This window comes from Type-D symbiont of Plautia stali (genome assembly GCF_001485335.1).
Lineage (GTDB): Bacteria > Pseudomonadota > Gammaproteobacteria > Enterobacterales > Enterobacteriaceae > Pantoea > Pantoea vagans_C.
This window is the reverse complement of record NZ_BBOC01000013.1, coordinates 1-57,671: the sequence shown is the minus strand read 5'-3', so window position 1 is coordinate 57,671 and position 57,671 is coordinate 1. Positions and strand designations below refer to the sequence as shown.

Annotated in this window: 53 protein-coding genes and 1 pseudogene (1 of these 54 running past the window's edge); 23 read left to right on the top strand and 31 right to left on the bottom strand. The window is 53.4% G+C overall.

Translation table 11 applies throughout. The features are described 5' to 3' along the window. Both PSSD_RS06340 and PSSD_RS06335 read right to left on the bottom strand, forming a co-directional pair. Positions 1–686, bottom strand: the 5' portion of a protein-coding gene (locus PSSD_RS06340) for a glycoside hydrolase family protein (RefSeq protein ID WP_058969987.1). The gene continues 118 nt to the left of window position 1, outside the view; the window shows 686 of its 804 coding nt (coding positions 1–686); it begins with the start codon at positions 684–686; its stop codon lies off the left edge, out of view. Between the two features lie 284 nt (positions 687–970). Further along, entirely contained in the window at positions 971–1,609 is a 639-nt protein-coding gene (locus PSSD_RS06335) for a glutamate racemase (RefSeq protein ID WP_082672286.1), read from the bottom strand. A gap of 109 nt (positions 1,610–1,718) precedes the next feature. Between PSSD_RS06335 and PSSD_RS06330 the strand changes: the two genes are divergently transcribed. Both PSSD_RS06330 and PSSD_RS06325 read left to right on the top strand, forming a co-directional pair. Further along, positions 1,719–2,351, top strand: a complete 633-nt coding sequence (locus PSSD_RS06330) for a LysE family translocator (RefSeq protein ID WP_058970002.1) — start codon at positions 1,719–1,721, stop codon at positions 2,349–2,351. Continuing rightward, a complete protein-coding gene (locus PSSD_RS06325; protein ID WP_058969986.1) occupies positions 2,348–2,902 on the top strand; it encodes a P-loop NTPase family protein in 555 nt (184 codons plus the stop codon). Before PSSD_RS06330 ends, PSSD_RS06325 begins: the two co-directional genes overlap by 4 nt. Before the next feature lie 78 nt (positions 2,903–2,980). On the opposite strand, the gene PSSD_RS06320 is transcribed toward PSSD_RS06325, so the two are convergent. Next, entirely contained in the window at positions 2,981–5,341 is a 2,361-nt protein-coding gene (locus PSSD_RS06320) for a membrane-bound PQQ-dependent dehydrogenase, glucose/quinate/shikimate family (protein WP_058969985.1), read from the bottom strand. A 368-nt stretch (positions 5,342–5,709) separates the two neighbouring features. Here PSSD_RS06320 and PSSD_RS06315 point away from each other — a divergent pair, with 368 nt between their 5' ends. The 3 genes from PSSD_RS06315 to PSSD_RS06305 all read left to right on the top strand — a co-directional run bounded on the left by PSSD_RS06315 (position 5,710) and on the right by PSSD_RS06305 (position 9,163). Next, on the top strand, positions 5,710–6,639 hold the full coding sequence (locus PSSD_RS06315; RefSeq protein ID WP_058969984.1) for an aliphatic sulfonate ABC transporter substrate-binding protein: 930 nt from the start codon (positions 5,710–5,712) through the stop codon (positions 6,637–6,639). Continuing rightward, on the top strand, positions 6,636–7,958 hold the full coding sequence (locus tag PSSD_RS06310; protein ID WP_082672284.1) for an NtaA/DmoA family FMN-dependent monooxygenase: 1,323 nt from the start codon (positions 6,636–6,638) through the stop codon (positions 7,956–7,958). The genes PSSD_RS06315 and PSSD_RS06310 overlap by 4 nt, the downstream gene beginning before the upstream one ends. A 257-nt stretch (positions 7,959–8,215) precedes the next feature. After that, positions 8,216–9,163, top strand: a complete 948-nt coding sequence (locus tag PSSD_RS06305; RefSeq protein ID WP_058969983.1) for a GT-D fold domain-containing glycosyltransferase — start codon at positions 8,216–8,218, stop codon at positions 9,161–9,163. Positions 9,164–9,217: 54 nt separating this feature from the next. On the opposite strand, the gene PSSD_RS06300 is transcribed toward PSSD_RS06305, so the two are convergent. Together PSSD_RS06300 and PSSD_RS06295 are read right to left on the bottom strand one after the other, a co-directional pair. Further along, positions 9,218–10,510 (bottom strand): Fic family protein, encoded by a 1,293-nt coding sequence (locus PSSD_RS06300; RefSeq protein WP_058969982.1) that lies wholly within the window; start codon positions 10,508–10,510, stop codon positions 9,218–9,220. A 176-nt stretch (positions 10,511–10,686) separates the two neighbouring features. Continuing rightward, complete coding sequence (locus PSSD_RS06295) at positions 10,687–11,319, bottom strand: DapH/DapD/GlmU-related protein (protein WP_058969981.1); 633 nt, start codon at positions 11,317–11,319, stop codon at positions 10,687–10,689. A 135-nt stretch (positions 11,320–11,454) separates the two neighbouring features. Between PSSD_RS06295 and PSSD_RS06290 the strand changes: the two genes are divergently transcribed. Continuing rightward, a complete protein-coding gene (locus tag PSSD_RS06290) occupies positions 11,455–12,357 on the top strand; it encodes a ParB/Srx family N-terminal domain-containing protein (RefSeq protein ID WP_039329072.1) in 903 nt (300 codons plus the stop codon). On the opposite strand, the gene PSSD_RS06285 is transcribed toward PSSD_RS06290, so the two are convergent. After that, positions 12,347–13,243, bottom strand: a complete 897-nt coding sequence (locus PSSD_RS06285) for a LysR family transcriptional regulator (protein ID WP_058969980.1) — start codon at positions 13,241–13,243, stop codon at positions 12,347–12,349. The genes PSSD_RS06290 and PSSD_RS06285 overlap by 11 nt on opposite strands. A gap of 93 nt (positions 13,244–13,336) precedes the next feature. On the opposite strand from PSSD_RS06285, the gene PSSD_RS06280 reads away from it, so the two are divergent. Next, positions 13,337–14,575 (top strand): MFS transporter, encoded by a 1,239-nt coding sequence (locus tag PSSD_RS06280; RefSeq protein WP_058969979.1) that lies wholly within the window; start codon positions 13,337–13,339, stop codon positions 14,573–14,575. 186 nt (positions 14,576–14,761) lie between these two features. Here PSSD_RS06280 and PSSD_RS06275 read toward each other — a convergent pair whose 3' ends face one another. Beyond that, positions 14,762–15,856 (bottom strand): oxidoreductase, encoded by a 1,095-nt coding sequence (locus PSSD_RS06275; RefSeq protein ID WP_058969978.1) that lies wholly within the window; start codon positions 15,854–15,856, stop codon positions 14,762–14,764. 105 nt (positions 15,857–15,961) lie between these two features. Between PSSD_RS06275 and PSSD_RS06270 the strand changes: the two genes are divergently transcribed. Beyond that, positions 15,962–16,843 (top strand): LysR family transcriptional regulator, encoded by an 882-nt coding sequence (locus PSSD_RS06270; RefSeq protein ID WP_058969977.1) that lies wholly within the window; start codon positions 15,962–15,964, stop codon positions 16,841–16,843. 71 nt (positions 16,844–16,914) lie between these two features. After that, positions 16,915–17,460: an NUDIX domain-containing protein gene (locus PSSD_RS06265; RefSeq protein ID WP_153011411.1), complete on the top strand. Its 546-nt coding sequence runs from the start codon at positions 16,915–16,917 to the stop codon at positions 17,458–17,460. Between the two features lie 148 nt (positions 17,461–17,608). On the opposite strand, the gene PSSD_RS06260 is transcribed toward PSSD_RS06265, so the two are convergent. Both PSSD_RS06260 and PSSD_RS06255 read right to left on the bottom strand, forming a co-directional pair. Next, positions 17,609–20,002: a glycoside hydrolase family 31 protein gene (locus tag PSSD_RS06260; protein ID WP_058969975.1), complete on the bottom strand. Its 2,394-nt coding sequence runs from the start codon at positions 20,000–20,002 to the stop codon at positions 17,609–17,611. A 15-nt stretch (positions 20,003–20,017) separates the two neighbouring features. After that, a complete protein-coding gene (locus tag PSSD_RS06255; protein ID WP_039329084.1) occupies positions 20,018–21,319 on the bottom strand; it encodes an MFS transporter in 1,302 nt (433 codons plus the stop codon). A gap of 377 nt (positions 21,320–21,696) precedes the next feature. Between PSSD_RS06255 and uxuA the strand changes: the two genes are divergently transcribed. From uxuA to uxuR, 4 genes are all read left to right on the top strand, one after another. After that, a complete protein-coding gene (uxuA, locus tag PSSD_RS06250; RefSeq protein WP_058969974.1) occupies positions 21,697–22,875 on the top strand; it encodes a mannonate dehydratase in 1,179 nt (392 codons plus the stop codon). Positions 22,876–22,978: 103 nt separating this feature from the next. Next, positions 22,979–24,460, top strand: coding sequence for a fructuronate reductase (locus tag PSSD_RS06245; protein WP_058969973.1), 1,482 nt, complete (start codon positions 22,979–22,981; stop codon positions 24,458–24,460). Continuing rightward, complete coding sequence (gene uxaC, locus PSSD_RS06240; protein WP_058969972.1) at positions 24,457–25,875, top strand: glucuronate isomerase; 1,419 nt, start codon at positions 24,457–24,459, stop codon at positions 25,873–25,875. Before PSSD_RS06245 ends, uxaC begins: the two co-directional genes overlap by 4 nt. 85 nt (positions 25,876–25,960) lie before the next feature. Beyond that, positions 25,961–26,743, top strand: a complete 783-nt coding sequence (gene uxuR, locus PSSD_RS06235) for a Uxu operon transcriptional regulator (protein WP_058969971.1) — start codon at positions 25,961–25,963, stop codon at positions 26,741–26,743. Here uxuR and PSSD_RS06230 read toward each other — a convergent pair whose 3' ends face one another. The 3 genes from PSSD_RS06230 to PSSD_RS06220 all read right to left on the bottom strand — a co-directional run bounded on the left by PSSD_RS06230 (position 26,744) and on the right by PSSD_RS06220 (position 31,116). Continuing rightward, positions 26,744–27,931 carry an aminotransferase-like domain-containing protein gene (locus PSSD_RS06230; protein WP_058969970.1) on the bottom strand — a complete coding sequence of 396 codons (1,188 nt, stop codon included), beginning with the start codon at positions 27,929–27,931 and terminating at the stop codon, positions 26,744–26,746. It abuts the gene before it with no gap. 207 nt (positions 27,932–28,138) lie between these two features. Then, positions 28,139–29,242 (bottom strand): NADH:flavin oxidoreductase/NADH oxidase, encoded by a 1,104-nt coding sequence (locus PSSD_RS06225; RefSeq protein ID WP_058969969.1) that lies wholly within the window; start codon positions 29,240–29,242, stop codon positions 28,139–28,141. 758 nt (positions 29,243–30,000) lie between these two features. After that, positions 30,001–31,116, bottom strand: coding sequence for an ABC transporter substrate-binding protein (locus PSSD_RS06220; RefSeq protein ID WP_039329096.1), 1,116 nt, complete (start codon positions 31,114–31,116; stop codon positions 30,001–30,003). Between the two features lie 324 nt (positions 31,117–31,440). Between PSSD_RS06220 and PSSD_RS06215 the strand changes: the two genes are divergently transcribed. The 6 genes from PSSD_RS06215 to PSSD_RS06190 all read left to right on the top strand — a co-directional run bounded on the left by PSSD_RS06215 (position 31,441) and on the right by PSSD_RS06190 (position 37,805). Beyond that, entirely contained in the window at positions 31,441–32,595 is a 1,155-nt protein-coding gene (locus PSSD_RS06215; protein ID WP_058969968.1) for a mandelate racemase family protein, read from the top strand. Positions 32,596–32,724: 129 nt separating this feature from the next. After that, positions 32,725–34,287 carry an ABC transporter substrate-binding protein gene (locus tag PSSD_RS06210; protein WP_235589186.1) on the top strand — a complete coding sequence of 521 codons (1,563 nt, stop codon included), beginning with the start codon at positions 32,725–32,727 and terminating at the stop codon, positions 34,285–34,287. Then, positions 34,284–35,309 carry an ABC transporter permease gene (locus PSSD_RS06205; protein WP_058969966.1) on the top strand — a complete coding sequence of 342 codons (1,026 nt, stop codon included), beginning with the start codon at positions 34,284–34,286 and terminating at the stop codon, positions 35,307–35,309. The genes PSSD_RS06210 and PSSD_RS06205 overlap by 4 nt, the downstream gene beginning before the upstream one ends. 74 nt (positions 35,310–35,383) lie before the next feature. Continuing rightward, positions 35,384–36,211, top strand: coding sequence for an ABC transporter permease (locus PSSD_RS06200; RefSeq protein WP_439654585.1), 828 nt, complete (start codon positions 35,384–35,386; stop codon positions 36,209–36,211). Then, complete coding sequence (locus PSSD_RS06195; protein ID WP_058970000.1) at positions 36,183–37,049, top strand: ABC transporter ATP-binding protein; 867 nt, start codon at positions 36,183–36,185, stop codon at positions 37,047–37,049. Before PSSD_RS06200 ends, PSSD_RS06195 begins: the two co-directional genes overlap by 29 nt. Positions 37,050–37,067: 18 nt before the next feature. Next, positions 37,068–37,805, top strand: coding sequence for an ABC transporter ATP-binding protein (locus PSSD_RS06190; protein ID WP_058969999.1), 738 nt, complete (start codon positions 37,068–37,070; stop codon positions 37,803–37,805). Positions 37,806–37,864: 59 nt separating this feature from the next. Here the strand turns inward: PSSD_RS06190 and PSSD_RS06185 are convergent, their stop codons facing one another. The 6 genes from PSSD_RS06185 to PSSD_RS06160 all read right to left on the bottom strand — a co-directional run bounded on the left by PSSD_RS06185 (position 37,865) and on the right by PSSD_RS06160 (position 43,356). Next, complete coding sequence (locus PSSD_RS06185; protein ID WP_058969964.1) at positions 37,865–38,500, bottom strand: RpiB/LacA/LacB family sugar-phosphate isomerase; 636 nt, start codon at positions 38,498–38,500, stop codon at positions 37,865–37,867. Positions 38,501–38,713: 213 nt separating this feature from the next. Next, on the bottom strand, positions 38,714–39,217 hold the full coding sequence (locus tag PSSD_RS06180; RefSeq protein ID WP_058969963.1) for a protein disulfide oxidoreductase: 504 nt from the start codon (positions 39,215–39,217) through the stop codon (positions 38,714–38,716). After that, positions 39,214–39,939 (bottom strand): DsbA family protein, encoded by a 726-nt coding sequence (locus tag PSSD_RS06175; RefSeq protein WP_058969962.1) that lies wholly within the window; start codon positions 39,937–39,939, stop codon positions 39,214–39,216. The genes PSSD_RS06180 and PSSD_RS06175 overlap by 4 nt, the downstream gene beginning before the upstream one ends. Next, positions 39,863–41,935 (bottom strand): protein-disulfide reductase DsbD family protein, encoded by a 2,073-nt coding sequence (locus PSSD_RS06170; protein WP_082672283.1) that lies wholly within the window; start codon positions 41,933–41,935, stop codon positions 39,863–39,865. Before PSSD_RS06170 ends, PSSD_RS06175 begins: the two co-directional genes overlap by 77 nt. A 48-nt stretch (positions 41,936–41,983) precedes the next feature. After that, positions 41,984–42,334 carry a hypothetical protein gene (locus PSSD_RS06165; protein ID WP_058969961.1) on the bottom strand — a complete coding sequence of 117 codons (351 nt, stop codon included), beginning with the start codon at positions 42,332–42,334 and terminating at the stop codon, positions 41,984–41,986. Positions 42,335–42,561: 227 nt separating this feature from the next. Beyond that, a complete protein-coding gene (locus tag PSSD_RS06160; protein WP_058969960.1) occupies positions 42,562–43,356 on the bottom strand; it encodes an SDR family NAD(P)-dependent oxidoreductase in 795 nt (264 codons plus the stop codon). A 155-nt stretch (positions 43,357–43,511) separates the two neighbouring features. On the opposite strand from PSSD_RS06160, the gene PSSD_RS06155 reads away from it, so the two are divergent. Beyond that, positions 43,512–44,369, top strand: a complete 858-nt coding sequence (locus PSSD_RS06155) for an NAD(P)-dependent oxidoreductase (RefSeq protein WP_058969959.1) — start codon at positions 43,512–43,514, stop codon at positions 44,367–44,369. Here PSSD_RS06155 and PSSD_RS06150 read toward each other — a convergent pair. From PSSD_RS06150 to PSSD_RS06120, 7 genes are all read right to left on the bottom strand, one after another. Then, complete coding sequence (locus PSSD_RS06150) at positions 44,342–44,926, bottom strand: P-loop nucleotide/nucleoside kinase family protein (RefSeq protein ID WP_039329122.1); 585 nt, start codon at positions 44,924–44,926, stop codon at positions 44,342–44,344. The two genes, PSSD_RS06155 and PSSD_RS06150, sit on opposite strands and share 28 nt — an antisense overlap. After that, positions 44,923–45,360 carry a PTS sugar transporter subunit IIA gene (locus PSSD_RS06145; protein ID WP_058969958.1) on the bottom strand — a complete coding sequence of 146 codons (438 nt, stop codon included), beginning with the start codon at positions 45,358–45,360 and terminating at the stop codon, positions 44,923–44,925. The genes PSSD_RS06150 and PSSD_RS06145 overlap by 4 nt, the downstream gene beginning before the upstream one ends. 9 nt (positions 45,361–45,369) lie before the next feature. Continuing rightward, entirely contained in the window at positions 45,370–45,639 is a 270-nt protein-coding gene (locus PSSD_RS06140) for a hypothetical protein (RefSeq protein WP_058969957.1), read from the bottom strand. A 63-nt stretch (positions 45,640–45,702) separates the two neighbouring features. Next, positions 45,703–46,545 (bottom strand): class II fructose-bisphosphate aldolase, encoded by an 843-nt coding sequence (locus PSSD_RS06135; RefSeq protein WP_039329126.1) that lies wholly within the window; start codon positions 46,543–46,545, stop codon positions 45,703–45,705. Then, complete coding sequence (locus PSSD_RS06130) at positions 46,532–47,899, bottom strand: PTS sugar transporter subunit IIC (protein ID WP_058969956.1); 1,368 nt, start codon at positions 47,897–47,899, stop codon at positions 46,532–46,534. The genes PSSD_RS06135 and PSSD_RS06130 overlap by 14 nt, the downstream gene beginning before the upstream one ends. Beyond that, a complete protein-coding gene (locus tag PSSD_RS06125; RefSeq protein WP_039329129.1) occupies positions 47,892–48,206 on the bottom strand; it encodes a PTS sugar transporter subunit IIB in 315 nt (104 codons plus the stop codon). The genes PSSD_RS06130 and PSSD_RS06125 overlap by 8 nt, the downstream gene beginning before the upstream one ends. 11 nt (positions 48,207–48,217) lie before the next feature. Continuing rightward, entirely contained in the window at positions 48,218–49,198 is a 981-nt protein-coding gene (locus PSSD_RS06120) for a 6-phosphofructokinase (RefSeq protein WP_058969955.1), read from the bottom strand. Between the two features lie 434 nt (positions 49,199–49,632). Here PSSD_RS06120 and dld point away from each other — a divergent pair, with 434 nt between their 5' ends. Then, positions 49,633–51,327, top strand: coding sequence for a D-lactate dehydrogenase (dld, locus tag PSSD_RS06115; protein ID WP_058969954.1), 1,695 nt, complete (start codon positions 49,633–49,635; stop codon positions 51,325–51,327). A 283-nt stretch (positions 51,328–51,610) separates the two neighbouring features. On the opposite strand, the gene PSSD_RS06110 is transcribed toward dld, so the two are convergent. After that, the gene (locus PSSD_RS06110; protein ID WP_058969953.1) at positions 51,611–52,195 is read right to left on the bottom strand and encodes a YceI family protein; all 585 of its coding nucleotides are present in this window, start codon (positions 52,193–52,195) and stop codon (positions 51,611–51,613) included. Positions 52,196–52,415: 220 nt separating this feature from the next. Here PSSD_RS06110 and PSSD_RS06105 point away from each other — a divergent pair, with 220 nt between their 5' ends. Next, on the top strand, positions 52,416–52,766 hold the full coding sequence (locus PSSD_RS06105; RefSeq protein ID WP_058969952.1) for a type II toxin-antitoxin system RelE/ParE family toxin: 351 nt from the start codon (positions 52,416–52,418) through the stop codon (positions 52,764–52,766). A gap of 1 nt (position 52,767) precedes the next feature. Next, positions 52,768–53,067 (top strand): helix-turn-helix domain-containing protein, encoded by a 300-nt coding sequence (locus tag PSSD_RS06100; protein ID WP_058969951.1) that lies wholly within the window; start codon positions 52,768–52,770, stop codon positions 53,065–53,067. Here the strand turns inward: PSSD_RS06100 and pqqF are convergent. The 5 genes and pseudogenes from pqqF to PSSD_RS27365 form a co-directional block, all read right to left on the bottom strand. Beyond that, positions 53,058–55,376, bottom strand: a complete 2,319-nt coding sequence (gene pqqF / locus PSSD_RS06095) for a pyrroloquinoline quinone biosynthesis protein PqqF (RefSeq protein ID WP_058969950.1) — start codon at positions 55,374–55,376, stop codon at positions 53,058–53,060. The genes PSSD_RS06100 and pqqF overlap by 10 nt on opposite strands. Then, on the bottom strand, positions 55,376–56,515 hold the full coding sequence (gene pqqE / locus PSSD_RS06090; RefSeq protein WP_058969949.1) for a pyrroloquinoline quinone biosynthesis protein PqqE: 1,140 nt from the start codon (positions 56,513–56,515) through the stop codon (positions 55,376–55,378). The genes pqqF and pqqE overlap by 1 nt, the downstream gene beginning before the upstream one ends. Further along, positions 56,502–56,780, bottom strand: coding sequence for a pyrroloquinoline quinone biosynthesis peptide chaperone PqqD (gene pqqD, locus PSSD_RS06085; protein WP_039335705.1), 279 nt, complete (start codon positions 56,778–56,780; stop codon positions 56,502–56,504). Before pqqD ends, pqqE begins: the two co-directional genes overlap by 14 nt. A 4-nt stretch (positions 56,781–56,784) precedes the next feature. Next, entirely contained in the window at positions 56,785–57,540 is a 756-nt protein-coding gene (gene pqqC, locus PSSD_RS06080) for a pyrroloquinoline-quinone synthase PqqC (RefSeq protein ID WP_039335724.1), read from the bottom strand. Then, a pseudogene (locus PSSD_RS27365) lies at positions 57,534–57,671 on the bottom strand (pyrroloquinoline quinone biosynthesis protein PqqB); the annotation flags it as partial. The gene pqqC and the pseudogene PSSD_RS27365, both read right to left, overlap by 7 nt.

The window sequence follows — 57,671 nt, the reverse complement described above, 5'->3', positions numbered from 1 at the left end:
TCTTCGGGTGATTCACCATTAATCACCTTCAAGGCTGTCGAGTAATATAAACCTTTATGATTCAGGTTATCCCGGGTACCAATATTAAACGCCAGCATCACTAAAGCATCAAATTCATTTTGCGTCAGCGACACTTTGACGTATTTCCGCACCGCATCAACAAACTTTTTTAAATCCTGCGAAAAGAGCGTTTCCGCTGCCTGCTCAGAGATGCCGTCTTTAAACTGATCAAATTCACTTTGGCGACTAACCCAATGCCCATAGCCGATAGTCGCACCCGCCGTCCAGTTACTGATCGTGGTTGAGGTGTGGTCATCATAAGGCAGTGTATGCAGTTGCTCGTACTGCATCATCAACTTAATCACCTGATAACTCGGGTACATTGTCATGGGGTTTTTGCGCGCGCCGTTAGGATTACTCCCGGTAGAACCATGCGCGCGCGGCAGTCCACTACGTTGACCGGAGGTTAACTGCGTTAGCGTTTTTTTACCCGGAGACACCAGCCCATCGGGATGGTGATAAAAATGCTTTTGGTAGGTGATAATCGCTTTAGTGGTATTATTTCCGCAAATGCCGTCTATTTGTAATTGTGGAAAACCATTTTGGCTTAATAACTTCTGTACTAATTTGACATCTTGCGGCCGGTTGGTTCCGCGTAATCCAACACTGTCCTGTATCGTTTCCATTATTCGCCTCAAAAATTCTTTTGTGAGTAATTTTATTGACGCCTGAATGCACGTAGCAGGTAATTATGCCGCATTAATGCTCAACCTATTCCATCATTCATGATCGGATTGTTCTTAAAGTCCTGCATGACATTTTCGTGACAATCTATATAAGAGGAATATATTGCGTAACGCGCAGAAGCTGAATATTTCTGTTAATTACCAGCCTAATTCAGGACCAATAATGCGTAGCAGCGAAAGCGATCGCACCACGCATAAGTGACGGGCGGCCTGAAGGCCAAACCCTACAAAGAAGTAACGGCTTTGAGTGCCAGTTGCGGAATGGTTAAGGGGCGTACTTCTGCGCGCATGCTGTTGGCCGCTGCCGCCATGGAGACTTGTGCTAACGCGACCTGCTGGACGCCCTTCATGCGTCCCTGCTCTACGGCCTCGCCAATCAGCGCATGGTAACGCTGATGGTCACCGGCTTTGAAGGCGGTCCAGGCGTGTGGGATCAGTTCAACCTGTGGCTGTCTCTCTGCCGCTAGTCCAGGTGGGCAGAACAACGCACGGGTCGCCGCCAGCGTGGATTCCGCTGCGCACAGCACCAAAGATGGCCCCGTCATTTGATGTAGATGGTCGGCCAACATCCGGTCGGTGCGATACACCGGGCAGCGATGACTATCCGCTTTAAAGCTGTCGGCAACCGGGCCGAGAGTGGAACAGGTGATGAGAATGGCGTCAAACCACGGCGTCAGGCTGTGCAGCAACCGATTCAAACGCTGCTGCTGTGCGGCCGTCATCCCGCCGCTCAGTTCCGCCTCGGCGAGCAAGTGTGGCATCACAATATGGCTGAGTGCGGTGGCGGGCAATCTCAGTGTCTGTGCAGCGTCATCGAACAGAGCGATATTACTGGCGGCCGTATGCAGGCAGGCGATGGTCATGATAATCCTTTATGTTATTTCATGGGTTTAGACGAAAGCTTCCGCAACCATATTGCTTTACACCATAATCATATTCAAAATTATTAAACCTTTTTTCGCTGTTAAGCCGATGAATCTGCACCTGCTGGCCTTTATTATTGCGATCCTACCGGTGGCCCTGTCACCGGGGGCGAGTTTTACTCTGGCGATGAATAACACCCTGGTTGCTGGCTCTCGCGGGCTGGCATCGATCATCATCGGTACGGCGCTTGGCATCTATACGCATGCGCTGTTGATCGGCCTTGGCATCAGCGCCCTGCTGTTACGTTCACCGATCATTTTTAATTTGCTGAGCGTGGCCGGCGCGGTGTATTTACTGTGGCTGGGTCTTCAGTTGTTGCGGCGCGGGGGCCACATTGCCCGGCCTGTTGCCTCACATCGCAGCACCCGCATCGGAATCAAAGATGCCTGGCTGGCAAATGTGCTCAATCCAAAGGCCGTGATGCTTTATCTCACCGTGGTGTCGCAATTTGCCGGTCGTGAACATGCCTTAGCGCACTACCTGTTATTGGCATCCATTCATGTCGCCATTATGAGCCTGTGGCTGATGATTATCTGTTTTACGCTGATGACGTCGGCACGGTTGATCAATATGCGCAAACTCGCCATCGCCATTAATCTCGGCGGCGGCATCGTGCTGATTTTCTTCTCCATCAGTAATTTGGTGCAGCTGGCCATGACCTTAAAGGGATTTTCAACATGATTTCATTAAATGAATTGGGCCCACGCATTTGTATTCTTGGACCTTCAAACAGCGGAAAGTCGACACTGGCCCAAGCTATTGCCAGCAAAGTGAAGCGGCCCATCATTCACCTTGATCAGCTTTATCACTTTCCTGATACGCAGTGGCAAGCGCGCGAAGAAGCTGAATTTCGCGAATTACACCTTAACGCTATCTCCGGAGAAAGCTGGGTAATGGACGGGAATTATGTTCGCACCCTTCCCGATCGATTAACCCGTGCCAGCGGCCTTATTCTGCTTGACCTCCCACCCACCCAGCGATTTATGCGCTACTTGCGTCGCACTTTGTTTGATGCCCAACGCATCGGTGGCGTTGTGCCCGCTAACCAGCGTGAGCATTTGACTTGGGAAATGACGCGCTACCTGCTTCTGACTGCGCGCAGTCATCGTCAACGCAATCAACAGATGTTCAACGAATGGACGCTGCCTAAGCTGCTACTGAGCTCCTCATTGGAGATCACGCGAGCCTATAGATATTGGGAACTTACCGACCCACAGGGTTCATCACGCTGAAATTAACCACCGTTCCTCGCGCAAAACGCTAAACAAAAAAGGGCGCACCGGAGTGCGCCCTGGTTCAATACTGCTTTATTACTTCAGACGGAACGCGACCACGCTGTCACCCGCTTGGGTACCGAGCGAGCCGTGACCACCTGCTGCAATCACCACATACTGCTTACCATCTTTACCCATAAAGGTTGATGGCGTGGCTTGTGCGCCAGCGCTGAGTTCAGTCTGCCACAACAGCTCACCGGTGGTGCTGTCGTAGGCGCGGAAGAAGTTATCCGCGGTAGCGCCATGGAACACCAGATCACCCGCGGTGAGCAGAGGACCACCGTGCGCAACCATGCCCATTGGGAAACCAATTGGGAAACGGCCCGGCAGGAAGCTGGTTTTCAGGTTTTTGGTAACGCCAACACGACGTAACCACTCGGTTTTACCGGTTTTCAGATCCACACCCACCATACGACCCCAAGGTGGCGCGATGCACGGAATGCCGAGGCCAGAAGCCAACTGCTGAATGTGAATGGCGTAATCACCCTGGAAGTTTTCGTTCCAGTAAGGCTGGCCATCTTTGGTGAACAAGCGCTGAGTTTCGGTCTGCGGCGTACGTTTGATCAGGTTGTATTTGTAAGCCAAACGAACCGGTGCAGCAATCAACATCTGGCGCTGCGGATCAACCGCAACGGAACCCCAGTTGAACACACCAATGTTGCCAGGGAAGATCAGCGAACCGGCTTCGGTTGCTGGCGTCCACGGGTTGCCATCATAACGCAGCGAACGGAAGTCCATGCGGCATGACATCTGGTCAAACGGTGTGATGCCCCACATGGATTTCTCAGTCAGCGCATCAGGAATGAAGTTCAGGCTGGACACCGGCTGCGTGGCGGCAAATTTCTCACCGGGTACACCACCTTCGGTCGACACCTTGACTTGATTCACCGGATACACCGGCTGCCCTGTCAAACGGTTCAGCACAAACAGGTTGCCGGTTTTGGTCGGCAGGATCACCACAGGCTGTTTTTGGCCTTGGTAATCAATATCCAACAAGGACGGCTGTGATGGGTTATCACGGTCCCACAGATCGTGGTTAGAACTCTGATAACGCCATTTGAACGCACCGGTTTGCAGATCCAGTGCCACTAAGGCATCACGGAACTTTTCGGTGTTGCTGTTGGCATCACGCTCGATACCCACTTCATCCGGAGACGCGTTACCAAATGGCACATAGACCAGACCATTTTTCAGATCTGCACTCAGCGTACCCCAGGCAACTGGCGTATCCTGCGGATAGTTCTGTCCTGCCGCAACAGGCGCCGTATTCTCCGGGTTGGCCGGATCGAAGTTCCAGACCAAACGCCCGGTTTCAGCGTCATAAGCACGGATCACGCCCGAAGGGTTACCACTGTTGAAGCCGTTGTCCATCACGGAACCACCGACAATCACCAGCTTACCTGCCACCAGCGGTGCTGCAGTTTGCATGAGCGCATGTGGACGCACTTCACCCATGTTGGCATGCAGATCAACGACGCCATTAGCGCCAAAATCAGCGCAAGGCTTGCCAGTATCAGCATCCAGCGCAATCAGTTGTGCATCCGTGGTGGCATTGAAAATACGCTTACGGCAAATTGCCGGTGTCGCAGCGGAATCTTGTGCTGCAACCGGGCTTTGCTCGTAATAGCTCACGCCACGGCAGGTTTGGTGCTGCTGCAGATAAGAACGATCTTTGTTGGGCGTGTATTTCCACTTCACGGCGCCGGTTTCTGGGTCAAGCGCGTGAACCTCATTGTGCGGGGTGCAGAAATAAAGCATGCCATTGGCTTTCACCGGCGTGGCTTCGAAGGTGTACTCCGTCGCATCCGCATCCTGACGCAGATCGCCCGTGTGATAAGTCCAGGCAACCTCAAGATCTTTCACGTTGTCTTTAGTGATTTGATTCAGCGAAGAGAAACGCTGGCCATCTGTGGTGCCACCGTATGCGCTCCAGTCATTGGCTGCGCCCTGCTCGCTGGTCTGCTCACGCGCATTCGTGATAGTGCCTGCCTGCGGCAGCGGGTCGTAGAAACAAAGGCCGATCACGACGACAATCATCACGATCACCGTGCCACCCAGGAAGGTGTGGAAACGGCGCTGACCTTGATACAGCGGTTTGACCACCCACGGCATAGCCAGCCACAGGCCGATGACACCAAACAGATCGCCGCGCGGGATCCATTGCCATTTATCAAATCCCACTTCCCAGATAATCCAGGCCAGTGTAATCCACATCAGCACCGCGTACAGTGCCAACGCGCTGCGCTGGTTTCTGAACAGTAAAATCGCGGTAATCAGTAAACCCACCGCCATCAGCGCATAGAACGCACTCCCGCCTAACATCAGCAATTTCCCACCCATATAGAGCAGCGCTAATGCCAGAATCGCAAGCACGATGCTGGTTAGTTTGTTAACCATGCCAATCCCTCAACGTTTTTCATCAATATCCACCCAAAATAAACCTACACAGTTTCAACAAAATTTTAACGTACGTTATCGAACAGTAAAAACCCGTTGCTGAGTGTGTCGTTAGCTCCGCTTATGAATGTAGCCTGGCTTATCACTGACAAATCGCGCTGCGGCCATAGTGTGACTGAAATCACGTTTTATTTTTCGTAGAGAGAATTAATCATTAGTGAGGATAAATCGCATTTTTTGATAACACCGCACGGTCAGTTTCGCAGCAACCCCGGTTTTTGCGTGTTACGCATATCGATGTGCGGAATTGTTACTACGCCTGCTGTAGTGGAAAACTTACGCTGTTTTCTTTTTCTCAGGGAAACATCATGAAATTTACGTTTATCGCCAGTGCATTGCTTGCCATCACTATGACTGCACATGCCGCCAGTACCGAACTGGTGATCGGTGACCAAAAAGGAAACGCGCGTGCCGTGATGTCTGCAGCAGGCGAACTTAACAACCTGCCTTATGAAATCAAATGGTATGAGTTCCCCAACGCTGCTCCACTGCTGGAGTCGCTTAACTCACAACATCTGGACGCAGGATTGGTCGGTGATGGCCCACTGGCCTTCGCGGTGGCCGCAGGGGCAAAAATTCGCGCGATACAAGCTTCGCAATATCTAGGCAACGGTCTGCTTGTGAAGGCAAACAGTGCAATCCATACCGTTGCTGATTTAAAAGGAAAGAAAGTGGCCACGGTCAAAGGCTCGTCGGGGCAAAATATGATGCTCAGCGCGCTACATCAGGCGGGATTGCCGGATGACAGTGTGAACTTTGTCTTCACTACCCCAGCAGAAGCCACACTGGCACTGGATAATGGGGCTGTCGATGCCGTCGCAACCTGGGAACCGTACGTCTCCTTTGCCGTGGCGCAATCAGGTGATCGCATCGCCATTGACGGCAAAGATGCGCCCGTGTCGAACTATCTGGTGGCAACCGATAGCGCCATCAACAGTAAGCGTGCCGCATTGGTCGATTTTCGCCAGCGCTTGATTCGTGCACGTGCGTGGGGCGTTGCACATCCGCAAGCCTATGCCAGCGGAATTGCCTCACTGCTGCGTCTGCCAGACGCGGTAGCACTGAGCAAAGTACAACGGGAGAATAATGCGCCGGTGGAAGATTACGCGCTGATTGCACAGCGCCAACAAGCCGCCATAGATACCTTTGCGCGCAGTGGATTGATTAAACCAGGCTTGCAAGCCGGCACCTTGGTTGATGCATCGTTTTTTAATCCACAGGGAGCGGCTCGACCATGATGAACCTGGCGCTGTATCTGGATTCCGGTATTCATCAGGGCGGCTGGCGACATCCGCGCGCAGCCACCACCGGGGGAAGTAACTGGCCGCTGTACCGTAAAATCGCGCAGCGTGCGGAGGCGGCAAAACTCGATATGATTTTTGTTGCCGACAAGCTGGCAATCGATGATGTCTATGGCGGGCATCTGGCGCACACCGTGCAACACCGACAGGTTGGCTGGTCGGAGCCGCTGACACTGTTGGCGGCGTTGGCGGCAGTCACCGATCGCATCGGCCTGGGCGGTACGGTCTCCTCCTCCTATTCCGATCCCTACACTACCGCGCGCCAACTGGCCAATATCGACCACATCAGCGGTGGGCGCGCCGCATGGAATGTAGTGACGTCATTAACGCATGCTGAAGCGCGTAACTTTGGTCGCAGCCAGCATTTTAGCCATGAGGATCGCTACCGCCGTGCGGCAGAGTTCATCGATGTGATGAAAGCGCTGTGGGACAGCTTTGAAGAAGATGCGCTGGTGGTGGAGAAAAACAGTGCACGCTTTGCCGATCCCGCCCGCTTTCATCGTGTCGACCATCGGGGCGAATCCTTTGAGGTACAGGGGCCGCTCAATCTTCCCCGCCCGCCGCAGGGGCATCCGGTGGTGATCCAGGCGGGCGTTTCCGATGCCTTTATTGATTTGGCCGCGCAGCACGCAGAAATGCTGTTTGTGGTGCAACCCAACCGTGAGCGTGCGCAGCAGTTCTATCAAACCCTCAAGCAACGCGCAGAACATTATCAGCGCCAACGCGGTCAACTCCGCATTCTGCCGGGATTAGTGCCGATTGTCGGTTACAACAAAGATGATGCCCGCGATCGTGCTGAGTATCTGAAATCCCTGATCACAGTGGAATCAGGGCTGAGTTTTGTCTCCGCCAGCATGAATATCGATTTATCACAGTATCCAGTCGATGGACCGGTGCCAGACCTACGCGAGCAGATCACTGGCAGCAAAGGCCGTTTCCAGTATGTGATAGCTAGCGCCATTGAGCAGAATCTGACCTTAGGTGAAATGGCTAAACGCTATGCTGAGAGTTTGTCGTTCCCTTCACCGACAGGTACTGCTGATGACATCGCGCAACAGATGATTGACTGGTATCAACAGCAAGCCTGTGATGGCTTCGTTATTCTCCCGACTTACATTGATGAAAACGAAGACCTGTTCCTCAGCGAAGTGGTACCGCGTTTACAGGATGCCGGGGTGTTCAGACAGGATTATTCCGCAGGCACATTAAGAGATCGTTTGGGATTGGCTAAACCCGCCAATCGCTTTCATCAATAAGATCTAATGAAATGATTTAACCTTTTATTAGACCGCCACTGCGATTATTCCTGGCAAAAATCGACGCAGTGGCGATAATAACGCGCTTTTAATAACCTTTTCATTTCACACCAACAAACTTCACTCCCCTCATATTGATTAGCAGCTTCCAAGTCGATTTATTTTAAGAATTTACCCAGCCTGATATTGCCAATAGAGCGTGATATAAATCACGCGACTGCACTGCGGCAAGGCCGCTAATAACAAGAAGGCTTATTATGATCAGCGCAGAAAATTTTTATCAAAAATTACGCTTCACTTTCAAACTCTCACATGCAGCATTGATGTTTCCAGCCGCCAATGCGCGGGCTAAGCAGTATAAGGTCTTATCCGCGGAACAGACCATTGACCTGCTGCTCAGCAATGACAAACTCTCATTAAGCCGCTATGGTGCAGGGGAACTGGAGATGACGCTATTTAACAGCCAAAGTTATCAGCCCTGGGATGAAAGATTGTCAATTCGCCTGAAAGAGATACTGCGTCGGGCAACGCAACCGAATAATCCTTGTTTAGTTTGTTTACCGGATGCGTTACGTGGTTCAGATAATATTGGCTTCGGTTCGGCCCTGTTTTGGTTTTTCCATAAAGCCTTTTTCTTCCGCCACTATGAAAACTTATTAAAAAAAGAGTACCAATACGGTAATACCTCGGTAACAGGTTCTTATACCCTGCTTAAAGGTCAAGACCAAAACCCGATATTCAATAAGTTTAAAAAGCTATTCAAAAATAAGAAAATACTGATCGTTGAAGGCAAACATTCACATTTAGAACCTGGAAACGAATTACTGGCAGGTGCGCTGGAAGTCAAACGCATTACCACGCTGAATCGTCATGCCTTCTCTGTTTATAACGATCTCTATTGTTCCGTGCTATCTCATGCGCGTGATTTCGATATGGTGTTGATGTCACTGGGCCCAACGGCGACAGTATTGGCCTACGATCTCAGCCAGCATGGCATCCGCTGTATCGATATGGGGCAAATGGAGGGTGAGCACGACACGATGCGTCTTTCATCGCTCAATAACCTGACTTACGTGGAGAAAAATAGTGATTTAGTGGCGCATCAGGAACCCGACGCACTGTATCGAAGCCAGGTATTGCTGCACGTCGGTTTGCCCGTCGAAGCAGAGCTGAGTGCCCCTATGCTCCAACAGCCTTTGATGTAAATCAGATCGCAAGAAATCTCAAAAATGCATATTTTTGCGATTGCTCGCGTTATCTCAGCGTTTATTCAGCCACTCTTTGAGTTTTCGCAGTGAAACGGGGGCTTGATACACCGTCCCTTTTCCCTCTTTGATTGGCCTCAGCAGCCCTTGCTCGGCGAGACTTTTCAACCGACTGCGCGCGGTGTTATCAGCAATACCTAACCGTGATTTCACCGCCGCCGCACTCAATAACGAACCTGGCGCGTGCAATGCAATCGCCATAATATCCAGTTCGCCCTTGGCCAAGGCTTTGTTTTCTTCTACCCATTTCACCAGCAGAGCACGTTCCTGATGCAGTGTGGTGATTTGCTCAGTAAAGGCCTTAACCGCGCGCATCACCACATCACACTGGAATTGCACAAAATAGGTGAGATCAAGTTCATCCGTTTCGCTGTAAAGGTAGGACATCCCGTATTTAATCGCTGCCGCTTTAAGCAGTTTACTGATCGAGATATAGCGAAAAGCGTGATACCCACGGCGAATGAGATGGTGATAGAACAAGCCGCGCGCGGTACGCCCATTGCCATCATTGAAAGGATGAATGTAACCAATGGCAAAATGCATGATGCAGGCGACCAGCAAGGGATGGGTGCCCTGCTGTTCAAGAAATTCAACTTCAGCACACAAGGCATGCAGCATGCCATCGACCAAAGAGTAATCCGGTGGTTGATGGATGATTTCACCGTCCCGACCAGCGACAAAAATATCGTTGTTTCTGCGCACCTCCCCAGGCCGATATTTTTCATCATTGATGCCCGCGCACGCGATATGGTGCATGTTCAAAATATCATCGCGCGTTAATGGCCCATCCCCCATGGCCGTAATGTGCTGCATGAGACGCCAGTTGCCCATGATCATGCTTTCATCTTCATTGCGCGGTTCACGCCCCACCGCCAGCAGTTCCATCGCAACCCGGGAAGTCGTAGCAGCCCCCTCTAGCTGACTGGAGGAGATCGCCTCCTCCATGATTAATTGCGACATTAAGTAGGACGCCGCATCCTCATCCGTAGGCTCTCCGTTACGTGCAAAAGTCGTGCGATCGACCAACGAGATTGCCGCGTTAATACGCGTGGTAAAATTGACGCTCACTTCCTGAGAGGCAATCACAAAATGGTGAGCCGTACTGCGCCGTTTGAACTTCAATGCACTCCACAGCGCCAGCCGTTCATCCGCATCACTGATACGGCGGTATAACTCATCAAAGTGAAGGTAGCGGGCATCCCACTCGCTGTAACGGCTGAGCAGAGCAGCTATGTCATTGCTGCTCTGTTGATCCATGAGTTGTGTCGGCGGGCGGCGCAGTTTCATCGCAAGCAATCTCAAAAATGACGTTTTTTGAGTTTACTTGAGATTCCGCTGGGTGACAAATCTCAAGGAAAATAATTTAACCATATGAATTTATTGATTTTACATAGAGACTGTAACAGCCAAAAAAAGCCTGCAGGCCGCTCCCCCTGCGGTGGCGGCACAGCAGGCGATGTAAGCTATACCGCGTGGCGCTGGCAGAACGCCGCGATATCGGGTGACTGAAAATCAGCCAGATGCGCCATCAGTTTCTCCAGCGGCCAGTTCCACCACGCAATCGCCTGAAGTTGCAGAGCGATATCCGGCGTAAAACGACCACGAATCACTTTCGCCGGAATACCGCCAACGATGGTATAGGGAGCCACATCTTTCGTGACCACCGCGCCTGCTGCCAGCACCGCGCCATCGCCAATGGTCACGCCGGGTAGCACAATCACGCCGTGGCCAATCCACACATCGTTGCCGATAATGACGCGGTCGGCTCGGCGGTCAGCAAAAAATCCCGCATCCCGTTCCGCCTGATTGTCATAATATTCCGGGCAGTAGGTGAAACGGTGCTGGGAAGCGCGGTCCATCGGATGATTAGGCGCACCGATACGCACCTGGTTGGCGATAGCGGTAAAACGGCCAATCTGCGCATCGGCAACACAACAGTGTTCACCGAGGTAGGAAAAATCACCCAGTTCGCTGTATTCAAGATAACTCTCTGCAAGGATTTCACATTGCTGACCAATGTGAGTTTCGCGCATACGCACGCTGGGATCGATAACAGTGTGTTGCAGTTTTGCCGGTTGAACAGCAGCGAGTGCCATAGAGAGCTCCAATGTGGTCAGATGTCTGGATAACGGGTTGTACCAGGTCAACCGCGAAGCACAACACTAAAGCGGGAAGATGACAGAAATGCTATCGTAACGCCTCTGATGCAGGCGATGGATAAAGGAAAGGGAATGAGAACACCGTGGTCACTGCTGGCACTGTTGTGGTCAGCCGGGCAGGCAACTGCCGCCCTGCCCGCTGATATTAAAGCGGGCGATATTGTGCAGGTCCAGTTATCACAATTGCATCCCACTCAGGCGGCGATTGGGTATCGGCAGTTGGATTACAAACTGCACCGCTATCAGGCCGATCCCAAAAAGCTGTTTGATGATTTCTGTGAAAGTATGGGACAGAAAGGCGTGGATAAATTCAGCAGTAAATCGCGCATCTCTGACCTCGACAGTTTCACCTGTAAAGCATCAGTCGGTTCCCATCCTGGTCCGATGAAGACAGCGGTGATTGCACCGGATAATGCGCTCTATCTCACCGATGGTCATCACACCTTCAGTAACTTTGCCGACATTGGCGGTTTGAAAACGCATGTACAGGTGCGCATCACCAATGACTTTCGCAACCTGACCAGCATGAAAGCATTCTGGCAACAGATGGAAGCTGCGCATCTGGTCTGGCTGGATACGCCAAAAGGGAAAATCACTCCGGATGATTTACCGAAAGAGTTAGGCCGCAAGCATATGCAGGATGACGAATACCGTTCACTGGTGTACTTCGTGCGCGATATTGGCTTCGAGAAAGAAGAGAACCCGCCGCCTTTCCTGGAATTCTACTGGGGACAATGGCTGGAAACCCAGCTACCGCTGACTTCCTTCGATTTGCATGACCGTAAAGGCTATGGCGCCGCCATCACCGCCATTGCCGAGAAAATCACTGATGTGCCGAAAGACACGGTGATTGCCCAGAGTGATGCCGGCCCGCTTACCGCTGAAAAACTGGGTGCCATGAAGAAAGTGAACGAGAAGAAACTCGACAAGCTGATCTCTGCCGAGGGCAAATTAGGCTGGGCGTTTAAACAATAATTTCGCTGGTTTTCACCAGCGCCAGAAAGTTCTGCGCCGTTGCCGTAAACGCATGGTCATTCCATGCCACCGCTAATCCGGTGGTGGGTATCGGCGCTTTAATCTGCTTAAAAACCACGCCCGCCAGGCTGAATTGCCGCATCGATTCGGGTACCAGTGACACACCTAAACCCGCCGCAACCACCGATAATATCGAGACAATGTGTGGCGCAGGTTGCCCCTCCATCGGCGTAAAGCCTTGCTGGCGGCAGGCTTGTAACACTGACTCGCGCAAACTGGTGCCACTCTCTTTTGGCGTAAGAATAAAGTGTTCCTCACGCAGTGAAGGCAGGGCAATCTTCCCGCGCAGACGTGCCTGCGGATGGCTAGCAGGCAGTGCAGCCACCAGCGGCTCCTGTAACAATAGTTGCATCGTCACGTTATCGGGGATGGCATTTTCCTGCCGCAACAGCGCAATATCCAGTTGCTGATTCGCCAGCGCCTGCAACAGCACAATCGAGTTGGCTTCCATGACGTTGAGAAACACGTCTGGATGCGCCTGACGAAAGGCGCGAATGCAGCCTGGGATCAGTGGATTCATGCCAGCCGTTCCGGTAAAACCCAAACGCAATGTTCCGGTGTCACCTTGTGCCGCGCGACGAGCCGACGCAATGGCTTCTCCGGCGAGAGCGGGCAGCGGTTGGATCGCTTGTAAAAAAGCGTGACCGGCTTCAGTGAGTGCGACACCCTGCGCAGTACGGTTAAACAATGCGTATCCCACTTCAGCCTCCAGATCTTTAATCTGCATACTGAGCGGGGGTTGTCCGATCCCCAGTCTGGCTGCCGCGCGTGTGAAGTTACGCTCGGTGGCGACCGCGAGAAAATAGCGAATATGGCGTAATTCCATCTGTTTTATAGATACCATTATGCAGTGCTATATATTGGACAGATAATAAGTGGCGCGGTAGCGTTGTGCAATCTTCGTTACGCTGGAATCACCATGAGTCGCTCGTTTGAAACTGCTTTACCCGCCACCTCCGTGCCCCCTGCCACCTATAGCATTGCCCGCGGCAGCAGCGAATATCGCCGCGCAGGCATCGCCTTTTTCATGTTGGGACTGGCGAGTTTTTCGCTAATCTATTGTGTACAACCGCTGCTGCCCGCGTTTACTCACTCGTTTGGTGTGACTCCAGCGCAGAGTTCGCTGGCCCTGTCACTCACCACCGGGTTATTGGCGATCTCAATTCTGCTGGCGGGGGCATTCTCTCAAGCGGTGGGCCGCCGTGGATTGATGTTCACCTCGATGGCGCTGGCTTCGATCTGTAATTTTATCGCGGCGGTGCTGCCTGACTGGCACATGTTGCTGGCGGCACGTGCGGTGGAAGGCGTGGTGTTGGGCGGTGTGCCTGCCGTGGCAATGGCATGGCTCGCTGAAGAGATCGACAAGAAGGATCTCGGTAAAACCATGGGATTGTATGTCGGCGGCACGGCCTTTGGCGCCATGGTTGGGCGCGTCGGCATGGGATTACTGACGGAATTCACCTCCTGGCGAATCGCCATGGGCGTGCTCGGTGTGCTGGGCATGGCCGCAGCGATTGCGTTTGTGCTTTTGCTGCCTGAGTCGCGTAATTTTGAGAGGAAGCCCGGGCTCAATCTTCACTTTCACCTCAGAGCCTGGTTCAGTCACCTCGGCAATAAGGGCTTGATTCGCCTATATGCCACCGGCTTCTTCCTTACCAGCGTGTTTGTCACGCTCTTCAATTACGCCACTTTCCGTCTCTCTGGCGCGCCATTTAATTTCAGCCAGACACAAATCAGCCTGATCTTTTGCGCCTATGCGATTGGCATTGTCTCCTCTTCACTATCCGGCAGTCTGGCGGATCGCTTTGGCCGTAAACCGCTGTTGATTACCGGGTTCCTGCTGTTACTGGCGGGTATCTTACTGACGGTGCCAGACAACCTGCTGTGTTTGATTGGCGGCATTATCCTGATCACCAGCGGTTTCTTTGTCGCGCACGCAGCCGCCAGCGGATCGGTTGGGCCCTTGGCGGGCAACAATCGCGGCCATGCGTCTTCGCTTTATCTGCTGTTCTACTACATGGGTTCCAGCATCACCGGTTCATTCGGCGGTTGGTTCTGGCTGCACGGTGGATGGAATGCGGTGGTGGGTTTGACCGTGGTCATGGCGCTGGCGGGCCTGGCATTGAGCGGGTTGTCACGGCAGAAAAGCGCAGGATGAAACGGCCATGGTGCATCACCACCTTGGTTTTAATGCCATTCAATGTGAATTTGTATGCAGGTGCGCATCAATGCGCACCCTACGAAAAACAGTATCAATTCTTGTAGAGTCGCCATTCATGGCGACCAACAAATGCTTAACGGACTAACATCACGACCAAAGGGCTATGTAGTTTGCAACGCGAAATTAAGCCAGTTCGCAGTTTTTAACATCTGCCGAAGGCGCCAGCAGATTTTTATCAAACTCACGCAACGGCGCTGCGTCACGGATGCGCATCGGCCAGTCGGGATTCGCTAGCGCGCTTTTACCCAAGGCCACATAATCAGCTCCCTGCTCAAGCGCCTGTGAAGCACTGCGGCTGTCGGAAAGCGAACCGTTGGCGACAATCGTCAGATTGGGTGCGGCTTGCCGGGCAATCTGCACCAGGGAAAACAGAGTGTCAGCGAAAGCGGGCTGCAGCGCGTCGTATTCAGTAAGGTGCAGATAATCAATTCCCGACTCAGCCAGTAAAGCAAACACCTGCCTCGCCCCCGCTTCGCCTTCCTGCCACTGATGGCGGAAATCATTCACTTTGCCTTGAGAGATACGCACGCCCAAGGTCACATCATGGCCCACGCGCTGACGTACCGCTCGAATCACCGCCAGCGTTAACGACAAGCGTGCGGCAATATCGCCGCCCCAGCGGTCACTGCGCTGATTGGTGTAATCCGTGAAGAATTGATCGAGCAGATAACCATTAGCCCCGTGGATTTCAATGCCATCAAAACCGGCTACGCCAATGGCACGCGCGGCAGTCTCAGCAAAGCTTTCAATCACCTGCTGGATCTGCTCCTCACTCATCTCTGCCGGCAATGCATATTTGCCGTGACCATGATAAAAGCCCAATTGTTCCCCGCGCGGTTGCAAGGCAGAGGGGGCCAGCGTATCGCTACGGTAGATATTGCCTTGAGAAATCGCGCCAGCATGCATCAATTGCGCGATGATCTTCCCGCCCTGCTGATGCACACCGTCCGTGATGGCTCGCCAGCCAGCAACCTGTTGGCTGTTAACCAATCCGGCCTGAAAGGCATAGGTTTGTGACCAGGCTTCATCAATGTAAAGCCCTTCGGTGATGATGGTGCCAAAGCCACCACGCGCGAAGCGTTCGTAGTAGTGCTTCATCCGCTCACCCGGTACACCATCCACTGTCGCAGAAATACGTGTCATGGGCGCGACCATGATGCGGTTCTTCAGGGCGAGACGATTTAACGTGCCGCTCTGAAATAAATGTTTATCGGCCATGTGCTACTTAATGTTCCCTGATTAACGTCAGCGCGCATTATAGTGTGACGTCATAGCAGCAAAAATGACCAAAGTTGATACGTCTGTATAACGGAAATCGTTAAAATGAACTCCAAAGATATTGAGGTCTTCCTGATGGTATCGCAAACGCGCAGCCTGACGCAGGCGGCGCGGCGGCTTAATACCACAACGATGACCGTGTCGCGTCGGCTGGCTTCACTTGAGGAAGACCTGGGTGTACGCCTGATGCATCGCACCACACGTGCCATCGCGTTAACCGATGAAGGTGAAGAGTTTCTGCCCTTCGCAAAATCGCTGGCGGAAACCGAGCAGATCGCGCGCAATCTGTTCTCACCTCATCAACAAGGCGCGACAGGACAGCTACGGATCACCGCACCCTCTGGCTTTGGTCGACGCACCATTATTCCGCTGTTACCCGCACTGATGGAGGCCAACCCTGAACTGCGTATTGAATTTCAGCTCAGCGATGACGTCACCGATTTAGTCGGTTTAGGCTACGATGTCGCCATTCGTATTGCGCCACTGCGTGATTCCCGCCTGGTGGCACATCGCCTGGCAGATAATCCGCGCATGCTTTGTGCATCACCCGATTATCTGCATCGCTTTGGGACGCCCCAAACGCTTAATGACTTGCACAAACATAACTGCCTGCGACTCTCCAGCGTGGTGCAGTGGAGTTTTATGGTTGATGGGCATATCTCCAGCCTCAGCGTGGAGGGTCGTTTTAGCGGCAGTAACGTTGAGGGCGTGCGCACCTTGTGTGTTGCGGGCAGCGGTATCGCGCAGTTATCGGAATGGGACATCCGCGAGGAGTTGGCGGCAGGCGAACTGGTTGCTATCGAGTTGCTGGATGCACAACCACAGATGCTCGGCGTCTGGGCACTGTTTCCCACCACACGCCAGTTGCCCGCGCGAGTGACGGTATTTCTCAATGCCTTAAAGCAGGTGATGGAAAAAAACAGATAAGTTACCTGTTCACGTCAGGGGAATGTACGCTTAAATCAATGACTCACCGATTCGTTTCGTGGAGACCCATTTTGAAACCTGAAATTCATACCCTCGCCTCAACAGAAATCTATCGCAATCGCTGGATGACCTTAAAAGAAGACAAAATTCAACGTGCTGACGGCAGCGAAGGCATCTATTCGGTAATCGAAAAAGACGATTTTGTGGTGATCCTCCCTGTGGAGCAGGACAGCATTTTTGTAGTGGAACAGTATCGCTATCCCGTGAGTGAACGCACGCTGGAACTGCCACAAGGCAGTTGGGAACTGGACCCTGGCGCGTCACCTGAAGCGCTGGCGGCGGGAGAGTTACAAGAAGAAACCGGCCTGATTGCCGACCGCTGGCAATATGTCGGTTATCAGAAATTAGCCCAGGGGTACTCTTCGCAGGGATATCACATCTATCTCGCCAGCGAGTTGCATTATCAGGGACAGAATCTGGATGCGGAAGAAGTTGGACTGACGGCGCGTAAAGTGAAAATCAGTGAGTTTTTACAGTGGGTGCTGGAAGGGAAAGTGACGGATGCCACCTCAGTGACCGCGTTTTTACTGGCGCGGGCAAAAGGGATGATTGCGTAAGCAGCCCTCTGTCAGAAGGCATATCGAGGGCCGCCTTACACTGATGATGCAAGGGTACGCTTTTGGTCGCCATAAATGACGACCCTACGCGCATATTAGCGGGTTTCGTAAGGTGCGCATTGATGCGCACCTTAACATTGACCGCAGCTTATGCGTGTTTGATGTCCGCCAGCACGGCCTGTGCACCTGCCGCATCCACCGCGACGCCATCAATAAACAACTGACGCGACTCCCCTGCTGGCAAGGCAATCTGCAGCGTTTTCCACGCAGGCTGATAGTCGCCTTTGCGCTGGAAACTCAAGTGAATAGCCTCGGCATCACTGCGCATTTCCCAGTTGAGCCATAGCGCATTGCCCTGCTGATAACCCCAGGATTCGCCGTCATCCTCAAACACCAGTCCATCCGACACACCTTTGCCTTGTAACGGATACAGTTGCAAGGTGCGGCGGTCATCGGCTTGTGCATCCACATGGCGCAGACGCTGGCTCAGCGGCAGTGCGGCACCTGCACGCACCAACATCGGCTGCGTTTCCAGTGGTGCTGGCAGCGTAATCCACTGACCACCGCTGTACCACTGCTGCGTGGCGAAATCGTACCAACCGGTTTGGTTGTCGGGCAGCCACAAACTGCGTTCGCGCTGGCCTGCTTCAACCACGCTGGCCACTAAAATGTCGCGCCCCAGCATAAACTCATCACACTCGGCAAACGTCTGCACATCCTGCTCATGATCGAGGAAGGTAGGACGCAGCATCGGTTCGTCATCTGCGTGCGCTTGCCACAGTAGGGTGTAAAGATATGGCAGCAAGCGATAACGCAGTTCGATAGCCGCACGGATCGCTGGGGTCACTGACGGATACATCCACGGCTCATTCACCGTGTGATCGTCATTCCAAGAGTGGATGGTGAAACGCGGATGCATCACGCCGTTCTGCACCCAACGCACAAACAATTCGGCATCGGGTTTATCACCGGAGAAGCCACCGACATCGTGACCGACGTTGTAGAGGCCAGACAAGCTCATCCCCAAGCCCATGCGGATGTTATAACGCAGCGAGGTCCAGTTGGTGCGGTTATCACCACTCCAGGTTTGCACATAGCGCTGCATGCCGGCACAGCCTGAACGAGAAATCAGGAACGGACGTTTCTCCGGCGCAAAGCGCTGTTGCGCTTCCATCGAGGCACGCATCATCAGCAACGGCATCACCGGGCGAATGTGCTTGATGGCGATTGGCTGACCAAACCCGTGGCAGCGAGCTTCACCGTCCCACACTTCATATTCGTTGTTGTCATTCCACGTCGAATCGATGCCCTTCTCCAACAACTGTTTGGTGACATTCTCCTGCCACCAGGCCACCGCTTGCGGATGGGTAAAATCAAGGTGCGAACCTTCGTCATCCCAGAACACCGAGCGCTCTGGCGCATCCTCTTCTGAATCGCGGATAAACAGTCCCTGCGCCGCCACTTCTTCATAGCGCGGGTGATCCTGCAACAGGCAAGGCTTGATATTGGCGGCGAGGCGCAGACCGGCGTCATGGAACGCCTGACTCATCACTTCCGGCTGCGGCACTTTGTCGTAGTTCCAGTTGAACACATAGCGCTTGTTGTTGATTGAGGTGTAACCCGATGACAGCTGGAAGGAGTCGCAAGGAATATCATGCTGTTCGCACAGGCGAATGAAGTTCATCAGCTGATTCTGTGCGTCTGGGGCATCGGTGTAGTGCATGGTGGAGCCGCTGTAACCCAGACTCCATTTCGGGCCAAACAGGGTTTTACCGGTCAGGCGTACAAAGGCTTTAGTGACATCCAATACTTTGCTGCCAATGAACAGGTAGTAGTCGATATCACCGCTTTCAGCCTGCCAACGGCGATACGGCTGATGGTAGTTATCCAGCTCGTTACCGAGATCGAACCAGCTGCTGCTGAGGTTATCGTAATAGAGACCAAAGCTGACATCACTGCGGCGGGTAATGGTGAACGGCACATGCTTGTAGAGCGGATCGGTTGAGGAGGCGTTATAGCCCATCGCATCCAGGTTGCGCATCTCGTAGCGCTTACCGTTACGTTGCAAATCACCCGCTTTTTCACCTAAACCGTAGTAGGCGTCATCATTCATGCGGCGCTGATAGTGCGCCACGCCATCGCCATGGGCGTTGATCAGGTAGGCGCTGGTTGGACGGTCACAGGTCAGCAGTTGCCAATTACCAGCGCTGTCACGGTACTGCCATTCTAGCGCCAGCGGCTGATGGACGATGACACGCAGCACATCGGTGGAGACCACCAGTGTGTCACCCTCTTCTTCCAGCGTGAACCCTGGCAGAGTAAAGCCCGCCAGACTGTCACGTGATCGCCCTTCCCACGGCACATCGCTCTCAGGCGCAATGCTCCAGGTACGGTCCAGCGCATAGCCGCCCTGACGTTGAATGGCAACGCGGAACATGCCGGATTCCAGCACATACAGGTTCAGCGTGTGTTTGCCATCCACGGTTAACGCAACATGGTGTTGATCAGAATGTGAGAGTGACCAATTCTTTAACGTTTTCATTGTTACCTACTTTATTCAGGCGCGTTGAGCGCGACGTTCAGCAATAAAAGCAATCAGGAAGACCGCACCAATCAGGTCAAAGAAGCCCATGGCGACAAATAAGGGGTTGAAACCAATTTTGTCGGCAGTGACGCCAATGATCAGCGAGAACAGGAAACTGGAGATCCACGCGAAAGAGCCGCGCATACCGTTGACTGTCGCCATCTGGCCTTTATCAAATTTCTCTACCACCAGCGCACTCAACATGCAGGAGATGATCTGGTGACCAAAGCCGCCAATCGAGATCAGCGCGATGGCCACATACGGATTCTTGGTCATCGCCACCAGCGCCAGCGACAACATCAGGAAAGCGCCGGTAACCGAACTGGCCACCACCGAGTTCACCTGTTTGAAGCCAAACAGTTTGGTATAAACACGCGTCAGATAACCGCTGGCCACGCTGCCTAAGTCAGCAGCCAGGAACGGTAACCATGCGAACATAGCGATTTGTTTCAGGTCCATGCCGAGTTCTTTCGCCAGATAAAGCGGCACCCAAAAACTCAATACGCCCCACGCGGGTTCGGCCATAAAGGCGGGAATGGCGATGCCATAAAAGCGCTTATTTTTCGACACGCTTTTTAAGGCCTGAAAGAATGGCAGTTTGACGGCAGCCGGTTCGTTATCCTGACGAATAAACTCCAGTTCCGACGAGGTAAGATTTGGATGACGTTCCGGATCGCGATAGAACAGTGCCCACAGCACCACCCACGCCAGTGCCAGACAGCCGGTAAACAGGAATGCGCCCTGCCAGCCAAATGAGGCATGTGCGAAATAAATAATCGGCGGGGCCAGCATGGCTCCAATCGAAAACCCGACACCCGCCCAGCCAGCCGCGACCGGACGCTCTTTTTTCGGGAACCATTCACCCAACACTTTGGCGTTGGCTGGGGTTGCAGCTGCTTCTGCGCCGCCCATCACAAAACGCAGGATAGCAAGATGGACCCAGCTCCCCGCGCCTGCATGGAACAGGCAAGCTACCGCCCAGATTGAGGCACAAATCATAAAGCCGACTTTCAGACCGATAACGTCGATCAACCAGCCGCAAAGGGGTTGGAAGAAGGTATACGCCAGCTGAAAAGCGCCAACGATCCACGAATATTGTTCGGTGGTAATACCCAGGCTGGTTTTCAGCTCAGGGGCCAGAATGCCTAATGAGTTACGCGTAATGTAGTTGACGGTGACGCCCGCTAAGAACAACACCAATACCCACCAGCGCAAATGACGGAAGGTGCGTTTGCTGCTTGCTGCAGCGATCCCTGGATTCAAACTGCGGTTCATCTGGTTCTCCATTCTTTATTAACATCATGAGCTTACAAGTTCTGCTGTTGATGCACGGGCTACCGATAAACCGGAAATATCGTTGGCTGCCGCCCAGAATTTGTCGCTTGTTGTTGAGGAGCGACTTCAGTGAGTCATCTCTAACCATCCGCCAGGAGTGAAACACAGATGTTTGAAGTGGTCGCCACTCAGATGCCGCATTTGTGATCTGGTTAACCAAAATTAGCAGTGAGGTTGACATCAAGCGCTAAAGAGTCGAATTTTAGCCTCTGAGAGCGCATTCTCTGGTTTTTGACAGTGCGCTAACCGATAAATAGGTCAACCAATATAAGAATTGTCTTGGGATTTATCTTCAGGACCCTAACTGAGGTAACAACATGAAGCAGACCTGGCGCTGGTATGGCCCTAATGACCCCGTTTCTCTCGCCGATGCACGACAAGCTGGCGCAACCGGCATCGTCACGGCTCTGCATCACATCCCAAATGGCGTCGTGTGGTCCGTTGAGGAGATCATGCAGCGCAAAGCTATCGTGGAAGCCGCAGGACTGGTGTGGTCGGTGGTGGAGAGCGTGCCGATTCATGAAGAAATTAAAACCGGCAGCGGTGAGTATCAGAAGTGGATCAGCAATTATCAGCAGTCACTGCGAAACCTGGCGCAATGCGGCATTAAAACCGTGTGCTACAACTTTATGCCCATCCTGGACTGGACGCGCACCGATCTCGAATATCTGTTGCCGGATGGCGCTAAAGCACTGCGTTTCGATCAAATCGAGTTTGCGGTGTTTGAACTGCACATCCTCCAGCGCGCTGGTGCAGAAAAAGATTATACCGCCACCGAAATTGCTCAAGCGGCTGACCGCTTCGCCACCATGAGTGATGAACACAAAACCCGCCTGACGCGCAATATCATTGCCGGGTTGCCGGGTGCTGAAGAGGGCTACTCGCTGGACCAGTTCCGTGCGCAACTGGCTCGCTATGACGGTATTGATAAAACAAAATTACGCGAAAACTTCGCCACGTTCTTACGCGCTATCATTCCTGTGGCAGAAGAAGCGGGCATTCGCATGGCGGTGCACCCGGACGATCCACCGCGTGCCATTCTTGGTCTGCCACGCATTGTTTCCAACGCCGACGATCTGCAGTGGATGATGGATACCGTGCCGAGTCCTGCCAACGGCTTCACCATGTGTACCGGTTCTTATGGCGTGCTGCCAGAAAACGATCTGGCAGGTATGGTGAAACGCTTTGGTCCGCGCATTTACTTCGCACATTTGCGGTCAACCAAACGTGAAGAGAATCCCAATACCTTCCATGAGGCAGCACATCTGGGCGGCGACGTGGATATGTTCGCGGTAATCAAAGCGATTGCCGAAGAAGAACATCGCCGCAAACTGGCCGGGGAGGAAGATTTGATTCCGATGCGCCCAGACCACGGCCATCAGATGCTGGACGATCTGCACAAAAAAACCAATCCAGGCTATTCCGCGATTGGTCGCCTGAAAGGTTTGGCAGAGATTCGTGGCGTAGAGCTGGCGATTCATCGCGCTTATTTCTAACGATTTAGCACCCTGGTGGTCACCATAAATGGTGACCCTACAAAAATGGATGTGGTTTTCGTAGGGTGCGCATTTATGCGCACCAGGTCAAAGCGGAGTTTACATGGAACACAACCTTGCCAGCGGCGATTTGAACGTCGCCCGCCCTGCCTGGAATCATCAACGGCTGGTGCCACGGATAGTGCATATTGGCTGCGGCGCATTTCATCGCGCCCATCAGGCGCTTTATCTGCATCACTTACTCGCCACCAGCGACTGTGACTGGGGGATTTGTGAGGTCAACCTGATGTCAGCGAGCGGCAAACTGCTGGTGGAACAATTACGCCAACAAGATTTGCTCTACAGCGTGACGGAAAAAGGGGCTGAGCAAAATGACGTTCATATCATTGCGGCAATTAAAGAAGCGCTGCACCCGGCATTGGATGGTCATGCGGCGATTATCGAAGCACTGGCTCGCCCCGAAACGGCTATCGTCTCTTTGACTGTCACCGAAAAAGGTTACTGCACTCAAGGTGCCAATGGCGCACTGGATGCCGACCATCCCCTGATTCAGCACGATGTGGCGCATCCTGACACGCCAAAATCCGCCATTGGATTTATTGTTGAAGCGCTACGCTTGCGCCACCAACGCGGGCTTGGGCCTTTTAGCGTGCTGTCCTGCGATAACCTGAGTGATAACGGTCACGTTGCTCGTGCGGCCGTGGTTGGACTGGCTCAACTGCGCGATCCGTCGCTGGCACAATGGATTGCCGCCAACGTCACTTTCCCCAGCAGCATGGTTGACCGCATTGTTCCCGCGGTGACGGAGGAGACCCAGCAAGAAATTAGCGCACTGCTGGGCGTTAACGATCCTTGCGGCGTGGCCTGTGAGCCGTTCCGCCAATGGGTGATTGAAGACAACTTTGTCAACGGGCGTCCTGACTGGGATCGTGTTGGGGCACAATTTGTCACTGACGTTGCCCCCTTTGAAATGATGAAGTTGCGTATGCTCAACGGCAGCCATTCGTTTCTTGCCTATCTCGGGTATCTGGGACGCTGCGACACCATTGCCGACACCATGCAGCTACCTGAGTATCGCCAGGCGGCAATCAACCTGATGATGCACGAGCAGGTGCCGACGCTGTCGATGCCTGAAGGCACTGATTTGCAGGCGTATGCGGACCAACTGATCGCGCGCTTTAGCAACCCAGCGTTACGCCATCGCACGCAACAGATCGCCATGGACGGGAGCCAAAAGCTGCCGCAGCGCTGGCTGGATTCCGTACGCCATCACCTGCGTCATGGCAGCGATTATCGCCATCTGGCGTTAGGGATTGCCGGATGGATGCGCTATGTGTTGGGTCAGGATGAGCGCGGTGAAGCCTATAATGTGGTTGACCCATTATCCAGCACGCTGCAGCAAGTTAATCAGCACTACCCCGAGGGCGATGCACGCGTCACTGCCCTGCTCGCGGTAAAAACCCTATTTGGTGATGACCTGCCCGCTAATACTGGCTTCGTCGCCACCTTACAACAGTGTTACGCGCAGCTGTGCCAGCGTGGTGCCCGCGCTGCCGTTGCATCGCTTAATCAGGAGTCAAAATGAAGCGCTTTATGGATGACGATTTTATGTTGCAGAGCGACATCGCCCGTCGCCTGTACCATGACTACGCAGCAGAGATGCCCATCTACGATTATCACTGCCATCTCAGCCCACAAGAGATTGCCGAGGATCGCCAGTTTGCCAACCTCGGTCAGATTTGGCTGGAGGGCGACCACTACAAATGGCGTGCGTTGCGTGCCGCAGGCGTGGATGAGTCATTGATCACCGGTAAAACCACCAGCGATTTTGACAAGTATCTTGCCTGGGCCCACACCGTACCCAAAACCTTGGGCAATCCGCTTTATCACTGGACGCATCTTGAGCTTCGACGCCCGTTTGGCATCACCGATACGCTGTTTGGCCCAGATACGGCACAGCGCGTGTGGGACGAGTGTGCGGAGAAACTGGCAACGCCGGCGTTTTCTGCACGTGGCATCATGCAGCAGATGAAAGTGCGCATGGTGGGAACCACGGACGATCCGGTAGATTCCTTGCAGTACCACCGTCAGATTGCTGAAGACAGCAGCTTTGATATTGATGTGGCCCCCAGCTGGCGCCCGGACAAAGTGTTCAAGATTGAGCTGGCTGGCTTTGTCGAGTATCTGGGCCGCCTGGAAGCCGCCGCGGATGTGGCAATCACCAGTTTTGATACGCTGCGTCAGGCGCTATTGCGTCGTCTCGATCACTTCTCGGCACACGGCTGTCGCGCATCAGACCATGGCATAGAGATTCTGCGCTTTGCACCGGTTCCTGACGATAGCGTCCTGGACCAGATTCTGGCGAAACGTCGCAATGGCGATGCGCTAAGCGAGCTGGAAATTGCACAGTTCAGCAGTGCAGTGTTGGTGTGGCTGGGCGCCGAATATGCACGACGCGATTGGGTGATGCAGTTGCATATCGGGGCGATTCGCAATAACAGCACCCGTCTGTTCCGCTTACTGGGCGCTGACAGCGGTTTCGATTCCATCGGCGATAACAATATCGCCCTGCCGCTGTCACGCCTGCTTGATGCGATAGATCTCAACGACCAACTGCCTAAAACGATTCTGTACTGCCTCAATCCACGTGATAACGAAGTGCTGGCCACCATGGCCGGTAATTTCCAGGGCACAGGCATTGCCGGGAAAGTGCAGTTTGGTTCCGGTTGGTGGTTCAACGACCAGCGCGATGGCATGTTGCGCCAGTTAGAGCAGCTGTCACAGATTGGTTTGCTTAGCCAGTTTGTCGGTATGCTGACCGATTCACGCAGCTTCCTGTCGTATACACGCCATGAATACTTCCGCCGCATTCTGTGTAATTTACTTGGGCAGTGGGTGCAGGATGGCATTGTGCCACACGATGAAACCGTGCTCGGCAGCATGTTGCAGGACATTTGTTTCAACAATGCGCAGCGCTACTTCACCCTCAATCCAAGGTGAAAATCACGCCCTGTGCTATAGTGCAGGGCGCGAAGAATGGCCGCCGCTGTCGTGGTAAATTCCTTAATCAGCAGAAAAGAGCTCTATGAAAACACAAGCTTCAGCACAGCGCCCTTATCAGGAAGTCGGGGAAATGCTGCGTAACATGATTACGCAAAAGCAGTATGTCGTGGGTGAACGACTGCCCCCGGAACGTGAACTGGCTGCGCTGCTGGATGTCACTCGCACGCTGGTGCGTGAAGCCCTGATCATGTTGGAGCTGGAAGGTTTAATTGAGGTACGTCGTGGTGCAGGCATTTATGTGGTAAACGACAGTCCGGCACCCCGCCCCGGTGTGCAAACTACCTGCAATGATGCAGGTCCGTTTGAAATGCTGCAGGCGCGCCAGTTGCTGGAGAGTAATATTGCCGAATTCGCCGCCTTGCAGGCCACGCGTGAAGACATTATTAAAATGCGTCAGGCGCTGGAGCTGGAAGAGAAAGAGCTGGCATCGGGCGCGGTGAATGAGAGCGAGAACGGCGACCGCAACTTCCATTTAGCCATTGCCGAGGCGACTCACAACAGTATGTTGGTGGAGCTGTTTAAACAATCCTGGCAGTGGCGTGAAGACAATGTGATGTGGAGCCAGCTGCATCGGCATCTGGTGAATACCCACTACCGCAAAGAGTGGCTTGATGATCACAAAAAGATCCTCGCCACGCTAATTAAGAAAGACGCGCGCGCAGCCAAACAGGCGATGTGGCAGCATCTGGAGAATGTGAAACAGCGACTGCTGGAGTTTTCCGATGTCGATGACATCTATTTTGATGGCTACCTGTTTGAATCCTGGCCGCTGGACAGCACCAACGGCCAGGATCGCGTCAGGTAATTACTGCGGTAATGATGCTTTCAGACGTTGCGCCGCCAGGGCCAGGTTGGTTTCTGAGACTGAAGCATAAGAGATGCGCAGCGTTGAAGTGTCCGGATTGTCACAATAGAAAAACTCACCCGGCACGTACACCACGCCATTGCTTAACGTCGTTTTAAGCCATTCGGTGGTGTTGAACGCTTCTTTGAAAGTCGCCCACAGGAACATCCCCCCCAGCGGACGATAGAAGTGCAGGCGATCGCCTAACTCCGTTTCCAGCGCCACACAGAGTGCATCACATTTCTGCTTGTAGGCTGCGCGGATCAATTTAATCTGCTCTGGCAGACGACCGGTATCCAGATAGTGACGCGTCAGGGATTGCGACAACGCGCTGGTGTGCAAATCCGTTGCCTGCTTCAGATTCACCACCGATGACTTCAACCAACTCGGCATGGTGATCCAGCCCACACGTGCGCCCGGCGCAAGAATTTTCGAGAAGGTCGAGGTATAAATCACCTGATCGCTGGCACCCATCGCTTGCGCATGAGATTTAAGCGGGCGGAAAGTCTGGCTGGTGAAATTGATTTCGCTGTAAGGGTCGTCTTCAAAAATCAGGAAGTCATACTGTTTGGCCAGCGCGACCAGCTGCTGACGACGTGCATCAGATAAGGTCACACCGCTTGGATTGCCAAAGGTCGGTACGATATACACGGCTTTGATGGCGGTCTGTTTTACCAACTCTTCCAGCTCATCCACAATCATGCCTTCGCCATCAGTTCCTACTGACTTGAACTGTGCTTCGGCCAACTGGAACACCTGCAGGGCGGCGAGGTAAGTAGGACGCTCAACCACCACCACATCACCTGGATTGATCAATGCACGAGCGATAATGTCCAGTGACTGCTGTGAACCCGAAGTGATGACCACGTCATCCGGCGTGCAATCAATGCCACGGTCAGCGGAAATGCGGCAGATGGCTTCGCGTAACAGCGGATCACCTTCACTCAAGCCATATTGAAAGGCGTTGTGCCCATCCTGGGTTAACGCACGATCCATGGCGATCCGCAGGCCTTCAGTGTCAAACAGATCGGGGTTCGGGATTCCACCACCCAGCGAAATCACCCCTTCCATTTTGCTGTGTTTTAATAAATCACGGATTGCAGATGACTGGATGCGCTGAACGCTATTGGATAATTTTTGCGACGACATAAAACCTTACCTGATTATTTTTTTCTAAGGCTAAATTCATAACATAAGTTAGCTATGCTGATAATCACATTTTCACCCTCTGGCAAAGAGAATGTCGTGAAAGGGAGAATTCAAAGGAATCGACAATCCTGGAGGGGGAACAATTCAGCCTAAACGGGTAAAAAACAGGCAGCGGGCAGAAAAATAGTTTCTGCCCGAAAGGTATTATCACTGTGAGGAATGTTTCAGGGTTCCTTTGACGCCATGCGGCTCTGAGCGTAAATATTGCGCCGGTGATTCAACCTGCGCATTGAGTGCCGCTGCCGCTTGCCACGGCCAGTGCGGGTTATAGAGCACCGCGCGACCCAACGCCACCAGATCGGCATCTCCTTCTTTCACGACGGCTTCCGCCTGATGTGCTTCGGTGATCAAACCCACGCCCATTACGGGAATTTTCACCTGCTGGCGAATGGCACGCGCGAAAGGTAGCTGATAACCCGGCCCCACCGCAATCGCCTGCAAAGGTGATAAACCGCCACTTGAAACATGCAGGTAATCACAGCCAAGCGCTTCCAGCTGCTGGCTAAACACGATGGACTGTTCAACATCCCAACCGCCGTTGACCCAATCTGTAGCAGAGAGACGCACGCCAACCGGAATGCTGGCTGGTACCGCCGCGCGTACCGCCGTAAAGACTTCCAGTGGGAAACGCAGACGATTTTCCAGTGAACCGCCGTACAGATCCTGACGCTGATTACTCAAGGGCGACAGGAACTGATGCAGCAAATATCCGTGTGCCGCATGCAGTTCAATCAGCTCTATTCCCAGACGCACAGCACGCTGCGCACTGTCGACAAACGCCTGCTTAATCCGTTCCAGGCCTGTCAGATCCAGTGCGGCTGGCGCGACATCGTTTTCAGCAAATCCCAGCGCGGAAGGCGCGACCGTTTGCCAGCCGCCCTGGCTTTCCGGCACTTGATGGCCACCCTGCCATGGCGCGCTGCACGAGGCTTTACGGCCTGCATGCCCCAACTGAATGCCGAGGCGAATCGGTGACCATGCACGAATATCCGTCAGGACGCTCTGCAACGCCGCTTCTGTCTTATCATCCCACAGGCCCAAATCACCGGCAGAGATACGACCAATCGCTTCCACTGCCGTGGCTTCCAGGATTAACAACCCCGCCCCCGACAGCGCGAGCGATCCTAAGTGAATACGGTGCCAGCTAGTGGCTTGCCCCGCTTCGGCGGAATATTGGCACATCGGAGCGATAACAAGGCGGTTTTCCAGTGTCAATCCGCCGATGTGGGTCGCGCTAAAAAGTTGGCTCATTTTTATCCCTTAAACTCGGTTATCGATGATGTTTTCGTCAGTTCCGTGTTCAGCAGCGGGCAGTGATGACGTGCACACGCTGCGGTTAAAAACACATTCAGGCCCTGACCTTAGATAGCCATCATAACCAACTCAAAAATGGCCGTTTAAAACAAAGTGCTGTGGAGAGGATTTCGTCAATCGGTAAGTCAGGTCGAGGCGGGTACAACGTGAAGACGGGAATAAATGCGCACGAAAAAAGGCGGAGGGGTAAGCTCCGCCTTGTTTCAAGTTCCGATCAGTGCACCTGACCGGTCAGTTGCAAAAGGGCAACGATGATTTGCAGGACGACCCGGACCAGGTCCAGGAGCAACCGAACAAGTTCCATCACTTTCCTTCTCCTCTGACAGGAGCGCGCCTTTCAGCTATCGAGGCTTTGACTCCACCCGCCGATGGCCTGAGCACAGCTGTGAGGAGTGCTGAGCGCCACTCATTGTGGAAGCCACAGGCCAGCACCACCTGAAACCTGCCGGGATTTGACTATCCGCGCCCCTGGGAGTCATCAGAAAACAATGAGACTGCGCCCGTCACTCAACACCTGTATAACCATACAGTATTTTAGCTAAACTTGAAATATTACCCCGCACATTTTATGATTTGCCTTGTGAGGAGTGCTGAGCACCCCGTTCGTAGCGCGGTTACCAGCCGGTTTGCGAACATAAAAAAAGGATTTGGCCATTTAGCCAAATCCTTTTTGTTTTCCGATGTCAGTCGAAAAGTTACGACTTATCCGCTGGCAACGTCACCCAGTAGCCTGGCTGATAAGGCAGTGGCAGAAACTTCTCATGAAACGCACGGAAAGTGGCATCAGGATCGAGATCTTTAAACAGATCCGGATGCAGCCACTTCGCTAACGCCTGAATCGCGACAAACTGATAAGGGCTGTCATAGAACTGGTGCCAGATGGCGTGCGCATGACCGTTATGTGCCACCGGCAACGTTTTGAAGGCATTGCGCATCATCAGCAATTTTAGACGTGCCGTGGCCTCTTGCGTATCTGCGCCTGGACCGACGCCCACCCATTTGCCTACCGTGTTGTAATTTTTCCAGTTAGCACCGGTCACCACCACCACATCTGGACGACTGGCAATAATTTGCTCTGGGTTCAAGGTGCCAAAGGTGCCCGGAATCAGGTCTTTCGCGATATTGCTCCCGCCGGCTATCTCGACCATCTGCCCAAAGTTTTCATTACCAAAAGACATACAGCATTCGTCGGTGTATCCGCCAGCACGGTCGATCATCACTTTCGGACGTGTCCCCGAGAAGTTTTTCAGGCGATCGGTGACTTTTGCGATCTCCGCGCGACGGAAAGCGATAATGTCTTCAGCACGCTGTGGGTTGTTAACCAGTTCACCCATGATACGGATGCTTTTCTCTGCGTGCTCCATCGGCTTCTCACGGAAGTCGATAAACACCACCGGCACACCGACTGCTTGCAACTTTTCAATCAGCTTGCCTTCGTCGGTCGCAGCTTTGGATTCTAAATTCATCAGCACCAAATCAGGTTTCAACGTCAGCGCTTGCTCAACATTGAAGGTGCCATCCTTTGCCCCGCCAAATGTCGGCAGTTTTTTGATTTCAGGGTACTTTTTCTCATACGCCATATATCCGTCATAATCGGCTTTTGGGAAGTCATCGCGCCAGCCGACTACGCGCTGGAAAGGCGCTGCGGTATCGAATGCGGCCAGCAGATACATCTGACGCCCTTCGCCCAAAATGATGCGTTTTGACTCCTCTTTGACTTCTACCTGACGGCCTGCAATGTCAGTGATGACTTTTGCCGAAGCGGAACTCGTTACCGCCAGTAACCCCAGTGCTAACAGCCATTTTTTCATTTTGTCTACCCGTACAAATGATAATGATTATTATTAAAATTTCGCGGCGTCACTATTACCTGGCAGACACAAAATGAAAAGCCCCTGAGACACATTTTTTTACATCCATTCACGATTTGCTTCGCTGTGGGATGGCTCACAAAACACTCTCCTTTCGTGAAAATGCTCACAGCACGCCATGCAATTGCCCAATTAATTGACCTCGCTTCCTGCACTTTGGCTAATGCGTAAACAAAATGTGAAGGCTAAATTACGAATTGAAACGCTGTTTTAATTTTTAATTAACTCTCACATTGAGTATGGAATCGCTCTGGAGGTCTTACCGTGAAGATCAGCGCCATTGATGTCACCCTCTTTACTTATCCAACACACCGTGTGTCCGACAGTGCGGGACACTCCCACCCGGGTGCGGAAACCAACGCCCAAATGGCGTTGCTCACCCTGACCAGCGAAGATGGCGACTGTGGCTACGCTTTTGCCCCCCCTGAAGTGGTTCGTCCGCATGTGGTGAACGCATTCTTTCGCAAAGTACTGATCGGGCAAAACGCCTTTGATCGCGAACGTCTGTGGCAAGATTTAGTGCATTGGCAACGTGGCAGCGCTCATCAACTCACGGAACGTGCGCTTTCCGCGATAGAACAGGCGATGTGGGATTTAATTGGCCGCAAGCTTAAACAACCGGTGCACAAACTACTGGGTGGCTATCGCGAGAAAATAGCGGCTTATGGCAGCACGATGTGCGGTGATGAACTCGCTGGCGGTTTGTCCACGCCCGATGAATACGCGCAGTTTGCGGAAAAGCTGGTGGCGCGTGGCTATCAGGCCATCAAGTTGCATACCTGGATGCCCCCCGTCTCGTTTGCACCCAGCCCGATGATGGACATCAAAGCCTGTGCCGCAGTGCGTGAAGCCGTGGGGCCCAATGTCGCCCTGATGCTGGACGGCTATCACTGGTACAGCCGCAGCGAGGCGCTAACCATCGGTAAAGCACTAGAGAAACTCAACTTCTCCTGGTTTGAAGAACCCATGGAAGAAGAGAGTATGGCCTCCTACGCCTGGCTGGCAGAAAACCTCAGCATTGACGTTTTAGGTCCAGAGAGCTTGGGGGGCAAACACCACAGTCGTGCGGACTGGGTACGGGCAGGTGCCTGTGACATCCTGCGCGCAGGTGCTAACGGCGTCGGTGGCATCTCAGCGACCCTGAAAGTCGCCAATCTTGCAGAAGCGTTCGGCATGGATTGTGAAGTGCATGGCAATGGCGCAGCCAGTCTCGCGGTGGTCGGAGCGATTCGCAATTGCCGCTGGTATGAGCGCGGTCTGCTGCATCCCTTCCTCGATTATGAACAACCTCCAGCCTATCTCAACAGCCTTGTCGACCCGATGGATGATAACGGCTTTGTCCATCTGCCAACACGCCCAGGCTTAGGCGAGGACATCAATTTCAGCTGGATTGAAACGCATACGCTCAACCGTTGGTAAGCGTCGAACACAAGCAGTACGGCAAAAAACAATAAACCTCTGACCTGCTGGACTTTGCTTATGAACATTTCTCGCTGTTGCAGAGCGTGGTGCGCCACGCTGCTGTTGCTCACCTGTAGCCCGTCGCTGATGGCCGCCACGCCAGACGACCAGCTGATTGTGGGCATGAACATGAACAATCTACTTACCCTCGATCCGGCCGCCATGACGGGTAATGAAGTAGTGGGCATTGTGGTCAATCTCTATGATGGATTGGTGGAGTTAGATCCTCGACAACTCACTCAGGTGCGCCCCGCGCTGGCAGAGCGCTGGGAGATCAGTGCCGATAATCGTCAGCTCACTTTTCATCTGCGTGACGGTGTGCGTTTCCACTCTGGCAATGCGCTCACCAGCAAAGATGCCGTTTGGTCAATGCGCCGCGTGCTGCATCTCAATCTGGCACAGGCTTCGGTGTGGAAATCTTACGGCTTCAGCAAAGACAATGTGGATCAGATGATCAGTGCACCTGATGCGCACACTGTAGTGATCCAACTGCCTAAGCCTAACGATCCGCAACTGGTGCTCTACTCCCTTGCTGCTCTTGGTAGCATGGTGGTTCTGGACAGCAAAACCGTGCAGGCTCATGCGCAAAATAATGACTGGGGAAACCGCTGGCTGACCACGCATGAAGCCGGCTCGGGTCCGTTCCGCCTGGATGTGTGGCAGGCTAAAGATGTGCTGCGCATAAGCCGGGAAGAGGACTACTGGCGCGGAACGCCCAGGCTCACGCGCGTGGTATTCCGCCATTTGCAGGAATCACAAACCCTGCGTTTGATGATGCAGAAAGGGGATATTGATATCGCCAGTAATATGGCGATACCCGATGTACAAGCGCTACGCCATGACCCGGACCTCACCATAGATGCAGTGCAAAAAGGCACAATCTATTATCTGGCGATGAGCATGAAGGATAGCCACTTCGCCAATCCGCAAGTGCGGGAAGCGGTGCGCTATCTGGTGGATTATCAAGGCATTAACGCATCCCTGATGGCTGGTTATGGCACCCTGCATCAGCGTCCAATCCAGTCTGGAATGCCAGAAACGCTGCCCGATCCTGGTTATCACCTCGATGTACCGCGCGCCAAAGCATTGCTCGTAGCGGCCGGCTATCCCAACGGCTTTGACACGACGCTGCGTGTACTGGCGGATCAGCCCTTCCTGAATATCGCTATCGCCATTCAATCCACGCTGATGCAGGCAGGCATTCGCGCCAAAATCATCACCGGAACCGGCAATCAGATTTACGGTGCCATGCGAGAACGCCAGTTCAATTTGCTGGTGGGACGCGGCGGAAGTGGTGTTGAGCCGCATCCCCACTCCAGCCTGCGCGCACTGGTGTACAACCCCAATAACGCTGACAGTGCGCGCCTCACAAATTTCCAGGGCTGGCGTACCGGCTTTTACGATGCGCAACTCAATCAGATGATCGACCAGGCACTGCTGGAAAGGGACACGGAAAAACAGCAACAGGATTACTTCGCCATTCAACGCCGCTATGACCAGTTAATTCCAGCGCTTATGCCGATTTCACAAATGACCGATTCGGTGGTGGTGAATCATCGGGTGCAAAATTATGTGCCGCACCCTTCTGCCACCACCTTCCTGCGCGATGTGTGGAAAACGCCAGCGAGCCTGGCAGGAGTCACTCAATGACATTAACCCCGCGCCACTGGCGGCGCTTGCGTAGCCGCGTATTGCAAGTGTCCGTCACGCTGTTTGGTTTACTGCTGCTGACTTTCTTTATTGGCCGCGTCATGCCGCTCGACCCCGTACTGGCAATTGTCGGGCCGGATGCCGATCACGCCACTTATCAGCAGGTTTATCATCAACTGGGCTTCGATAAGCCACTGTGGGTGCAGTTTTGGATCTATCTACAAGGCCTGCTGCACGGCAATCTCGGTATGGCACTGTTAACAGGCCAGCCGGTGGTGAACGATATCCTGCGTGTCTTTCCGGCTACCGTCGAACTCGCCACGCTGGCGATAGTGCTCGGCACCGGACTCGGCGTACCGCTGGGCGTGTGGGCCGCTGCACGTCGAAACAGCCTGGTGGATTATCTGGTGCGTATCATCAGCCTGGCAGGTTACTCAACGCCTATTTTTTGGGTGGGGATGATCGGTTTGCTGCTGTTCTATGCACATCTCGGTTGGGTAGGCGGTGCGGGTCGGGTCGATTTCAGCCTTGATGGTATTGTGCCACGACGCACGGGCTTACTGCTGGTGGATGCACTGCTGGCCGGCAATATCACGGTGTTCAAGAGTGCACTGAATCACCTGATTCTGCCCGCTTCGTTACTGGGCTTCCATTCGCTGGCCTACATCAGCCGTATGACGCGCAGCTTTATGCTGGCGCAACTGTCACAAGAGTTCATTTTAACCGCGCGAGTGAAAGGACTCACCGAGTGGCAAGTGATCTGGCAACACGCCTTCCGCAATATTCTGGTACAGCTTCTCACCGTGGTCGCACTGGCTTATGGCGCTTTGCTGGAGGGCGCAGTGCTGATTGAAACCGTTTTCTCGTGGCCCGGTTTTGGCTCTTATCTCACCGGCAGTCTGATGCTGGGCGATATGAATGCCGTAATGGGATGCGTGTTGGTGGTCGGCTTGATCTTCGTGTTGCTGAATCTTCTTTCTGACCTGCTCTATCAGGTATTCGACCCGAGGACCAAAGTATGACCGTCTCTCTCGATCTGTTTCATACCCCTGCGACACGTGAACAGTTGGCACGTTGTCGCCGTACCCTTTCGCGCATGGGCCATTTCCTCTGGCAAATGGCCTGTAATCCGCTGATTGCCATCGGTGGCGGCATTATCTTACTACTGCTGATTGTGGCCATACTTGCCCCCTGGATAGCCCCTTATCATCCACTGATCCAGGATCTGAATAATGCGCTCACTCCGCCCAATGCGCAGCACTGGTTTGGCACCGATGAATTCGGGCGCGATATCTTTAGCCGCCTGGTGTGGGGGGCACGCATCACCTTATACATCGTGCTACTGGTGTCGATCACCGTAGGTCCACTGGGGCTGCTGCTGGGGGTAACCGCAGGGTATTTCGGCGGCAAAGTAGACAGCGTATTGATGCGCGTCACCGATATCTTTATCTCATTCCCGAGCCTGGTGCTGGCGCTGGCGTTTGTTGCAGCACTCGGTCCTGGCCTTGAGCATGTGGTCATTGCCATTACGCTCACTGCCTGGCCGCCAATAGCACGGCTTGCGCGCGCGGAAGCACTATCACTGCGCCAGGCCGACTTTGTTTCTGCCGTGCGGCTACAGGGCGCGTCCTCACTGCGTATTTTATGGAAACACATTGTACCGCTATGTCTGCCCTCAGTGATTATCCGTATCACCATGAATATGGCGGGCATCATTCTGACCGCAGCGGGATTGGGTTTCCTGGGTTTGGGGGCACAACCGCCCGATCCGGAATGGGGAGCGATGATCGCCAGCGGTCGCACTTACATGCTGGAGTGCTGGTGGGTCGTCACGGTGCCCGGTTTGGCAATTTTGGTGAACAGTCTGGCGTTCAACTTTTTAGGAGATGGCTTACGTGACATCCTCGATCCTCGCAGCGAATAACGCTGCACCTTTACTTGATGTACAGGACTTGCAGGTGAGCTTCGTCAACGGGCGGCAAATTACCCCGGCTGTTCGCGGTATCTCCTTTCAGTTAGGCAAAGAGAAGTTGGCGATTGTTGGTGAATCAGGCTCAGGGAAATCCACGGTGGGCCGTGCACTGCTGCAACTGCATCCGCGGAGTGCGCGCATTACCGCACAACGCATGCAGTTTGCCGATGTTGATCTGTTGCGTGCTTCGCCTGCGCAGATGCGTGCCGTGCGCGGCAAGCGTATTTCAATGATCATGCAGGACCCGAAATATTCGTTGAATCCGGTAGTGCGGGTAGGAGAACAAATCGCTGAAGCCTGGCGGAGCCATCATCCCGGCCAGCGCGACATTGCACGTCAGCGAGCTATGGAGATGCTGGAAGTGGTGCGCATCCGTGAACGGGAAAGGGTTTATCAATGTTACCCGCACGAGATTTCAGGCGGGCAAGGTCAGCGCGTAATGATCGCCATGATGTTAATTACCGATCCTGAACTATTGATCGCCGATGAACCCACTTCCGCCCTGGATGTGTCGGTCCGCCTTCAGATGTTAACGCTGCTGGATGAGCTGGTGCAACAACGTGGGCTGGGTCTGATTTTTATTAGCCACGATCTGAATCTGGTCAGGCGATTTTGCGATCGGGTATTGGTCATGTATGCAGGTCGCGTCGTTGAATCTTTGCCGGCCAACCAACTCGATCACGCCCAACATCCTTATACCCAAGGATTGCTGGCAGCGTTGCCAGATATGGATGCACGCCGCTCGCGTTTACCGGTGCTGCAACGTCAGTCCAGCTGGCTACAACCCTAAGGAGCGTACATGAACGAGATGATTAGCGTGCGTCAACTCAACCTCAGCTTTGGCGAAGATGAGCAGCGTAATCAAGTGCTGTTCGATGTGAACTTGTCAGTGCGCGAGGGGGAGGTTTTTGGTCTGGTTGGTGAATCGGGATCGGGTAAAACCACCGTATTAAAGTGCCTCTCCGGGCTGTTCACTCACTGGGACGGCGAATTGGCTATTGCTGGACACCCTCTGGCGCATCGCATAGCACGCGATCGCTGCCGCCAGGTGCAGATGGTGTTTCAGGACCCTTATGGATCACTGCATCCACGCCACTCTATCGGCGATATTCTTGAAGAACCGCTACATATTCATGGTCTCGGCCAACGCTCACAGCGAGTAATTGCCATGCTGGAAAAGGTGGGACTCAACCGTGCGTGGCAAACCCGCTACCCGCATCAACTCTCTGGCGGGCAGCGTCAACGTGTGGCGATTGCCCGAGCACTGATCCTCGAACCGCGCGTACTGTTGCTGGATGAACCCACCTCTGCACTTGACGTCTCTGTACAGGCTGAAATTCTTAATTTGTTGAGTGATCTGCAACAAGAGGAGAATCTCACCTATTTGATGGTCACGCACGATCTCGGTGTCGTGGCACATCTGTGCCATCGCGTTGCCGTCATGCAGCATGGCAAGGTACTGGAAACGTTGGGTGTCGATGCGCTGGTGGGAAATCGCGCTCAGGTCGGATACACCCAGATGCTGGTGGAATCCAGTCGGACATAGAAGTGAAATGCTGTCGCGGTGTCATTATTCGCGCCGCGACAGCAATTGATATGATGTGGTTACAGCAGTTCCCGCACGAAGCGAATGATGTCTTGATTCTGGCCGTGTTCGAACAGGCACTGCTGGAAACGTGAGCCGGTTACAGCCGCTTTCACCAGTTCAGGGTCCAGCGCGCGCAGTGAATCCAGGTAGTCCTCTTTCAACAGCGTGGCTTTGACTTGATTAAGAATGCCCGCATTGCGCACCTGTGGCTCTTTGCGCTCCGGCGGATAACCCTGACCTTTTTCACCGGTAAAGGCTTTCTCAAAGATAAAGCGCAGATTCAACTCCGCTCCCCAGCCAAAGCCTTTGGCAAACGGAAGAGAAAGCGCATTGCCGTTGTTAATCTGGGCAAACAAATAGGCATCAGCGGGATCGATACAGTAGCCACAGACCACACCAGGGTGCAGGTTGAGCGACACCAGAGCTCCCTGACCCGTGCCGCAACCGGCCACCACAAAGTCCACGGCTTTGCTGTTCAGCAACAGTCCAGCCATGATACCGAGGTGAATGTATGTCAGATGATGATCTTGCTCGTCGCTCATGCCGACGTTAAACACCTGATGGCCGAGCGGTTGCGCGACAGTTTGCAGTTCATTCCATACGGTTGCGTTCTTGGCGGCCTGGCTATTTTCCATCATCAAAGCGATTTTCATGATCCATCCTCATATTAAATTGAAACACCGTTTCATTTTAATCAAAGCGCACAGAAATGCAGCCCTGAAATGCCGTTTGTGGTGTGAGAGGCATCACATTTTAATAATGTTATCTGAGCGAAGTGAAACCTGGCGCGCATTCATGCGCGCCCTACAGAACCCGAAAATTTTGTAGGGTCGCCATTCATAGCGACCGGTTTTTAAATCAGAGAGTTAGCTGAATTGTCCCGCCCACCACAGACGGAGTTTCAGCCCCCAGCCGCTGCTCCAGCCGGTGGTGGTGCTCACCACTTTCCCCTGCTGAAGCACAATGAAGGTTGGCGTGACATTGATATCCCAGCGTTGGCTGATCGCGCCATTTTCATCGTTTACCGCGATGCCTTGAACTCCCCTCTTCTCCAGCCAGGTGGCAACGCGCTGGTCATCCCCGGAACGCAACGCCACACTCACTACCTGCGTGCCTTGCTGGCTCATCGCGGCCACCGTGGGCGTAGTGAGTTTGCACACGCCACACCAGGTCGCCCAGACATACACCAGCACCGGGCGCTCCTGACTCAGTGCGACCAAATCGACCTCACCCTGTAGTGCAGTCAGTGGCTGGTGGGCCAAATCGGCGGGCAGTTGAGGAGCGCGCAACCAATCCATGCCCCAAATCACTGCACCGGCAATCAACATCAGCCAGAGCGCTTCCCTCAGCCAGCGTTTGAGTCGCCTCATGGTTTCGCCTGCAATGCGCCCTTCACTGCCGCTTCCAGCTGCGCGTAAGGCACCGCACCGCTGATTAGCTCATTACCCACCAGCGTGGCAGGCGTGCCCTGTACACCCAGTTGCTGGGCCAATGTCAGGTTCAGGTTGATGGTGTCCAGACTGGCTTTGCTGGGTTCCTTAAGCTTAATGCCGGTTTTATCCAGCGCCGCTGCAATGCTCGCTTCGTCATGGTTGCCTTTTTTCGCCATCAAACGTTCATGCAGTTTGAGGAAGTTTTTCGGCTGCTGCTCCCACACGGTCAGGGCCAGACGGGCCGAGGTCAATGATGTCTCAGCGCGATAAGGGAGCGGTTTCAATACTACCGCCACTTGTGGATAGCTTTTCAGCAGCTTCTCGATATCCGCATCGAACTTTTTGCAGAACACACAGTTGTAGTCGGTGAAATACACCAGCGTCAGCGCCGGTTTTTCCGCCCCAATACGCGGTGAACCGGCATCATTAAATAAGGCATCGTGGTTCTTCACCACCATCTGCGCGACAACGTTCTGCTGCTGGCGTGAGGCCTCTTTATCGAACGCATCGGCCGCCTCTGCCAGAATCGCCGGGTTCTGCACCAGGGTTTCACGGATCAGTTCTTTGATGCGCGCCTCCTGCTCAGGGGTAAAAGGAGCCGCCGCCAGTGCGGGAAGAGTAAGGAACATCAATGGCAGTAACAGGGATTTGTTGATCATTTTTTGCCTCAGAGAGTGTTGAGATCACCGCTTCACGACTCAGCAACGGTGACAAAATTTGGCCATTCGGCAGTGCCGGGCCATATATTTGGTTAAAGGGAATAGCGACACGATCGCGGCGGCGCAGGAACTCGCCGATGGCCGGATCGGGCTGCGTCCAGTCTCCACGTAGCAGCACCACATCATCGGCCTTCAGCGCGGCGCGCACGTCAGGTTGATTTAAGACGCGGGATTTATTCACTTTGCAGGTGATACACCAGTCGGCGGTCACATCCACAAATACCCGCTTATCCTGCTCCAGCGCCTGATTGATCGCGGCTTCGGTGAGCGGCTGCCAGTAGAGCGTTTCCTCTTCAGGTGCGATGCGCGTCATCAGAAAGATCGCGCCTGCAAGCGTCAGTGTGATAAACACCACTCCCGCTTGTTGCAGCGCGCGACGCCGAACCAACCAAGCGCAAAGTGCGAACAGCAGCACTCCGCCCAGCACCAGCGCGAACGTCTCTCCCCAGTGAGGGATCAATAGGGTGACCAGCCAGAACGTTGCGAGCAGCATAAACAGACCGAGAAGAGTACGCAGGTGCACCATCCAGCGCCCAGGGCGAGGCAGGCATCGCGCCAGTCCCGGCAATGCCGCCACCAGCAGCCAAGGCAGGCTCATACCCACACCCAATGCGGCAAATAACAGCCACAGTTGAGGCAGCGGTGCGGTCAAGGCATAGGCTACGGCGGTGCCGAGGAAAGGCGCACTGCAAGGCGTTGCCAGCAAAGTGGCAAATGCACCCTGTCCAAAGTGTCCAAGCAGCCCCTCACCGCCCTGCGTGGCCAGCCGGGTGTTGAGGTTTGACGGTAAGCGAAAATGCAGCAGATCAAACAGGCTGGCAGTGAACAGGAACATCACCAAAACCATCGCCAGCAGGAAACCGCTGCTCTGGAACTGGATGCCCCAACCCAGCGCCTGGCCGCTCAACCGCAAGCCGGTCATTAATGCGGCTAACAGCAGGAATGAAAACAGGATGCCAGCGCTTGAGGCGAGAAACTGCTGTCGCGTCTGACGGCGTGTTTGCCCCTGCTGCTGGACCAGGCTACTGAGTTTTATCGCCAGTACCGGCAGTACACAGGGCATCAGATTGAGGATCAAACCACCTAACAACGCCAGTAACAGCACTGACAACAGCGTTTGCAATCCGGTCTCCGTCGCCAGCGGTTGTGATCCAATGGTTAATGCACTCTGCTGGGCAATCCCGCCATCCGCCAGCACTAATGAAAGGGTTTTACCCCGCAGATCGGGGGCCGTTTCCCCCCACTCATCCGTGACCGCAACACGTGCAATCAGCGTGTCGCCCTGAACACTGATTTTCGGTGCAGCCAACATGCTGCCTTGCGGGTAGTCGAAGAACAGCGCCGGTTGCGTCCAGCCCTCGTGACGCTGTGCACGGATCTGCAACTCGCCATTCATATAGCTGGCATCCAGTTGATCGGTCAGGCCGCTTTCCGCGGGGATCTGCCCCATCGCCTGAGCGTAATCACGCGCAAAATCCCCATCAGCCGGTTGCTTAAGATCAAGGCTGAACGGGAAATCGGTCAGAATACAGACATCGCTACAAGTGGAGAGCGTGAGCGTGCCTGCCAGTTTCTCACCTGACACGTGGCTCACCTCAATGGGGAGCGTAATATCGCCTTTGTAGCCTTGCGTGGTGAGACCACTTACGTCAAAACGTGCCGGCGTTGGCCAGTGCCACTGCGCGTTAACGTCGGGCATTTGCCAGCGAATCTCCGGGGCTACGCCGCCTTCGCCAGGCGTGCGCCAATAGGTTTTCCAACCCGGTTGCAGGCGAATATCCAGTAATATTTGTTGTTTGTCGCCCAAATCGGCGCTGCGCAGTCGCACTTCAGCGTGGCTATTTTGCGCATTACGCAGCCAACCCGTATCGGCGGCTTGCACCAGGCTTGCGCAGCACATCAGCAGGAGTATCAAACTCCTGATAAAAATCTTCATCAATGTTTCTCCAGTCAATAACAGGGTTACGCGATCGAACGCGTAGCGTTATTCCCGGAAGACGCAGAAGGTGAGATGCCGTCGTTGAATGGGGGGGAAGTGGGTTTCACGCTGATAGCCTGTCGCCGTTTGGGACGGGAACAGCGTGACGAGTAAGGCCATCACCATCAGCAGGAACGGCATGGTGCTGTCCAACATGGGTGTCGCGGCGTGGAGTGATTTAGCACTGATCGAACAGAGTTTGTCGCCACCCACATCCTCAACATGATTGATGGATAAGGCACTGATCGCGGTCTGAGGGGCGGAGGGCAAATTGAAGCTTCGCTGGGCGAGACAAAACGCCAGCACCAGACAAAGCAGTGCCAGAATCCATTTTGCGCGTTGTACCGATTTGGTCATGCCATCGCCCCAGAGAAAAGTGCGGGCATTTTATGCATAGGGAGCAGAAACACCAAGCGTTGCTGTGTAAACTTTTGTCTTAATTTCAATGCGGGTGCTTTTGTTACCTTTGTCGTAGGGGCATGCCTTGGTGCGCCCGATTGCGACAACGTGCGGCCTAAAGGCCGCACCCTACAAAACCTTGATGTGCAAAATGGCCGCTACGGTAATCTTCGGCTTATTGGTGTCTAAACAATGTCATCCACCACACCACCATCGACGCGCAGTGCCGCGCCAGAAGTGGCAGAGGCTTGTTGAGAGCAGACATACACCACCATATTCGCCACCTCTTCCACCGTGGCGGCACGCTGGATCACCGAACTGGGTCGCTGCGCCATCACAAACTCTTTTGCCAGCACCTCTAAGGACTTACCGGTGCGCTTCACCTCCTCTTCCATCATCGTGGCAAAGCCATCTGAAAGGGTCGGACCGGGCAACACGCTGTTCACCGTCACGCCGCTGCCCGCCGCAACTTTGGCCAAGCCGCGTGCCAGCGACAACTGCGCCGTTTTGGTCACCCCGTAATGCACCATATCAGCAGGAATATTGCGCGCTGATTCCGAAGAGATAAACACCACGCGACCCCAGCCACGCTTCACCATGTCGGGTAACAGCGCACGTGACAAACGCACACCCGACATCACGTTGGTTTGCCAGTAGGCTTCCCAGGTTTCATCATCAGTGGCGTAGAAATCTTGCGGACCGTAAATGCCCGCGTTATTGACCAGAATATCGATCGGCGGCAAGCCATGAAGTAACTGCTTCACCCCCTGCGCACTGCCGAGATCGGCAATAAACGTATGGATTTTGGCGCCCACCACTGATCCATTTAGCTTCTCACGCGCGCGGCTCACCGACGCTTCGCTGCGACCATTCAGCACCACCTCTGCGCCACTCTCTGCCAGCCCTTGCGCAATCGCAAAACCAATGCCGCCGGTGGATGCGGTAACCAAGGCCGTTTTGCCGTGCAAATCGATTTTCATAACGCTCTCCCTTATCAAGTTGAATGTGTCGACTTCTGCAAGTCTGGTTGAAGCTGGCGACATCACATTGTCGAAACATGCTTTGTAACCAATATATTGCAGGCGACCTCGCCATATGAGGCCACACTTAAAGTCTTAACTCAGGAGATGCCATTATGATAACCATCGCGATTGCCGCACCGGGTGCCATGGGAGCCGCCGTGGGCGGCGTGCTGGCGCAGCACGGTGCGCGCGTGATTACCCCACTGAGCCAACGCTCTGCCATTTCACAGCAGCGCGCGCATGATGCGCACATCGTTGACGTCAGTATCGAAGCGTTATGTGAAGCCGATATCATCCTGTCGATTCTGCCCCCTGAATCCGCGCTCAGTTGGGCGCAGCAGATGGCGCCGTTACTGCAATCCGCCGTGCGCAAACCGCTGTATGTGGATTGCAACGCCATCAGCCCGGAAACGCTTAAGCAGGTTGCGCACATCATCGAGAGCACCGGCACCCCCTTTGCCGATGCCGCCATCATAGGTTTACCGCCGGGCGCACAAAATCCACAGGGACCGCGTTTCTGGTTTGCTGGCCCCCATGCGGCAAAACTGACGCTTTTAAGCGAAGTCGGATTGCGTGTTCGGGTGATGAGTGCCGAAAACGGCGCGGCATCAGCGCTAAAAATGGCCTACGCCGGGATCAATAAAGGCATCACGTTACTTACCTCGGCGATGCTGATTAATGCCAGCAGAGTGGGCGCTGCCGATGCGTTGCGTGAAGAGATGCAGGATAGCCAACAGGCGTTGTTGCAGAGGATGGCCAAATCTACCCCAGATATGTTGCCAAAAGCCTGGCGTTGGGCGGCGGAGATGGATGAGATTGCGACGCTCAATCAGGGCGAACTCGCCACCGATCGCTTGTATCAGGCACTGGGGGAAATTTGCCGCCAGCTGGCTGAAGATCGTCAGCACGATCAACAGTTCAGCGCTCTGCTGGCGGCGTTCTTTCACCCTGACGCCGACAGCGCGGGCTGAGCACTGACCGGTAAACGCAACTGTCGTTGCAGCCAGGCACACGCGGCAGCGATATCCGGATCGCTGGCATCAAGCTGCAGTACTGGCCCGAGCGCCATCGGCTGTGCGGTTTCCGCCAGCTTCCGCAACTCGGGCAGGTACTCAGCCCCCGGATGGCCCGGCATGCGCTGCGCCAGCCTTGACTGGTAGCGCGCCACCGCTTCATCCGGCGTGATGGCCAGCCACATTTCCAGCACGCGCGTGACGCCCGCCTGCTGCAATCCCTGCTGCAACACCTCTTTAGGCTGGAAGCCAAACCAGGCATCGATCAGGTAGACACAACGCGTCGGTGCCTGCCCAACCACTTTCCATATCGCCTGATAGGCCGCACAGCCCAACTGGCGATTACGCAAACGATCAACCGGCGCAAAACTGGCCATAAACGGTTCTTTCAGGCTATCCAGCGTCAGCACCGGGAAGCCAAACTGCTCTGCCAGCGCACGTGTCAGGGTGCTTTTGCCGGATGCCGGAATACCGTTGACCAGCACCACGCATTTCTCTTCAGTGGGGGAAGTCATAGGATTTCTATCACCTCCGCGACGCTGCTGGCCTTGCGCAGACGCACCAGCGTTTCTTCATCCTCTAACAGTGACACAATGGCGCGAATACCCTCTTCAATGTGAGCGTTGCTGTCGCGCGCACCAAACATGATCACGATGTCGGCTTTGTCGCTGCCCTCAAAGGAGATCGGTTCATCCAGCACGATCATGCTGAAACAATCTTTCAGTACCCCGGTTTCCGGGCGCGCGTGCGGAATGGCAATCCCCTCCTCAAACACGTAATAAGCTCCGTGAGTCAGGGTATTGGCGATCACCGCCTCTGGGTAAGAATCCTTCACGTACCCACCGTTGACCAACGGTTGTGCTGCCAGGGCGATAACTTCACGCCAGTCCGTGGCGGTGATCCCTACCTGAATCGCATTCGCTTCTTGCAGCAGTCGCTTAATACTCATACTGCCTCCTTAAATCGATTTGCGGATGGTATTGCGCAGCTCATCAATTTTGATGAACAGCGGATCAATTTCCTGACGAAAACGGCGGCTTTTTGCAAAGATGCTTAATGCGCGATTGTATTCCAGCATTAATTGTTTTTGCGTATCGACCGCCTGCGGGTTAATAGCGAGCTGTTGCTCCAGCTCGCTTATTTTACCACTGATCGTTTCTGCCTGAAGATCTATTTCCTGTGAATCCTGGCTCTTATTATCAGAACCTTTTTTCAAGAATCCAAACATAGCGTCTCCTGCCCCGAATGGCGCCAGGGCACCTCAGGTTATTACGTCATGAGAGAGTCGTGATTAGCGGAACAGTGAAATTTTCTCTACCAGCACATTGGTGACGGCATCGTTAGCGGGCACAAGGAAATTACGCACGCTGTCATTCACTTTGCCTTTTTCAAACGTCTGCTTGCAGTTTGCCACCCATTGCACATTCATTTCTGTGCCCACGTTCACTTTCTCGATCCCACTGCGTACGGCCAGACGCATGTCTTCATCACTGACGCCGGTACCACCATGCAGCACCAGAGGGGTTTTGGTGGCATCGGTAATGTCAGCCAGACGTTGATGCTGGATGTGCGCTTTGCCGGTATACAAACCGTGTACGGTCCCGATTGAGATGGCCAGCATATCCACACCGGTTTCATCAACAAAGCGTTTGGCATCATCCACGGTGGTAAATGACGCCGCATTCATCTCCACTTCTTTTCCGTCTTCAGATCCGCCAATCGCCCCCAGTTCCGCTTCAACCGAGACATGAACGGGGCGCGCCATATCAATAACGCGACGTGTGTTGGCAATATTTTCTTCAATCGGTAAATGCGAGCCGTCATACATAACTGAGCTGAAACCGGCATCAATCGCCGTTTGGATCGCATTTAAATCTGAACAGTGATCAAGATGCAAACAGGCCGGTACATTACGACTTTCTGATAATGACCGAATCGCATCGACAATTAATTTATGTCCTAAATATTTCGCCGTACCGGTGGAAATCTGAATCATCAATGGACTATTGGTTTTTTCTGCCGCAGTAAAGAAAGCCGGTAACATTTCCAGACAGTGTAAATTAAAGGAGCCGAGCGCTTTAAATTCACGTTGTTTAGCCACCTGTAACAGATCGGTAAAGTTATAAAGTTTCATGGAGTTTTTCCTCATGGGATTTAGTGGATTTTCCGTTAACAAACCAGGCGATAAGCGTAATAAAGAGAATAAACAGGGCGACGAAGATCCAGTTGCCCTGGAACGCGTGGCCCAAGACCAAGCCAGTACTGATGACGTCGGAATCACTGAAGGTCACGCCGGTAAATCCGTAGCTTTCGAGCATCGGCACCAGAATGGCAGGCAAGAAGGTGATGAACAGGCCATGGACAAAGCCCCCGATCATCGCACCGCGGCGTCCGCCCAGCGCATTACCAAACACCCCTGCTGTCCCACCGGCAAAGAAGTTGGTCAGCAGTCCTGGCAGGATCATCGCCAGGCCAAACATCGGAAACACCAGCATGCCGACTACCGAACCCAGCGTCGTGGCCAGGAAGCCGACGATCACCGCATTAGGGGCATAAGGGAACATCACTGGGCAGTCGAGTGCGGGTTTTGCGTCTGGCACCAGTCGCATCGCGATACCACGGAATGCAGGTACCAACTCATTCAGCAGCAAGCGCACGCCGCTATACAGCACGAACACACCAGCGACAAACTGAATCGATTGCATAAAGGCATACATCAGATAGTTCATGCCGTTGCTGTACTGACCGATAAATTCCGGGCCCGCCGCGAGCGCAGGGATCAGGTACATCGGCACCATCACCACCGCCATCGACAGATAGGTGTCCTGCAGGAATTTGAAGTTGTCTGGCAGCTTAAGATCTTCGGTCGAGCGTGACCCCTTACCCACGACTTTGGCGACAGCCGCCGTCAGCAAATAACCAATGGTGCAGAAGTGGCCGAGCGCAACGTCATCCGAATCCGTAATGCGACGCACCACGGGTTGTGCCAGAGCCGGCATAACCACCGCCATGACGCCACCAAAGATGCCGCCGGTAAGGATCAGAGGTAAACCTGTCAGCCCCGCTTTATAGCCAATCACCGCACCGATAGTCGCCATCCACAACAGCGCCTGTCCGGTCAGGAAGATGTATTTGAACGGTGTCAGACGCGCGATGATGATGTTGACGATAAAGATCACCAACAGCGTCAGCGCCACTTCTGAACCCAGCTCGCGGCTCGCTAACCCGGCAATGGCAGCCACATCGGTGATGTAGCCCTTCATGCCAAAACCATGTGTGAATATGGTATTCAGGAAGGTCAGAGTACCGACAATAATATTGATACCCGCCATCATAATTAAGAAGCCCAGCAGGGTTTTAAAGGTGCCTTCCATCACCTTTCCTGCGGATTTTTTCTGCAGTAGCAGACCAATCAGGGCAATAAAGGCGATCAGAATTGACGCCTGCCCTAATAAGTCTTTTACCAGGAAGTTGATCACACTATTCATGGTTAGCAACCTTTAAGTTACGTTCTTTCATAAATGCCACGATTTTCTCTTCAATTTCCGCTTTGTCGGTCAGCCTGTTCAGAATAATCACCCGCTTAATTTGTTCTGGGGTGGCATCCGCGTTCAGGACATCCGCAAAGGCTTTCTGCGTTAAAATCATGTCGGACTTGAAAGCATTGGCTTCCGAAATCGTGGTGTGATCGATATCAGCTTCAATTTCGAGTTTCTTTAATACGGATTTGGCGCTCATTTCAATTGCGAAACTTGAACCCAGACCACATCCACACACACATAGTATTTTCAGCATGGCTTATTTCCTCACAGAATATGCAGTTGTTTAGCAAGTTTATAATGGTGCCCTTCGGTATCCACCAGGCGTTTTTTCATGCTTATGAGATCTATCGGTATCGGTCTATTACTGCCATTAATAATGACCGCCTTATTGCGCATCCCCGATTGAATACAACGCGCGACTTCACTGGCCATAATGGTGCCCTGATAAATTTCTTCACAGGTGGGATCACCACTACGTAAGCCATAACCGATAATAGTTTTACGAATTCGCACCCCTATTAACGGTTCAATTTGTTTAATCAGTGTATCGATTGCCCCCTGAAAACCGGGTGAATATTCACGGGTGTAACCTTCAGAGCAGAGGATCACCACGCTATTCTGCGTCGACAGGCGTTGAGTGATACGCTCTGCCAGCTCTTGCGGCGGAATCTGGCATTCCGGGATTAGCGCGAAATCAGCGTTAGACTTAATCGCTGATTGCAGTGTTAACTCTCCGCAGTAGCCGCCCAGTAATTCAACCATAAATACACGCCCTGTTAAGGCACGTCCGGTATTTCTCAGCTTTGACACTTCTTTTAGGACTTGCTCACAGGCCGTAGAAAAACCGATGGTGTAATCACTGCCAAACACGTCGTTATCAATCGTCATGCCCACGCCGAAACAATTCACGCCGAATTCGCTTAACGTGTGCAAAAATTGTAATGACCCATCACCACCGGCCATAATTAATACATCAATGCGCAGCGATTTAAGATGTTTGGCAATCAATTCGTATTCTGGCCTGATTAATTTTCGCGTGGTTCTTCCTGATTGCATCACGGGAATAGATGTGATGGCATAATCCACCAGATCGCGCTGAGATATTTCCTGATGCCGATTTTCCAGCAAGCCGGGAATACCACCATTAAATAACACCATGTCTGCTTGTGTCATACGTGACATTTGAAACACAAAGTTATTTATCCCAGTTACATCGCCACCGCTGATCACCATGCCAATTCTCATTGTCATCACTCCCTAAGCTGCGCGTCTGACATTTATTCTTCCGGTGAACGAATTTTCTATTTGCAACGAAGATCACACTTTCGCCATGAATTTAATCCCCAGCAAGATTGACAGCATGGTTAAACACTCTTTTTTGTGACTTAAATCACATAGCTATTTTTACCACAGGAGTGAAATTAACTTTATAATCATCGAGTTATATTAATTTCACGCAGTAAAACAGTAAGCGTTTTTAATCGGAGTGCAGCCTTAATTTCTTTCGATCTAAATTGTGATTGCCCGCGCATTTTTATCGGTACACAGGCTTTTTCCCGCGGAGGATAAAGGGATAATGATTCCGTGCGTTATTTCCTTAATAGTGCCGCTGAATGATTGACGCCATGTTGATCAGGTTGTCCAATAACGCGGCAGATAAATGACGAAGAAGAGAAAACATGACCACCCCGCAGGAGATGTTGCGTCAGTTGGCTGACGCAGTGGGCGACAAGCAGGTATTGACCCACGCCGATGATAAAGCCTGGTATACCAAAGGATTTCGTGTTGGTCGCGGTGATGCCTTGGCCGTTGTGCTACCGCAAACCTTGCAGCAGTTGTGGCAAACACTGCAGATTTGTGTGGCTCAGAACGCCATTATTTTGATGCAGGCCTCTAACACCGGCGTCACCGGGGGTTCGACCCCTGATGGCAACGATTACGATCGCGATGTGGTGATTGTAAGTACGCGCCAGCTCAAAGGTGTGCAGGTGATCGATCAGGCACGCCAGGTGATCGCCTTCCCTGGCACTAGCCTGACCGAACTGGAACAAACGCTGCAACCGCTAGGGCGTGAACCGCACTCGGTGATCGGTTCGAGCTGCATTGGTGCTTCTGTTGTTGGTGGTATTTGTAATAACTCCGGCGGCTCCTTGATTCGTCGCGGCCCGGCGTTTACCGAAAAGTCGCTGTTTGCCCGTATCCATGACGATGGCCGCCTGGAGATGGTCAATCATCTGGGAATCGATCTGGGTGCCACACCGGAAGCGATGCTGAAAAATTTGACCGAGCAGCAGTATCAAACAGGCGAACAGCCAGACTGGCAGGGCAAAATCTGGGCCGATGACTATGCCGATCGTTTGCGCGACCTCAGCGCTGACTCCCCCGCGCGCTTTAATGGCGACCTGCGCTATCTGCATGAGAGTTCAGGCAGCGCGGGAAAAGTGGTGGTGTTTGCCGTGCGCTTACCCACGTTTGAAGCCAGTGCCGGCAGTGACACCTTTTACATTGGCACCAACGATGAGCGTGAACTGGTCGCACTGCGCCGTTTCCTGCTTACCGAGATGAGCGAATTACCGTTGCAGGCTGAATACATTCATCGCAACGCCTTCGATTTAACCGTGCGATACGCAAAACATATGTATCTGGCGATTCGTAAACTCGGCCCGCAGGCGATCCCCAAAATGATGGCCAACAAAGCGAAATGGGATGTACGCGTTAGTCATGTGCCGTTTTTACCGCGCAATTTTGTTGATCGTGCATTGCAATGTTTTAACCAACTGACACCTAGTTTTGTTGCCCCCCGAATCATGAAGTACCGCGATGAGTATGAGCACCATTTGATGATCAAAGTGGATGCACAGCAAACCACGGAGCTACAGGGGTTATTGCAGCAATTTTTTGCCGAGCAAAAGGGCGACTTTTTCCACTGCGATCCACGCGAAGCGGCCGATGCCTTCTTAGTGCGTTTTGGCGTGGGCGGTTGCACCATTTCGTACTGTGATGCGCTGGGTTATAACCCGAATGAGCGTCTGGTGGCCTTTGATGTGGCACTCCGCCGCAATGATGACGCATGGCGCTTAACGCTGCCCGCGAATCTGGCGGCGCAGGTGCAGGTCGACTCCTGCTGCGGTCATTTCTTCTGTTATGTGAACCATCAGGATTACGTGTTGAAGGAAGGCGTTGATGCAAAAGCCTTTAAGGAAGCGGTGAAAGTCTATTTGGCGCAGCGCGGTGCTAAGTACCCTGCCGAGCATAACGTCGGGCATCTGTATCAGGCTTCCTGCGAACATGTCGCGCACTGGAAGCAGCTGGATCCCACCAACAGTTGCAATCCCGGCGTGGGTAAGACCAGTAAGAAGAAGAATTGGGAATAATCATGCACTATTGCAAGTGAGTGCTGGAGCCAAAATGAACAACACGCACTGAAGCTCAGGAGCAGGCTGGTGCCGCCCTGGGGCTGGCATTCCGCAGCGCTGAACAGAATGAGTATGCCAGGAGAGCCCGCAGGACGCGGGCGAAAGGTGGCGCTGGAACATGGATGTTCCAACGACACCGGTCCGTAAGGCAGACGAGTGAAGTGAAGGTACCGCTTCAGCGGCGTGAGGACCGCCAGCCCCAGGGCGGCACCAGCCTGCGTCAGCTATCTAACTCACTTGTTTATTTCGCATACGCCTCGGTAGAGATCGTCAGCGTCACATCATCACTGACGGCTGGCACATACTTATCCAGCTTGAAATCCGAACGTTTGATCACACCAGTGGCATCAAAACCAATCGCCTGCTTCTTCACCATCGGATGCATCCCTTGCTGATTCAGCGTGGCGTGCAGTGTGATCGGTTTGGTAATGCCTTTCAGGGTCAGATTCCCTTCTACATCAAACTTGTTATCCCCTTTAGCCACCACTTTAGTACTGTGGAATACCGCTGACGGATATTTAGCAGTATCAAAATACTCAGCACCGAGAAACTCTTTGGTCAACGCCGGAACGTGGCTATCAATCTGGGTAATTGGCAGGGTCACATCAACACGTGCTTGCTCGGGATGTTCCTTATCAAACACCAGCGAACCTTTGCTGTTGGGGATATCTGCAGTGGGGTGCGAGAAGCCAAAGTGCGTCCAGGTGACAATCACCGAGGTATGCGCAGGATCGAGGTCGTAATGCATCGCAGCAGCCTGAGAAACAGGCGCATAAAGCGCAGCCGCCGCCAGCAATGGCAGCACAACACGGGTAACGTTTTTCACTCAAGGTTCCTTTTAGATCGGGATAATCTATTGAGTGTCGCGGATAACCCGGCTGACGAATAGTGAAGAGATTTGCGCGTCACCTTCAAATATATTCAAAAATATCAAAGAGTAATGGTTTATATGAGTGAAAGTTACGCAGGATTATCGCATACTCCATTGCAATCATAGCCTAAAGGCTATAAATTAACTAATAGCAAATAAGCTATAGGATAGCGATATATGGGAAATATTAACAACGGAAGTTTTTGATGAGTGGTTTTTCGCACAAAGTGAAGATATGCGTGAAGATGTGTTAGCCATGATGGGTATTTTGGCAGAAATGGGACCTCAACCTGGTCGCCCCTATGTCGATACGCTGAAAGGGTGCAAGCTTACTCATCTAAAAGAATTACGTATCCAGCACCATGGAAATCCTGTTAGGGCGTTTTTCGCCTTTGATCCCGTTCGTCGCGCCATAGTGTTGTGTGCTGGAGATAAAACGGGTGTTAATCAAAAACAATTTTACCGTTCAATGATTCGCATGGCCGAAGCGGAATACCGCAGGCATTTAATGCAAATGGAGGGATAACATGTCTAATTACAAAGCTTTATTAGAGAAGCAATCACCTGACAGCCAACAGCGTATCGCTGTTAAAATTGAGAAATTACGCCAGGATATTGCCTTAAGTCAGATACGTGAAGAACTCAATTTTTCGCAAACCGAGTTGGCCCGCACAATGGGAATCTCACAGCCCACGTTAGCCAAAATGGAAAATCCCGACAATGATCCGCGGCTTTCGACATTAAAACGTTATGTTGCGGCACTCGGTGGCGAAGTACGCATTGATGTCACATTACCAAACGGTAAACACATCGCCTTTCAGCTTTGATTCACAATGATTCGCCAGCGGCGACGTTCACGCATCATTCGCTTATGGAGCTGCTGCAGGTGAGACAGCGTCAGAGACATCACCGCGTTGCGATTGAGATTGGCTAACCCCTGCTGTTGGCGTAACCCCTGCACGGCTGCATCGGCGTTGTCTTTGGCATCACAATGGTCGAGCAAGGTAGCCTGCCATGCCGCCAGCGTTTGCGGCGTAACCAAATCAACTTCTGCGACCATCTCACGCATAAAGCGTTTACAGTGCCCCAGCAGCGTCTGCCATGGGAGCTGTGGCGATTGCAGCGCCAGTAACAGCCCATCCACATCGGCGACGCGCTGATAGCGAGCGGAAACCACATAGCCAATCTGTTGATCGACACGCAGCCGCTGGAAGAATCTCGGCTCCAACAGCAATGACAACGCACGTAATGCGGCTAAGTTGCTGTCATCTGACTGCGGTAACGGAATAAACAGCAGCAGCGCCTGGTCGCTTCCCTGGCAGTTAACCGGCGTGATCCCCCGTTGTAAACGAGGCGGATGGGCATACCTGGCCAAACCTGGTGAAAAGTCGCTGAGCAGATGGGCAACGCGCTGCTGCAATGCCTCCTGTTTGCCGCTCCAGGCAGCCAGCCAGTCACTATCGGCAACAGGAGAGATTAACTGCGCCGGCAATGCCGCCAGTAACTGACGAATCACGATAGTTTGCGGTGTTGGAACGCCCTTCGGCTGCACTTCAGCACTCAATGCCTTCAGCGCATGATGTACGGTCAGTAAGGCTGCAGCATCGCTTGTTGGAAGATTCAGCACCAGCTGCCAGACGCCCTGCTTCTGTTGCCAACTGCCACTGCCTCCGGCATGGCGCAGCTCCGCCAGAACCGGACGCAGCAAGGCCTGGCGCGCCTGTGCATCCTCATCTCTCTGCGTGTGATAAAACGCCGGGCGCAGTAGCAAAGTTTCAACGTGTTGCCGGGGCATAAAATGGGGTAACGCCATGGCAACGGGAGGCAAAACGGGGGGAATGGCCGATTGGGAAACAGGATAAAAATGGAAATTTGCAGTGGGATAAAAAACCGCGCTTTGCGGTAATTCGGTCTTCTGCATCAAGGTAAAACCCTGTGTATCCACACGTTGGGCATCGGGCAGGTGTTGCTGCGTCAACATGCGCGTGCAGGCAGCTTGCGGTAACGCCGCGACAAATGCCGTGAAACTTTCGGGCACCCTCTCTGCGGGCGCAAAGCCCAGCGCGCGTCCTCGTAACTGCTCCAACGGCATCAGACAGGCATAATCGTGCAACGCCAGTTGCGCATAATGCTGCCGATGTTCAGTGCCGCAGGCACCGATAGCCGCAACATGTTGCCAGAATAGCTGTTCAATACACTGGGCTTGCTCGACGCTGATCTGTGCCGCCGTAAAACGCAACGCCAGCCAACCGTGCTGCGCATCTTGCCACAGCCACTGCCCGTGCAACGTATCGCACAAGCCGACTTCTCTCAGCGCCGCCAGCAAACTTCCGGGGGCTTCATCTTGCCAAAACACACTGAGTAAAGTGACATTGTCACGCAATGAATCTCCATCCTCGTGTAACATCAACGTGAGCCAGAAATTCTCATCACCCGCTAGGTGCAACTGAAGGTCATGCGTCGCAGGGAGTGGCAGCACACAATGCGGTATAAACTGGCGTACAGGAAAGGTCGCAAAAGCATGCGCAAGCTCGGCCAGCTCGTCCAGAGATTGCGGGCCCTGCAACCACAAATCCATGCTATTCGCACCGTAAAAACGTTGGTGGAACTCACGAAGCGCAGCCTGCAATAAAGTGACATTGTCACCAAAAGACTGCTGACTCCCCACACGAAAGCGTTGAAAAGCACTGCCCAGCGTATCCACCAATGCCGCTTCACTCAGGGTCTCGACATGATGACGCAACAGCTGATATTCCGCCTCAATCACCGCTACTTCCTGCTGAATCGCCTGCTGGCTGAGCAACGGTGCAGCAAGCATATCGCTTAAGCGTTTAACTCCTTCAGGCAGAGCCGTCGCGGGAAGTTGAAAAAAGAAGGCGCTACTACTGAGTTGTGTCGTAGCGTTGACCTGTCCACCTTGCTGCTGCACCCACGGCATTAAACGCTCGCGGTCTTCAAAGCGCTCACTGCCGCAGAACAGCATATGCTCCAGTAAATGCGCCAATCCCGGCCAGCGTTCGGGTTCATCCAGACTGCCGGCCTGCACGCGCACCAAGGCAGCGGCATCACGCGCGTCTGGCTGGTGGTACAGGTGACAGCGCAGGCCATTCGCCAGCACAAGGTGGCGCGAGGTCATCAGGTGACTCGCTGCTTAAAGATCAGCTCAGAGTTGCTGCGATTACGGAACTGTAGTTGGGCAATTTTGATATCACTACAGGTCGCTTCACGCCGAGCTTCAAGGATTTTGCCGTGATGTGGTGACTTGCTACATACCGGATCGGTATTGTCAGCATTGCCCGTCAACATATAGGCCTGACAGCGGCAGCCACCGAAATCCTTCTCTTTCTCATCACACGAACGGCACGGCTCCGGCATCCAGTCATAACCCCGATAGCGGTTAAAACCAAACGAGTTGTACCAGATATCCTCCAGGCTTTGATTGAGCACCGATGGGAACTCGACCGGCAACTGACGCGCGCTGTGGCACGGCAATGCGGTGCCTTCTGGCGTGACACTCAGGAAAATCGATCCCCAGCCGCCCATACAAGGTTTCGGACGCTCTTCATAATAGTCCGGCGTAACAAAGAGTAGATTGGCGAGGTTACCGCTTTCACTCATACGTTCACGATATTGCGCCACCACGGCTTCAGCATTGGCGATTTGTTCGCGTGTCGGCAACAGGCCCTGGCGGTTCAAGTGCGCCCAGCCATAAAACTGGCAGGTGGCCAACTCAACGTCGTCGGCTTCCAGTTCGATACAGAGATCGATGATTTTATCGATCTGGTCGATATTGTGGCGATGCAGCACGAAGTTAAGCACCATCGGATAACCGTGCGCTTTTACCGCTTTTGCCATCTCCAGCTTCTGCTGAAAGGCTTTTTTCGAACCGGCTAATGCCGCATTCAGCACCTCATCGCTGGCCTGGAAGCTGATCTGGATATGATCGAGGCCCGCATCGGCAAAAGCATCGAGCTTTTTGGGCGTCAGGCCAATGCCAGAGGTGATCAGGTTGGTATAGAAGCCCAGATCCCGTGCGGCACGAATCAGCTCGGGAAGATCTTTACGCGTTAATGGCTCTCCACCTGAAAAGCCCATCTGCACACTGCCCATGGCACGCGCCTGGCGGAAAACATCGATCCACTGTTCCGTGGTCAGCTCTTTCTCCTGCTGCGAAAAATCGAGCGGGTTTGAGCAGTAAGGGCACTGCAGTGGACAGCGATAAGTCAGTTCAGCCAGCAGCCAAAGCGGCGGCGTGACAGTTTTATTCAGGTTCACGACACTGGATCCATTTCTGTTCAACAGCGGATTGCAGGAACTCTTTCACATCATCGTCCACGCCGCCTGCTTCCGGAAAGCGCGTATTGAGCGTATGAATAATGGCCGCAACATCTTGCTTGCCCGTCACCAGCTCCAGAATCGCGGCAGCAGTTTCATTCAGCTTTGCCATCCCTTCCGGATAAAGCACCACATGGCTGTCTTGTGCAGGTTCCCACTGCATGCGATAACCACGGCGGAAAGCAGGGATCAGATTATCTTTCATGATGTTATACCAGTCTTGTACTGTGCCATGACACCTGATCGGTGACGGTGTGATAAGGCGGGCGCTGTAATGAATACGCCATGGTCATGGCATCCAGCAGCGTCCAGAGAATGTCCAGTTTGAACTGCAGGATCTCCAGCATACGATTCTGCTGCTCTGCCGTGGTAAACACCTCCAGCGCCAGCGCCAGGCCATGTTCCACATCACGATTCGCCTGGCTCAGACGGCTGCGGAAGTAGAAGTAGCCCTCTTCCTTGATCCACGGATAGTGTTGCGGCCAGCTGTCGAGACGTGACTGGTGAATTTGCGGCGCAAAGAGTTCGGTTAACGAACTGCATGCCGCTTCTTGCCAGTTAGCACGACGCGCAAAATTGACGTAGGCATCCACCGCAAAGCGTACCCCTGGCAGCACCAGCTTTTCAGACAGCAGCACCTCACGATCCAGTCCGACGGCTTCACCTAATTGTAGCCAGGCTTCAATACCACCTTCATGACCGTTGCTGCCGTCATGGTCCAGAATGCGCTGAACCCATTTACGACGCGTAGCCGGATCCGGGCAATTCGCCATGATGGCTGCATCCTTCAGTGGGATGTTGGTCTGGTAGTAAAAGCGGTTGGCTACCCACCCCTGAATCTGTTCGCGTGTCGCTTCACCATTGTGCATCGCGATGTGATACGGATGATGAATATGATAAAACGCGCCTTTGGCACGCAGTGCCTGTTCAAACGCTTGCGGCGATAAGGCTTCGGTAATCACGATGCGCTCTCCTGCAGATGAATCGCCATGCCGTCCCAACTCACTTCAATGCCCTGCTGTATCAGATACTGACGCTGCGGCGACTGCTCGTTGAGAATCGGATTGGTGTTATTTATGTGAATCAGAATTTTACG

What these genes read in the sequence shown, in the direction of transcription:
- PSSD_RS06335 (WP_082672286.1), bottom strand. Translation starts at nt 1,609, where the DNA reads ATGACCATCGCCTGCCTGCATACGGCCGCCAGTAATATCGCTCTGTTC.
- PSSD_RS06330 (WP_058970002.1), top strand. Translation starts at nt 1,719, where the DNA reads ATGAATCTGCACCTGCTGGCCTTTATTATTGCGATCCTACCGGTGGCC.
- PSSD_RS06325 (WP_058969986.1), top strand. Translation starts at nt 2,348, where the DNA reads ATGATTTCATTAAATGAATTGGGCCCACGCATTTGTATTCTTGGACCT.
- PSSD_RS06320 (WP_058969985.1), bottom strand. Translation starts at nt 5,341, where the DNA reads ATGGTTAACAAACTAACCAGCATCGTGCTTGCGATTCTGGCATTAGCG.
- PSSD_RS06315 (WP_058969984.1), top strand. Translation starts at nt 5,710, where the DNA reads ATGAAATTTACGTTTATCGCCAGTGCATTGCTTGCCATCACTATGACT.
- PSSD_RS06310 (WP_082672284.1), top strand. Translation starts at nt 6,636, where the DNA reads ATGATGAACCTGGCGCTGTATCTGGATTCCGGTATTCATCAGGGCGGC.
- PSSD_RS06305 (WP_058969983.1), top strand. Translation starts at nt 8,216, where the DNA reads ATGATCAGCGCAGAAAATTTTTATCAAAAATTACGCTTCACTTTCAAA.
- PSSD_RS06300 (WP_058969982.1), bottom strand. Translation starts at nt 10,510, where the DNA reads ATGAAACTGCGCCGCCCGCCGACACAACTCATGGATCAACAGAGCAGC.
- PSSD_RS06295 (WP_058969981.1), bottom strand. Translation starts at nt 11,319, where the DNA reads ATGGCACTCGCTGCTGTTCAACCGGCAAAACTGCAACACACTGTTATC.
- PSSD_RS06290 (WP_039329072.1), top strand. Translation starts at nt 11,455, where the DNA reads ATGAGAACACCGTGGTCACTGCTGGCACTGTTGTGGTCAGCCGGGCAG.
- PSSD_RS06285 (WP_058969980.1), bottom strand. Translation starts at nt 13,243, where the DNA reads ATGGAATTACGCCATATTCGCTATTTTCTCGCGGTCGCCACCGAGCGT.
- PSSD_RS06280 (WP_058969979.1), top strand. Translation starts at nt 13,337, where the DNA reads ATGAGTCGCTCGTTTGAAACTGCTTTACCCGCCACCTCCGTGCCCCCT.
- PSSD_RS06275 (WP_058969978.1), bottom strand. Translation starts at nt 15,856, where the DNA reads ATGGCCGATAAACATTTATTTCAGAGCGGCACGTTAAATCGTCTCGCC.
- PSSD_RS06270 (WP_058969977.1), top strand. Translation starts at nt 15,962, where the DNA reads ATGAACTCCAAAGATATTGAGGTCTTCCTGATGGTATCGCAAACGCGC.
- PSSD_RS06260 (WP_058969975.1), bottom strand. Translation starts at nt 20,002, where the DNA reads ATGAAAACGTTAAAGAATTGGTCACTCTCACATTCTGATCAACACCAT.
- PSSD_RS06255 (WP_039329084.1), bottom strand. Translation starts at nt 21,319, where the DNA reads ATGAACCGCAGTTTGAATCCAGGGATCGCTGCAGCAAGCAGCAAACGC.
- uxuA (WP_058969974.1), top strand. Translation starts at nt 21,697, where the DNA reads ATGAAGCAGACCTGGCGCTGGTATGGCCCTAATGACCCCGTTTCTCTC.
- PSSD_RS06245 (WP_058969973.1), top strand. Translation starts at nt 22,979, where the DNA reads ATGGAACACAACCTTGCCAGCGGCGATTTGAACGTCGCCCGCCCTGCC.
- uxaC (WP_058969972.1), top strand. Translation starts at nt 24,457, where the DNA reads ATGAAGCGCTTTATGGATGACGATTTTATGTTGCAGAGCGACATCGCC.
- uxuR (WP_058969971.1), top strand. Translation starts at nt 25,961, where the DNA reads ATGAAAACACAAGCTTCAGCACAGCGCCCTTATCAGGAAGTCGGGGAA.
- PSSD_RS06230 (WP_058969970.1), bottom strand. Translation starts at nt 27,931, where the DNA reads ATGTCGTCGCAAAAATTATCCAATAGCGTTCAGCGCATCCAGTCATCT.
- PSSD_RS06225 (WP_058969969.1), bottom strand. Translation starts at nt 29,242, where the DNA reads ATGAGCCAACTTTTTAGCGCGACCCACATCGGCGGATTGACACTGGAA.
- PSSD_RS06220 (WP_039329096.1), bottom strand. Translation starts at nt 31,116, where the DNA reads ATGAAAAAATGGCTGTTAGCACTGGGGTTACTGGCGGTAACGAGTTCC.
- PSSD_RS06210 (WP_235589186.1), top strand. Translation starts at nt 32,725, where the DNA reads ATGGCCGCCACGCCAGACGACCAGCTGATTGTGGGCATGAACATGAAC.
- PSSD_RS06205 (WP_058969966.1), top strand. Translation starts at nt 34,284, where the DNA reads ATGACATTAACCCCGCGCCACTGGCGGCGCTTGCGTAGCCGCGTATTG.
- PSSD_RS06200 (WP_439654585.1), top strand. Translation starts at nt 35,384, where the DNA reads ATGGGCCATTTCCTCTGGCAAATGGCCTGTAATCCGCTGATTGCCATC.
- PSSD_RS06190 (WP_058969999.1), top strand. Translation starts at nt 37,068, where the DNA reads ATGATTAGCGTGCGTCAACTCAACCTCAGCTTTGGCGAAGATGAGCAG.
- PSSD_RS06185 (WP_058969964.1), bottom strand. Translation starts at nt 38,500, where the DNA reads ATGAAAATCGCTTTGATGATGGAAAATAGCCAGGCCGCCAAGAACGCA.
- PSSD_RS06180 (WP_058969963.1), bottom strand. Translation starts at nt 39,217, where the DNA reads ATGAGGCGACTCAAACGCTGGCTGAGGGAAGCGCTCTGGCTGATGTTG.
- PSSD_RS06175 (WP_058969962.1), bottom strand. Translation starts at nt 39,939, where the DNA reads ATGATCAACAAATCCCTGTTACTGCCATTGATGTTCCTTACTCTTCCC.
- PSSD_RS06170 (WP_082672283.1), bottom strand. Translation starts at nt 41,935, where the DNA reads ATGAAGATTTTTATCAGGAGTTTGATACTCCTGCTGATGTGCTGCGCA.
- PSSD_RS06165 (WP_058969961.1), bottom strand. Translation starts at nt 42,334, where the DNA reads ATGACCAAATCGGTACAACGCGCAAAATGGATTCTGGCACTGCTTTGT.
- PSSD_RS06160 (WP_058969960.1), bottom strand. Translation starts at nt 43,356, where the DNA reads ATGAAAATCGATTTGCACGGCAAAACGGCCTTGGTTACCGCATCCACC.
- PSSD_RS06155 (WP_058969959.1), top strand. Translation starts at nt 43,512, where the DNA reads ATGATAACCATCGCGATTGCCGCACCGGGTGCCATGGGAGCCGCCGTG.
- PSSD_RS06150 (WP_039329122.1), bottom strand. Translation starts at nt 44,926, where the DNA reads ATGACTTCCCCCACTGAAGAGAAATGCGTGGTGCTGGTCAACGGTATT.
- PSSD_RS06145 (WP_058969958.1), bottom strand. Translation starts at nt 45,360, where the DNA reads ATGAGTATTAAGCGACTGCTGCAAGAAGCGAATGCGATTCAGGTAGGG.
- PSSD_RS06140 (WP_058969957.1), bottom strand. Translation starts at nt 45,639, where the DNA reads ATGTTTGGATTCTTGAAAAAAGGTTCTGATAATAAGAGCCAGGATTCA.
- PSSD_RS06135 (WP_039329126.1), bottom strand. Translation starts at nt 46,545, where the DNA reads ATGAAACTTTATAACTTTACCGATCTGTTACAGGTGGCTAAACAACGT.
- PSSD_RS06130 (WP_058969956.1), bottom strand. Translation starts at nt 47,899, where the DNA reads ATGAATAGTGTGATCAACTTCCTGGTAAAAGACTTATTAGGGCAGGCG.
- PSSD_RS06125 (WP_039329129.1), bottom strand. Translation starts at nt 48,206, where the DNA reads ATGCTGAAAATACTATGTGTGTGTGGATGTGGTCTGGGTTCAAGTTTC.
- PSSD_RS06120 (WP_058969955.1), bottom strand. Translation starts at nt 49,198, where the DNA reads ATGAGAATTGGCATGGTGATCAGCGGTGGCGATGTAACTGGGATAAAT.
- dld (WP_058969954.1), top strand. Translation starts at nt 49,633, where the DNA reads ATGACCACCCCGCAGGAGATGTTGCGTCAGTTGGCTGACGCAGTGGGC.
- PSSD_RS06100 (WP_058969951.1), top strand. Translation starts at nt 52,768, where the DNA reads ATGTCTAATTACAAAGCTTTATTAGAGAAGCAATCACCTGACAGCCAA.
- pqqF (WP_058969950.1), bottom strand. Translation starts at nt 55,376, where the DNA reads ATGACCTCGCGCCACCTTGTGCTGGCGAATGGCCTGCGCTGTCACCTG.
- pqqD (WP_039335705.1), bottom strand. Translation starts at nt 56,780, where the DNA reads ATGAAAGATAATCTGATCCCTGCTTTCCGCCGTGGTTATCGCATGCAG.